Here is a 56,030-nt window from a genome sequence, read left to right as displayed (position 1 = left end):
GTTCAATTCGCGGATGGCATCGAAGATCTGCTTGACGATCAGCGGCGCGAGGCCCAGGGACGGCTCGTCGAGCAGAAGCAGCTTCGGCCGGGCCATCAGCGCACGGCCGATCGACAGCATCTGCTGCTCGCCGCCCGAGAGCGTGCCGCCGCGCTGGCCGATGCGCTCCTTCAGCCGCGGGAACAGCGCGAAAACCTTCTCGGCATCCTCGTCAAAATGTTTGAGGTTGTCGAGGCTGGCGCCCATCTGCAGGTTTTCCATCACCGTCATGCGCGGAAAGATGCGGCGTCCCTCCGGCGACTGGGCGATGCGCATCCGCGCGATCTCGTGCGTCGGCAACTGCGTGATGTCGTTGCCGGCAAAGGTGATGGAGCCGCTGCGCGCACGCGGCGCGCCGAAGATCGTCATCATCAACGTCGACTTGCCGGCGCCATTGGCCCCGATCAGCGCCACGATCTCACCTTGGTTGACGGTGACGTCGACACCGTTCAGCGCACGGATGTTGCCATAATAGGTCTGCACGCCCTTGATATCGAGCAGCGTTGTGCCGGCCATTACTTACGCCCTCCGCGCGGCTTGGCTGTCGAGGATTTCGCGGCTGGCTTGCCCGTGGCCCGCTCGGACGACTTTCTTGGCGTTTTGGCTTTGGCATCGACCTGAGCCGCTTTCGAGGCGCCTCTCGATACCATGACCCGTTCGCCCTCGTCCGCGTGTTCGACAGTGTCGGAAACCGGCCCCGCCATCATCGAGGCGGAACTGCCCGGCCCGTGCGCCGCATCAGGCCCGGTATCCAGCTGCTCGATGACATCCTCGTCGCCGACTTCGGTCAGCACCTCTTCCACTTCCTCGTCGTCGACGCCGAGATACGCGGCAATCACGCGCGGATCGGTCCGGACCGACTGCGGGCTGCCGTCGGAGATCTTGCGGCCGTACTCCAGCACCACGACGTGGTCGGAGATCTGCATGACCACCGACATGTCGTGCTCGATGAGCAGGATCGACGTGCCGGTGTTGTCCTTGATGTCCATCAACAGTTCATTGAGCGAGGCCGATTCCTTCGGATTGAGACCGGCGGCCGGCTCGTCGAGGCACAAAAGCTCAGGCCCGGTGCACATGGCGCGCGCGATCTCCAGCCGCCTTTGCGCGCCATAGGGCAGGTCGCCGGCCGGATCGTCGGCGCGGTCGACGAGATTGGCCTTTTCCAGCCAGTGCTTGGCGAGATCGATCGATTCAGCCGAGGCCTGCCGGTAGCTGGAGAAGCCGAACAGGCCGAGGAAGGTGTAGCCCGAGGCCTTCATCAGCTTGTTGTGCTGGGCGACCAGGAGGTTCTCCAGCAGCGTCATGCCCGAGAACAGGCGGATGTTCTGGAATGTGCGCGCCACCTTGGCGCGCGCGGGGATCTCGTGATTGGGCAGGCGCTCGAGCAGATAGTTCGAGCCGTCGCGCCGGCTGAGCGTGATCATGCCCTCCGACGGTTTGTAGAAGCCGGTGATGCAATTGAACACGGTCGTCTTGCCGGCACCGTTCGGCCCGATCAGTGCGGTGATCTCGCCGCGCTTGGCCTGGAACGACAGGTCGCCGATGGCGATCAGGCCGCCGAACTTCATCGACAGATGCTCGACCTGCAGGATGAAGTCGTTCATGGAAACTTGCGCGTTCATCAGCCGTGGCCCTCCTTGGTGAAGGAGCCTGAGACCGCTTTTCGCTCCTTGAGGAAGGCTGTTGGTTCTCGACTGCCGACGAAGCCGCGCGGCTTCCACAGCATGACGATCACCATCGCAACGCCGAACAATAGCATGCGGTAGAGCTCCGGCGTGAAGTCCGGACCGAACACCACCTTGAGGAAGCCCAGCTCGCGCAGGATCTCGGTGCCGCCGATCATCACCAGCGCCGCCACCGCGATACCGCCCAACGAGCCCATGCCGCCGAGCACTACGATGGCCAGGATGATCGCCGATTCAAGGAAGACGAAGGATTCCGGGCTGACGAAGCCCTGGCGCGCGGCGAAGAACGAGCCGGCGAAGCCGCCGAACATGGCGCCGGTGGCGAACGCCGTCAGCTTGGTGGTGGTGGTATTGATGCCGAGCGAGCGGCAGGCGATCTCGTCCTCGCGCAGCGCTTCCCAGGCGCGGCCCACCGGCAGGCGGCGCAGCCTGATGGTGACGAAGGCGGTGAGGAAGCAGAGCGCCAGGATGAGATAATAGAGGAAGATCTTGTAGTAGGCGCCCGACTGGGCGATGCCCAGCACCTTGGCGATGTAGTTCGGGTCCGAGACGTTGAACGACATCAGCCCGAAGAAGGAGACCTTCGGGATGCCGGAAATGCCGGCCGAGCCGTTGGTCACCTCACGCCAGTTGATCAGCACCAGACGGATGATCTCGCCGAAGGCGAGCGTGACGATCGCCAGATAGTCGCCGCGCAGCCGCAACACCGGGAAGCCGAGCATGACGCCCCAGAAGGCGGCCATGGCGCCGGCGGCAGGCAGCAGGATCCAGAACGACAGGCCAAAATGCGTGCCGAGCAGCGCATAGGCATAGGCGCCGACGGCGTAAAAGGCGACATAGCCGAGGTCGAGCAGGCCGGCTAGCCCGATGACGATGTTGAGGCCCCAGGCCAGCATCACATAAATCAGGATCTGGATGCCGAAATTGTCGACCCATTTCAGCGAGCCCTGGAAGCCGAACAGAAGCACCATCGCCACTGGATAGAGGATCAGCACCGTGGCGCCGATCTTGTTGAAGTTTCGCCGCACGAAGCCGGGCTCCACGGCGATCGCAGGCGCCTTGGCCCTTTCAGCCCTTGATCGTTCGAGCGCCGGAACCGCATAGGCAACATAGAGGAAGCGCCCGACGACAACGGCGAGGACCACCAGGGCGAGCAAGCCCCAACGCTGCACCAGGATCAGCTCGTTGTTGATGTTCTGATCGGTCCTGAGACCGATGAACAGCACGAACAGGCCGAGCGCGATGGCGCCGGCGTAGAGCGCTTCGCGGAACGCGCGCTGGATGGGAGTAGCGACGACGTCGCGCTCCGGAGAAACGGTAACGGCCATGAGGATCAGACCTTTTCGACTTCAGGCCGGCCCAGGATGCCGGAGGGCAGGAAGATGAGCACGATCGCCAGGATCGAGAAGGCCGCGACGTCCTTGTAGTCGATCGAGAAATAGGCCGACCACATGCTCTCGATGAAGCCGATCAAAAGCCCGCCGAGCACTGCGCCCGGCAGCGAGCCGATGCCGCCAAGCACCGCCGCCGTGAAGGCCTTCACGCCCGGCACGAAACCGTCTGAGAAGACCACCACGCCATAATACATCAAGAAAAGCGTCCCGGCGACCGCGGCAAGCGCTGCGCCCATGATGAAGGTGATGGAGATTGTGCGGTCGACGTCGACGCCAAGCAGCGCCGCCATCTTGCGGTCCTGCTCGCAGGCGCGCTGCGCCCGCCCCAATGCCGTCCTGTTGACGAGATACCAGAAGATCGCCAGCAGCACGGCAGTGACGAGCACGATGATGATCTGCTTCAGCGAGACGCTGATGCCGTCGATAGTATAGACCTGGCTGACCAGCGGCGGGATCGGCTTGTTGCGCGGCCCTTGCGTGACCTGCACGAAGTTGGACAGGGCGATCGACATGCCGATGGCGGTGATCAGCGGCGCGAGCCGGAACGATCCGCGCAGCGGCCTGTAGGCCACCTTCTCGATCGTCCAGTTGTAAAGACTGGTGAGCAGCATGCCCACGATCATCATGATCAGGAGCGCCACCACCACCGGCACCGAATAGAACATCGCGCCGAGGATCAGGAAGACGATGAGGGCCGTGAAGGCGCCCACCATGAAGATATCGCCATGGGCGAAATTGATCATGCCGATGATGCCGTAGACCATCGTGTAGCCGATCGCGATCAGCCCGTAGATAGATCCCAGCGTCAGCCCGTTGATAAGCTGCTGGACGAAATACTGCATATTCAAGCGGCTCCCCTGGAATGTCGCCTTCGAGGACGCATTCCTTTTCGTATTGCCCCTAGTCGTAAAGTTTCAAGCCCGGATTGCAACGTGATTTTTCAAGCGCCGAGCGTGGTTTGGAAGCACGCTGCCCGATTGCCCGCTTTTTCGCACCCGGCCCCTGGACTATCGCGGACCCTATCATTGGCACAACGCAATGTCTTTGACGATTCAGCCGTATCATGCGCGTCGTTTCGAAGAAATCGCCGTCAAAATAAATTGATGAGAAGATTCCTTGCGTCAACGGCAGCGCTCGATTTTGCCGTCCCGCGCACTCCGCCAAGTCAGGATTCTGCCCGGTGTGACGGTCATGTGACGGCGAGGCGAACGGCGGCCGAAATCACCTTTGCCGATTGGTTCGGTAGTCAGGTTTCGACGAACGACGAGGCGGCCTGACGCGCCGAACGGGAGCGATCAGGTGACGATGAACCCGTGCGCGAACGGATCGCGGTCGTCGATGAAGATGGTGTTCAGTCCGGTCATGCGCGCCCAGCCGCCGATCGAGGGGATGATGGCTGGTTTGCCGGCAACGCTGACCTCCTTTTCGACCCTGCCCTTGAACAGCGAGCCGATGATCGACTCATGGACAAAACTGTCGCCAACCTCGAGCCTGCCCTTGGCGTGGAGCTGCGCCATGCGCGCCGAGGTGCCGGTGCCGCAAGGCGAGCGGTCGATCGCCTTGTCGCCATAGAACACGGCATTGCGGGCATCGGCCTCGGCATCTCTCGGCTTGCCGGTCCACAGCATGTGCGACAGCCGGTTGATGCCCGGGTTCTCCGGATGCACGAACGAGTATTTCTCGTTCAGGCGCTGGCGCACCACCGGGCTCCAGGCGATGAGGTCGGCGGCCGAATGATCGGCCATGTCGCGGTAGTTCTCCTGCGGCTCGACGATGGCATAGAAATTGCCGCCATAAGCGACGTCGACGCTGATCTCGCCAAGCACCGGGCACTCCACCGACAGCCCTTCGGCGTAGAGGAAGGACGGCACGTTGGTGATCCGCACCTCCTCGACATATTCGCCGACCTGTTTGTATTCTGCGACGACCAGGCCGGCCGGCGTGTCGAGCCTGAGCACGCCCGGCGTCTTCGGCTTCACCAGCCCATGCTCGATCGCCATCGTCACGGTGCCGATGGTGCCGTGGCCGCACATCGGCAGACAGCCCGAGGTTTCGATGAAGAGGATCGCGATATCGCAGTCCTCGCGCGTCGGCGGATAGAGGATCGAGCCCGACATCACGTCATGACCGCGCGGCTCGAACATCAGCCCGGTCCGGATCCAGTCATATTCGGCGAGGAAATGCGCCCGCCGTTCCATCATCGTCGCGCCTTCCAGCAGCGGGCCGCCGCCGGCAACCAGCCTCACCGGATTGCCGCAGGTGTGGCCGTCGATGCAGAAGAAGGATATCTTGGCCATGATGGCTCCCTGAAATATCAGAATTCTGGCGAATTGTCAGAACCGGTTCGGGCGGAAAGGAGTGAGATCGAGCGGCGGCGCCTGCCCGAGAAGGAGATCTCGGATCAAGCGGCCGGTCGCTGCCGCCTGGGTCAGGCCGAGATGGCCGTGGCCGAAAGCGTAGACGATGTTCGGCGCCCGCGCCCGGCCGATGACCGGCAGCGAATCCGGCAGCGATGGCCGAAAGCCCATCCACTCGCGGCCGCCCGACGGATCGAGCCCGGGCAGGAAACGCTTGGCTTTTTCCAGCATCGCCTTCGAGCGCGCGAAATTAGGCGCTCGTTCGATGCCTCCGAGCTCGACGGCGCCGCCGACGCGCAAGCCGGTTTCCAGCGGCGTGATGACGAAGCCGTGCCCGGAAAAGATCAGCTGCCGCTTCACGTCGAAGGCCGACACCGGCAGCGTGGTGTTGTAGCCGCGCTCCGTCTCCAGCGGGATGCGGTCGCCGAGATCTTTGGCCAGCAGATGCGACCAGGCGCCGGCGGCGATCACGAGCTGCTTCGCCTTTCGGGCCGCGCCGTCCGCAAGCATAAGCGTGACGCCGTTTGTTCCGGTCCCGATACGCTCGACGCGCGCGTGCTCGAAGCGGGCGCCGAGCCGCTCCGCATGGGCCCAGATCGCCTTGCCGAGCAGTTTCGGATCGGCGACTGTCTTCCACCCGGGCACGAAGGTGCCCTTGACGAAGCGCGGCGAAAGACCCGGCTGCAGCGCCGCCATCCCCTCACCCTCGACATGGCGGAAGCCTATGCCGAAACGTTCGCGCGCCCTCCAGCCGGACAGCAAGGCGCGGAACTCGGCCTCGCTTTCGTAGAGTTCGAGCGAGCCGTCCTCATGCAGCATCGGCCGCGTGCCGGAGCGGTCGAGCAAACCCATCCATTCGGCTTCGGCGAGCTTCATCATGCCGGCCTGCGCCGCAAGGCTCGCCTCGAAGTGCCTGGCGGCGCCCGCGCGCCAGAAGCGGAACAGCCAGGGAAGAAGTTTAGGCAGATAGGCCGGCGGGATGGCAAGAGGCCCCAGCGGATCGGCAAGCCATTTCGGCAACTGCCTGATCATCCCCTTATGCGCCAGCGGCAGCACGTCGGAGAAGGCGAAGGCGGCAGCGTTGCCGGAGCTCGTCTCCTCGCAAATGCCCGTCCGATCGAAAATGGTGACGCTGCGTCCCGCCTCCGCGAGCAAGGTGGCGGCGCAAATGCCGATGATGCCGCCGCCGATGATGGCAATATCTTCCCCTTCTCCCCGGTCACGGGGAGAAGGCGCCCGACGGGCGGATGAAGGGCGGCGCCCCTCTTCGGTCGGCTTGGCATTTCCTTGCACGCTGGCGCTGTCCCTCGTCTGTCTGCCGCCATCTACTTCCCCGTGAACGGGAGCAGAAAGCTATCAGAACGCCGGCAGTTCCGGCCGCGCGGCCAGCGCATCCCTGACGATCTTTTCCACCGCCTTCCGGCGCTCGCCCGACAACGGCCGGCGCGGCATGCGGACGCGGTCATTGGTACCGATCGCCAGCACTTCGGCAAGCTTGATGTTTTGGACCAGGTAGGTCGAGACATCGAGGTCGAGCAGTGGCCTGAACCAGCGGTAAATCTTCAGCGCTTCCTCGCGGCGGCCTTTGCTCATCAACTGGTAGATGGCGACGGTCTCGCGCGGGAAGGCCGTGACAAGGCCCGCCACCCAGCCGATGGCGCCGACCGACAGCGCCTCGAAGGCGAGGTTGTCGACGCCGGTGAAGAGGTCGTAGCGGTCGCCGAGGCGATTGATGATCTCGGTCGAGCGGCGGATGTCGTCGGACGATTCCTTGATTGCGACGAAGCGCTTGTCGGACGCCAGCTCCTCCATCAGGTCGACAGTGACGTCGACGCGGTAGGCGAGCCGGTTGGAGTAGATCATGACAGGCAGGTCGGCGGCCTCCGCGACAGCGCGAAGTGCGGCGACCGTCTCTTCGGCATTGGTGTGGTAGATCGGGCTCGGCACCACCATCAGGCCGTTGGCGCCTTCCTTGGCTGCGCGGCGTGCGATGCTTGCCGCCTCGCGGGTGCCGGGTTCGTTGACGGTCAGAAGCACCGGCTTTGTCCCGGCGACCTTCTGCGCCGTCTTCAGCACTTCGATCTTCTCGTCATGCGACAGCATTGGCCCTTCGCCGAGCGAACCGCAGACGATGATGCCGTCGCAGCCGGCCTCCATCTGCAAGGAGAAACAACGCTCCATTTCGGCATGATCGAGGCGGTCGTCGGGGGTGAATTTGGTCGTGACTGCAGGGAAAACTCCGGCCCACATGGCTATCTCTCCGTCTGATATATCAGCGGTATATTTATTAAGACGCGGGCTGTCAATGCTGAATCCGCTATGATATATGAAAAATATATCAGGAGCTGCGCATTGATATCCGCATTGATATCCAACGACACGAGCGCGGCCTTCGAGCCGGTCGCGACCAGGGCCTATCGGGTGCTGGAGCACATGATCGTCACCCTCGACCTGGCGCCTTCAAGCTTCGTCACCGAAGGCGCGCTGATCGAGCGGCTCGGCTTCGGCCGTACTCCCGTGCGCGAGGCGATCCAGAGGCTGGCCTGGGAGGGCTTGCTCGACGTCAGACCACGCGCCGGCATCGCGGTGGCGCCGCTCCACCCCGGCGACTGGCTGCGCGTCATCGATGCCAGGCGCGGCATCGAGGTGGTGCTTGCCCGCTCGGCCGCCCGCTTCGTCACCCGCGAGGCGGCCGACCTGTTTCACGAGGCGGCGCTTGCCATGCAGAAGGCAGTGATCTCCGGCAACGTGCTTTCCTTCATTCAGGCCGACAAGCAACTGGACGAGGCGCTGGCGATCGCCGCCGACAATCCATTCGCGGCGCGCGTGGCGGCGCCCTTGCAGACCCACAGCCGGCGCTTCTGGTTCCGCTACAAGGCGGATACCGGGCTCGCCGAATCGGCCGAGCACCACGTCGCGCTGATCCGCTCGATCCTCGACGGCGACGAGGAAGCCGCCGCCAAGGACGCCAAGAAATTGATGGCGCTGCTGCGCCACCACGCCGAGGCGGCCGCGACGCGCTGACCAGAGCGGTTCCGGCTTAACTGAACTGTCCGGTTACGCAGTTCACCCGCCCGGGTGCCGGACCGCGGTGGCCAGCGTGTCCTCCCATCCCTCGCCCGCCGCCAGGATGCAACTCTGGCCCTTAACGTCGGTCATCAGGATGGTCCAGGTTCCGCTCGCCGACACAAACACCTCGAAGATGGCGACGTCTCCACCCACGCCGTAGCCCAGCCGCTTCTCTTCGAACGTCTCTGCCAGCCCCGCGACCAGATCGTCATGGCCCCCGCAGAGGACTTGCGCCTGCAGCGGGACTGCCGGCAAAGCCATGACGGCGCCGGCGACTGCCGCCTTCACCACTCGGAACGAAAATCTGCGTGCCATGGGCACCTCCTTCGCCGTGGCATTCCGGCAAAAGAGGCACATTCGGCCGCCTCAGTGTGCCGGAACGCTCCAGGCCGGACTCGACGTCGCCATCACGTCACTCCTTCTGGTTTCCGGTCTGTCGCAGGGAGATTTGTCACTCCCTGCACTCGATATGGTGAAGCTGCGCCCGGTAGACAAGCGGGCGTTGACGCAAGCGCCGGCGCGGCTTTCACTGAACGAGCCGTGGCGCCAGTGAGTGTTAGGCTCCTGGCAGGGCTGCCGTGATCGTCGGGCTGTCCCAGCCTTCGCCAACGGACAGGATGCAGCTCTGCCCCTTGGTGTCGGAGGCAAGAACGGTCCAACTGCCTTGGTCGGAGACAAAGATCTCGAGCACGACGTTCGGATTGATCAGCCCGCGCCCTGCCTCGCTTTCGTGGAACTTGTCGCCGAGCGCCTTGATGATGTCGGCGCGTGGTGCGCATTGTGCCGCCGCATTGGCCTGGCCGACCGACAGCGCTGCCGCCGCAAGGCACATCGTCGCCATAAGAAATCGTGTCATCCGACACCTCCTCGCGCCAGACGAGAACCCCGGCTGCCACCGGCGCTGTTTGATTGGCCTGCACGCATGGCAGGAATACAGCCTAAGGCGAATGGCGGCCTGTTGGTTCCATCACACGGCGATGGAATCATTAGGAGGTGCGGATGCAGCCTAGACGTGTCTCGTCGCAAATCATGCATCTGAAGTTGCAAGCGACGACCGGGCGAGACGACAAGCTACGCCAAATATCGATGAGGTGAAGGACAACCAGCCTCCTCTGCAAGGCCCCAAACAGAAAGCGCGGGTGCAAACCGCGCTTTCTCACGAGGCTCTCGAAAAACCGTCCGGTCAGTTCATCGTCGGGATGACGAACTCGGCGCCGTCCTTGATGCCGGACGGCCAGCGCGAGGTGACCGTCTTGGTCTTGGTGTAGAAGCGGAACGCGTCCGGGCCGTGCTGGTTGAGGTCGCCAAAGGACGACGCCTTCCAGCCGCCGAAGGTGTAGTAGGCGATCGGCACCGGGATCGGCACGTTGACGCCGACCATGCCGACCTGGACCCTGGAAGCAAAGTCACGCGCGGCGTCGCCGTCGCGGGTGAAGATGGCGACGCCGTTGCCCATCTCGTGGTCGTTGGCGAGATTGATGGCGTTCTCATAGGTCGGCGCGCGCACCACCGACAGCACCGGCCCGAAGATCTCTTCCTTGTAGATGCGCATCTCCGGCGTCACGTTGTCGAACAGGCAGCCGCCCATGTAGTAGCCGTTCTCGTAGCCCTGCATCTTGAAGCCGCGGCCATCGACGACCAGCTTGGCGCCTTCCTTGACGCCGATGTCGACATAGCCCTTGACGCGTTCCAGGGCTTGGCGTGTCACCAGCGGGCCGAAATCGGCCGAGGAGTCGGTCGACGGACCGACCTTCAGGCTTTCGACGCGCGGCACCAGCTTTTCCATCAGCCGGTTCGCGGTGTCGTTGCCGACCGGCACGGCCACCGAGATCGCCATGCAGCGCTCGCCGGCCGAGCCGTAGCCGGCACCGACCAGCGCGTCGACCGTCTGGTCCATGTCGGCGTCGGGCATGATGATCATGTGGTTCTTGGCGCCGCCGAAGCACTGCACGCGTTTTCCCGCCGCGCAGCCGCGCGCATAGATGTACTGCGCAATCGGCGTTGACCCGACGAAGCCGACGGCTTTGATGTCCGGATCGTCGAGGATGGCGTCGACCACTTCCTTGTCGCCGTTGACCACGTTCAGCACGCCTTCCGGCAGGCCGGCCTCGATGAACAGCTCGGCGATGCGGATCGGCACGCCCGGGTCGCGCTCCGAAGGCTTCAGGATGAAGGCGTTGCCGCAGGCGATCGCCGGCGCGATCTTCCACAGCGGGATCATCGCCGGGAAGTTGAACGGCGTGATGCCGGCGACGACGCCGAGCGGCTGGCGCATCGAATAGGTGTCGATGCCCGGACCGGCGCCGTCGGTGAACTCGCCCTTCATCATATGCGGCGCGCCGATGCAGACCTCGACCACTTCGAGGCCACGCTGGATGTCGCCGCGCGCGTCGGCAATGGTCTTGCCATGCTCGCGCGCCAGGATGTCGGCCAGCTCGTCATAGTCGCGCTGGACCAGTTCGAGAAACTTCATCAGCACGCGCACGCGGCGCTGCGGGTTGGTGGCGCCCCACTTGATCTGCGCGGCCTTGGCGTTCTCGACCGCGGCGCGCAGTTCCTGCGCCGAGGCCAGCGCCACCGTTGCGCGCACCGAGCCGTCCATCGGCTGCATGACGTCCTGCTTGCGGCCGCTGGTGCCGGCGACACGCTTGCCGCCAATGAAATGACCGTACTCGATCATGGGTTCTCTCCCTGTTTTGGTGATGAGGCATTGTCCGCCTTTGCGGCGGCAATGGCAACGCGAGCAAGAACGCAACCGTTGTGCACGAAATAGACAGCGGCAGCCGGACGTGCATTAATTGCCGCAAAAGGTGATGATGATCGGTCATTGAAAGGATCGAAGATTGAGTTCCTTCACACCCCCCTCTGTCCTGCCGGACATCTCCCCCGCATGGGGGGAGATCGGCAGTTTCATCGCCGGGGCTCTTCCTGCAACGTTGGCGATTGGCGAAAGCGAACGCGACATCCGATCTCCCCCCTTGCGGGGGAGATGTCCGGCAGGACAGAGGGAGGTGGGCGGGAACGCAGCGCTGGCGACTAACCTGGACCATCCCCATGAACTGGGATGATGTCCGCATCTTCCTCGCCGTGGCGCGCGCCGGCCAGATCCTCGGCGCGGCAAAACGTCTGGAGCTTAACCACGCCACCGTCTCGCGACGGCTCGCGGCGCTCGAGGAAGCGCTGCGGACGAAACTCTTCCGTCGCCTGACCACCGGCAGCGAGCTGACGCCGGCCGGCGAGCGCTTCCTCGACATCGCCGAGCGCATGGAGAGCGACATGATTGCCGCGCGGTCGACCATCGCCGGCGAGGGCGACGACGTCTCCGGCACGGTGCGCATCGGCGCTCCCGACGGTTTTGGTGTCGCCTTCCTCGCCAAGCGTTTGGGCGAGCTGACGGCGCTCCACCGCGAGCTCACCATCCAGCTGGTGCCGGTGCCGCGCTCATTCTCCCTGTCGCGGCGCGAGGCCGACATCGCGATTACCGTCGAGCGGCCGACCGAAGGGCGATTGGTGGCGGGAAAGCTGGTCGACTATACGCTCGGCCTGTTCGCCTCCCGCACCTATGCGGAAGCCAACGGCCTGCCGAAGACAGCAGCCGAGCTCGATCGGCACACGCTGATCGGCTATGTGCCCGACCTCATCGTCAGCCCTTCGCTCGACTATGCCGCGGAGTTCAGCCCGGACTGGCGCACCAGCTTCGCCATCTCGTCAGCACTTGGCCAGGCGGAGGCGGTGCGCTCGGGCGCCGGCATCGGCATCCTCCACACCTTCGTCGCCCGCTCGATGCCGGAACTGGTGCCGGTAGACATCGTCGCGCCCATCCGCCGCGCCTACTGGTTGGTCTATCACGAATCGGTGAGGCCGCTGCGCCGGGTCCAGCTCGTCGCCAATTTCATCACCAAGGCTGTGGAGCGGGAAAAAGGGTTGTTCGTCTGATGCCGTCCAAAAAGGCCGACCCGCTTTGGAACCGCCATTGAGGCGCATCGAGGACGAAAGAATTCACAACCTCGTCGGCCTCAGCCGCGAACGGCGCCCACATCCCGGCCGGCTTCCTCGGCGCTGTTGCCCATCAGCCCGCAGGTGACGAAACCATAGTGGCCCTCGCGTATCGAAATCGCGATCCTGGCGTGGCCGTAGAAGCCGACATCGCCGTCGCCCAGGTGGAAATCCATGTCAGCCATCCGCACGGGATAGCCGTCCGGGAATCGCGCCAGCCGGTCGTTGCTGGAACTGCCCGAAGCGAAGGCGGAGCCGACCCGCCTTGCGCTTGCCACAAAATCGGCCAGTGTGGCACCAGTGCTTCGCCATGCCATGGCAGGCGAGGGGAATCTTGGAAGCCGGCGCAGACATGCGAGCCATTCTTGCCATCCTGCCGCTGCTTTGCCTCTCCGGCTGCGCCAATCCGTGGGCCAGGGTTCCCGAAGCGGAGCTGCCGAAGTCGATCCGCTATGCGATGGCCCGCCCCTCGCCTTTCGTCTTCGGCAATTATTGCGGTCCCGGAACCCGTACCGGCGATCTCTCGGCCAACCCGGTCGACCGGCTCGATGCCGCCTGCCGGATCCACGATGCCTGCTATATCGCCCGCCACAATCATTGCGATTGCGACGGCGCGCTGATCGCTTCGGCAAGGACGATCCGCAACGACAAGACGGCGCCAAGGAAGATGCGCGGCCAGGCCGAGCTCTTGATAGCCACCTTCGCGCTTCCCGTCTGCAAGGTCTTTCCGCAGGGCTTCATGCCGCCGCGCGATCCCGCCCAGCTCAAGGTCATGAACGAGGCGACCGGGTGAGACCGGGAGCCGTCGTGACAAGGCTGCTGCTTGGCCTGGCGCTGACCGCGCTCGCCGGATGCGCCGGCATGCCGGGCCGTTCCGCCTGCGCCTTCTTTCCGGGAGACGAAGCCTGCGCGCGCCAGCCCATCTCGGCGGATCGAAGCGGCGCCGAGATCGCCAGCGCCGGTTACTTCGCGGACAATGGCAATGCCGCCTATGAAAAGCGATTCGAGGCGTTGCTGGCCCAAAGCCGAATCGATGCGCTCGACCGCACCAACGGCACCGGCCGCTTCGGCCGTGACTGGCGCGACGTCCACAATGATCGTTTCCAGGCAACTTATCCGGCGCTGCAACGGTTGGCGAAGCCGCTCGACGGCACTGAGCAGCCGCTCGCACCAGGCAAACCGGGCGAAGGCCATTTCACCGGTCGCTGGCGCATGTCGCGCCAGACGCTTTATCTCGACGCCGCCGCCAGGTCGTCCGCACCCAAGACCTTCAGCTTCTCCGGTCTGCAGGCGCGCTCGGTCGAGATCGTGCTCCGCCAGGCCGGCCGGCAGCCTGTCGTGATCGGCGGCAGCTGCGACGGACCGCTGGCGCTGCGCGTCTCGGGCCGGTCGCGCACAATTGCCAAAGGTGCCGCGTTCCATCTCAGCCTGCCGGCGGCCGAGACATCTGCCAGCCTGTTTCCGAGCGAAGCGCTCACCCGCTGCGACCTCACCGTCAGCTCCAGCCTCGCGCCGTCCGGCGCGAAGCTGACCATCCTGCGCGAGGAGGCCGCCGACCCATGGATCACGGCACTCGACAGCCGCTATGACCGTTGTCCGGTGCCAGATCCTGCCGGGCTCGAAGCGCTCGACCGCGCCTTTTATGTCGGTCGCTGGCTGTCGCAGACCTGCGCGCTGCCGCTCGGGTCGCCGACCCTGCTGCGCAAATCGCGCGACGGCTTCAACGCCAAGGTCGAGGCGCTGCTCGGCAAGAAACTGCCCGACAGCGCCTTCGACAAGGCCGATCCCGAACTGCCGCTCGATTTCTCCAACGCGCCGAGACTCAAGCTGATCTACCTGTCGTCGCTGGAGTTCAAGGCGGACTTCTCCGGCCGCATCATGGAGCGGCTGATCCGCCATCACGCGGCGCTCGGCACCAAGGTACGCATCCTGGTCACCGACGTGCTGGAGCGCGACAAGGACGACGCCCTGCTGCATCGGCTGGCGGCGGAGTTTCCCAATGTCCAATTGCAGGAATATCGCTGGCAGGCCGATCACGGCGCGCCGATCGACGAGCAGCTCTCACAGCTGCACAAGACCCATCACATCAAGATGCTGGCGACCCTGGCCGAGGAACCCGGCCGCTCGCGCGTCATCATCGGCGGCCGCAACATCCATGACGGGTTCCTGTTTCACAGGCCGATCGACCTGTCGCGCTACCCTCAGCTGCAGCAATACGGCAAGACCGACGGCTTCTCGCTCAACTACTATTCCAACTGGAGCGACTTCGACATCGAGATCGCCGACCCGGCGACGGTCGAAACGCTGGCCGCGCATTTCTCGACCGTCTGGCTGCGCGATGCCGACACCAACCTGTCACGGCCGTTTTCCATTCCGGTCCGTTCCGGTGGCCATCCGCAAGGCGTGGTGCGGCACTTCATTTCCGTGCCTTACGCGGACGGGCATGCACTGGAAAACTACTTCGTCGAACTGATCGACACCGCCGAGCACCGCATCGAGATCGTCAACCCTTATCTCAACCTGACGCCCAGTCTCGCGAGAGCGTTCGATCGGGCGCTGGCCCGCGGCGTCAAGATCGACGTCGTTGGGCGCATCGATCTCAAGGGCGACATAGGCGGCCGCTTCCTCACCGCGCTCAACAAGCTGTTCGTGGAGAAATATGGCGACCGCATCAGCATCCGCGAATTCAAGGCGCCCGACGTGGTGCTGCATTCCAAGATCATGATGATCGATCAGCGCCTGGTGACAATCTCCTCGGTCAACCTCAACAATCGCAGCTTCGTCCACGACTCGGAAAACGGCATGATGGTGCTCGATCCGGCCTTCTACCGCCGCATGAAGTCGGTCTATGACGACTATCTCGCCCATTCGCAGCCGGTCGCCACCAATGTCACGATCGGCTGGGCTTACCGGCTGCTGTTCAGCAATGGGTGGGTGAAACAGGCCTTTTAAATCAAGCCTTGATGTAGCGGTCCGGGCTGAGGTCGAGCGCGTTGATCTCCGGCACCCGGTTGGAAATGATATCGGCAAGCACTTTCGCCGAGCCGCAGGCCATGGTCCAGCCCAGCGTGCCGTGGCCGGTGTTGAGATAGAGGTTGGACAATTCGCTGCGCCCGACCAGCGGCGGCCCGTCCGGCGTCATCGGCCGCAAGCCGCACCAGAAACTCGCCGCCTTGAGATCGCCGCCGCCCGGAAACAGGTCGCCGACGGAGTGCTCGAGCGTGCGGCGGCGCGATTCATGCAGGCGAAGGTCGAAGCCCGAAATCTCCGCGGTGCCGCCGACGCGGATGCGGTCGCCGAGCCTGGTGATCGCCACCTTGTAAGTCTCGTCCATGATGGTCGATACCGGCGCCGCCGCCGCGTCCGTGATCGGCACCGTGATGGAATAGCCCTTGACCGGATAGACGGGGATCGGCCGTTTCATCTTGCGCATGAAGGGAGCCGAATAGCTGCCAAGCGCCATCACATAGGCGTCCGCCGTTCGCCAGCCCTTGTCGGTGCCGACCTGGACGACGCGGTTCCGGTTCCTGACGACGCGCCGGATGCTCGTGCCGTATTCGAAGGCGACGCCGCGCGCCACGCAAAGCTCGGCCAGCTTGTCGGTGAACATCTTGCAGTCGCCGGTCTCGTCGCCGGGCAGCCTCAGCCCGCCGACGAATTTTTCCCGTACACCGGCCAGCGCCGGCTCGGCCGCGATGCAGCCGTTCCGGTCGAGGAGCTCGTAGGGAACGCCGTATTTTTTCAGCACCTCGACATCGCCGCCGGTGCCGTCGAGCTGCTTCTGCCTGCGGAAGAGCTGCAGCGTGCCCTTGGCTCGCTCGTCATAGCTGATGCCGATCGTAGCGCGAAGCGCCTTCAGCGTGTCGCGGCTGTACTCGGCCAAGGGCACCATGCGCGACTTGTTCAGCGCATAGCGCTCGGCCGTGCAGTTGCGCAGCATCTTCAAGAGCCATGTCCACATATGCGGATCGAAGGCTGGCCGCACCACCAGCGGTCCGTATTTCATCAACAGCCATTTGACGGCTTTCACGGGGATGCCGGGCCCGGCCCATGGCGAGGCATAGCCCGGCGACACTTCGCCGGCATTGGCGAAGCTGGTCTCCAGCGCCGGTCCCTGCTGCCGGTCGATCACCGTAACTTCATGGCCGGCCTCGGCAAGGAAGTAGGCGGTGGTGATCCCGATCACGCCGCCGCCCAGCACCAGGACTTTCATTCTATGCTCCCTCAAACCGATCATGCCGCCGAAGGGCCGGGATCGTCGCCTTCTGTCTGCCGGATTTTGCCGCCCCCGCCAAGGGGCCAACGATCGCCTGCGGCGCTGTACACCAGCCTCGGGCCAAGGGGTCGCTGTGCGGCAGTCCGAGCCGCCCGATGCTCGGCCTCCGGCTGGTAGGCCACATCCTCGAGAAGGATGCGCTCGCGGCTGCCGTCGGGGCGCTCGGCCACTACCGACTGGCCCGCCTTCATGCCGAGCAGGAAGAGGCCGCGCCAGGTGCCGAGCGGCAGGCCGAATCCGACAGGAGCGAAGGCGTCGCCCAGCATCAACGTCCTCGTCTCCGGGGCTCCGTCGTTGATCCGGAAGACTACCCGGCTGTTCAGTGTGGCGATGTCGGGCTCGACCATGCCGACCGGGATGCTGTTGCTCTCGGCGAGCTTGCGTTCGAGCATCGGCACGATCGCGTCGGCAAAGGCGCGCCGGCGCATCAGCATCGCTTCGAGAACCGCGAGATCCTTCGGAGTGAGACGATAGATGGTCCTGGTCATGGCGCCCTCCGCGACGCGGATTGCTCGACCGCGTGGATGGTCGCCGAAAGCACCCGGCCGTCGCGGCTTCGCCAGGAGACTGTGCGGCCGGCACGCGCGCCGATCAGCGCAGTTCCGAGCGGCGTCAGCACCGAGATGCGTTTTTCGGCGATGTCGGCCTCGGCGGGATAGACTAGCGTGACGCGCTGAATGCTTCCTTCCCCGTCGTGAAGCGTCACCGTCGTGCCCATCCGCACGACATCGGCTGGCATCGCCGCTTCGGCGGCGATCCGCGCGCGGTCCATCTCGGCGAGCAGGTCCTCGGCCATCTCGGGCGTCCGCTCGAGAAAGGCTCTGGCAAGGCCGCTGAGCCGGTCGTGGTCCGCGTCGCTGACGACGATCGTGTTTCGTGAACGCGATTGGGTTGTGGCATTCATGGCAAACCTCCTGGATTTGCACGTCGACGAACCGACGCGCGCTGCAGCTCGCTCAAAGGCGGCGACGAAGAGCCGACAGCCGCGAAAGGCTGGCTGGCTCGATGACGATGTCAGGAATTCAAATGCCCCGGCTCGGCGGTCGCCAACACGACCGCGCCGGGGCTACGCTCCCGCGATGGGGCAAACCCTGAAAAAGGTTCTGCTATGGGCGAGGTTGCTCATGCCTCGACCCTTGCCGAGATACACCGGCTTGTCAAGCAAGCCGCCCCTTTCACCCGCCGATGTAGCGGCGGTGAAAGCGCGCACCCAGGCTGGCCAGCACCTCGTAGCCGATGGTTCCGGCATGCGCGGCCGCGTCGTCGAGGCTTTGCGACGGCCCGATGAGCTCGACGAGGTCGCCCTCGCCCAGTTGATCGACCGGAAGCGCTGAAATGTCGAGGACAATGGAATCCATCGATACCCGCCCGACGAAAGGCAGCCGCACGCCCTCGAGCCAGGCGGCCGAGGCGGCGCGCCGGTGCCAGCCATCAGCATAGCCGAGCGAGATTGTCGCCAGCCTGAGCGGTCCGCGCGCCTGATGGGTATGGCCGTAGCCGATGCCGGCGCCGTCATCGACGTTGCGCGTCTGAGCCACCTTCGCCTGCAGCCGCACCACCGGCAGCATCGGGTTCGCCTCGCCCGGCGTCGGATTGATGCCGTAGAGCGCCGCGCCCGGCCGCGCGAGGTCGTGGTGGTAGGCCGATCCGAGAAAGATGCCGGACGAATTGGCAAGCGAGGCCGGCGCCTTGGGCAGCATCCCGCGCAGCCGCTCAAACGCGAGCCGCTGCGCTTCGTTGGCAGGATTGCGCGGCTCGTCGGCGCAGGCGAGATGGCTCATCACCAGGCGGATGTCGATGCCGCCGAAAGCATCCGCCGCGAGCGCCTCGACGTCAGCCGGCGGCACGCCGAGCCGTGACATGCCGCTGTCGACCTGAACAGCGGCCGGCAGCTTTCGGCCGGCGGCAAGCGCCGCTTCACGCCACGCTCTCAACTGAGCGGTGCTGTTGATGACAGGATGAAGCCCAGTCGCGATCGCTTCCGCCTCGGAGCCCGGCGGCAGGCCGTTGAGCACAAAGATCTCATGTCCGGGTCCAAGCGCCTTGCGCAGCGCGATGCCCTCGCCGAGCAGCGCGACGAAGAAGATCTCGCAGCCTTCGTTCATCAGCGCCGATGCCACGCGCGCTGCGCCGAGGCCATAGCCGTCGGCCTTGAGCACGCCGGCGCAGCGCACGCCCGCCAGCCGCGCCTTCAGCCGCCGGTAGTTCTCGCGGATGGCGCCAAGATCGATGGTCAGGATCGCGCCGGCTGAAGTTTCGCCGGGCATAAAGCCGCTGGTGGCGGTCGTTTGTGGCAAAGACGTTTTGGTGCCGGTCATCGGGGCAATTGCGTCGGACAAAGTCGGGTCACACTTGTTGCGGAGCTGCGTGCTTCTCGACGCCGGCGAAGTGCGCTTGTCGCGCGTGGTTCATGTTTGCCTCTTTGCCTGCGGCGCATCTGCATCAACAAAGCATGATCTCGACTACGGTGCCAACCTCTTCGCTAACCGAACTTAGTTGGAAGCGCGCCTGCCAACGCCTAGCGAGCAAGATGCTGGAACGCGGCCACCACCTGCTCGTAGACCTTGCGCTTGAACGGCACGATCAGGTCGGGCAGCTCCCGCATCGGCCGCCATGCCCATTGGTCGAATTCGGCCTTGTGGCCGCCCGGCGGCGGATTGATCTCAATCTCGCTCTCGTCGCCCTCGAAGCGGTAGGCGAACCATTTCTGCGTTTGGCCGCGATAGCGGCCCTTGAAGGCGACGCCGACCAGATGCGGCGGCAGGTCGTAGTTGATCCAGTGCGGCGCTTCGGCAAGCAGCGACACGCTGCGCATACCGGTCTCCTCGTAAAGCTCCCGCTCCGCCGCCGGGAGCGGCTCCTCGCCCTCGTCGATGCCGCCCTGCGGCATCTGCCAGAGTTTCGTGGTGCCGGAGAATTCGCTGTCCGGCTCGGCGATGCGATGACCGACCCAGACCAGCCCGGCCGGGTTGAGGATCATCAGCCCGACGCAGGGGCGATAGGGGAGCGTTTCAGGATCGATCTTTTTGGCCATCGTTGAGATTTCCAGCCGTTTTGGAGATGCATTCAGGCGAAAGGGTCGGCGTCAGCCTTTTTGCGGATCGATCGCCACCGCCGAAATCGGCACGATCTCGATGCCGCGCTTCTTCGCCTCGGCGACCCAGGACGCCACCGTGTCCACGGTGATATCGAAGGCCGAGCCGATGCCGACGGCGCTGCCCTTGGCGCGTGCCGTCGCCTCGAGGCTGTCCAGCTTCTTGAGGATTTCGCCGCGGTCCTGCACAGCATCGATCGCCATGTCGCCGGCGACGAAAGGAACGCCATCCTTCAGCGCGAGGTCGGGCGCCAGGCTTCGCGCGGAGGAGCCGTCGTCGACATAGGCAAGGCCGCGCTTGCCGAGCTCGGCCATGAACGGTCCCATCGCGTTTGCATCAGCCGAGAAACGCGCGCCCATATAGTTCATGACGCCGGTATAGTTGGTCGTCCTCGACAGCGCCCAGTGCAGGCTCTTCAGGTTCTCGTCCGGACTCGCAGCGACCGTCAGCGTGTTGCGTCCCGGATTGATGCTGGGATAATCGAACGGCTCGAGCGGTATCTGCATGACGATCTCATGTCCGCTCTGGCGCGCCGCCTTCATCCAGCGGTCGATGCTGTTGCCCTGCGGCGCGAAAGCCAGCGTCACCTCGGCCGGCAATTTGGCGATCGCCGCCTGCGTGCCGGTCTGGGAGACGGCGAGCCCGCCGATGACGATCGCCACGCGCGCGCCGCGCGCGCCGGACCAGGGCCGCGCATAGACGTCGAACGGTCGCCGGCCATCGGCGGAGCGCACCGGCAGCGGGCCGCTGTCGCTCGCCTCGATCAGCGCCCTGTCGGGAATATGCGCGACCTTGAGATTCTGGCTGAGTGTGGAAGGATCGCGGATGACGATACCGGCCTTCGGCGGACCATCGCCCTCTTCAGACTCGACATGGATGATTTGCGGGCCATCGCTCTTCATCGGCGTGCTCGCATTGGGCTTCGCCGCCGCCACCTCGGCCGGTGCCGGCGTCGGCGCCGGTGCCGGCGCGGGAGCCGGCGCCACGATTACCTTCGGCGTCGAAACGGCCGTCTCTTGCGGTTTGCGGAAAGGTTTTTCACGCAACGCGATCGCACCGGAAATGCCCACTACAGTGAGGACGGCGACCGCCGCGCCAAGCGTGGCGGCACCGAAGGTGCGCGAGGCAGGGCGCTCTGGCCGGAGCGTCTGTCCGAGCGGGCGTTCGATGTCCTTGCCGATGTCAGCCAAGCCGCATCCCCAGGCCCGTGACGCGGCTGATCGGATCAGCGCAGCTGATCGAATCGTCAGCGCTCACGCGCAAATTCAAAACCTTAGGCGACGCAGCGCCCGTTGCCGAACCACCCTGTCCCCGAATCAAACTGCCGGAACCTCGCGGTCCCGGCAGCATTGCATCGCTTCGGTCGGCCGGCCAGAGTGATCTGCCCCGGCCCTCCCCGTCTTTACTGGTTCAGCACAGCCTTGTCCGGGTTCGGCGGGAAGGCCGGATCGGTCTTTTGGCCGCGCAGCAGCTGTTCGGCATAGATCAGCTGCAGGTCGTCCTTCGGCTCCGGCGGCACATAGGCGGCCGAGCCCGAGCCGGTCGAGCTCTCGTCGGCCCCCTTGATGTGGCCCTTGAGGTCCGATTCGCCGCGGGTCAGGTCCCTGCCCTGCAGGTCCGGCGGCAGCGGCTGCTCGACCTTGATGTCGGGCGTGATGCCCTTGCCCTGGATCGACTTGCCCGACGGCGTGTAATAGAGCGCGGTGGTGAGCCTGAGCGCGCCATTCTCGCCGAGCGGGATGATGGTCTGCACCGAACCCTTGCCGAACGACTGCGTGCCGACGACGGTGGCGCGGCGCAGATCCTGCAGCGCGCCGGCGACGATCTCGGACGCGCTTGCCGAGCCGCCATTGACCAGCACGATCAGCGGCTTGCCGCCGATGTCGTCGTTCTGCTTCGGCTTGGCGTCGAAGCGGGTAACGTCCTTCGGATCGCGGCCGCGGGTCGAGACGATCTCGCCGCGCTTCAGGAAGGCGTCCGACACGCTCACCGCCTGGTCGAGCAGCCCGCCCGGATTGAGGCGCAGGTCGAGTACATAGCCCTTCAGCTTGTCGTTGGGCACCTGCTTCTTGATGTTCTCGATAGCGTTCTCGAGATCGTCATAGGTCTTCTCGGTGAAGGAGGTGATCTTCATGTAGCCGATGTCGTTCTCAACCCGGTATTTCACCGCCTTGACCTTGATGATGTCGCGCACGACCGTCAACTCGATCGGCTTGTCGGCGCCCTGGCGCAGGATGGTGAGCTTGATCGGCGTGTTGACCGGGCCGCGCATCTTCTCGACCGCGTCATTGAGGGTGAGGCCGCGCACCTCCTCGCCGTCGATCTTGGCGATATAGTCGCCGGCAAGCACGCCCGCCTTTGCGGCCGGCGTGTCGTCGATCGGCGTGATCACCTTGACCAGGTCGTTCTCCATCGTGACCTCGATGCCGAGGCCGCCGAACTCGCCCTTGGTCTGCACACGCATATCCTGCGCCTGCTCGGCATTCATGTAGGACGAGTGCGGGTCGAGCGAAGCCAGCATGCCGTTGATGGCGTTCTCGACCAGCGACTTGTCGTCCGGGGGCGTCACATATTGCGCGCGCACGCGCTCGAAGATGTCGCCGAAGATCGCCAGCTGCTTGTAGGTCTCGGAACCCGCAGCATTCGCCGCCGAGCCAGGTGCGCCGTAGACCAGGCTCATTGCCGATGCGCCCATCAGCGCGCCGGCAAACAGAAGCGACAATTTCCGCATCATTTCACGTCCTTCCAGAAAATCGGTCCGCCCACCAGGGGTTCGGATCGACGGGTTTTCCATCCTTGCGGAACTCAACATAGAGTTCCGGCGTCGCATTTCCATTCTGCGAGGCCGAGGTGCTTGCCACCCGGGCCTCTCCCATCGCGCCGATCGGCTCTCCTGCGAGCACCGACTGTCCGGTCGCGACGCTGATTCTGCTCATCCCCGCCAGGACGACATGATACCCATCGCCCGCATTGAGGATCAAGAGTTGACCATAGGAGCGAAACGGCCCCGCATAAAGAACGTTTCCATCCGCCGGCGCGGTGACGATGGCCCCCGATTGTGTCGCAACCATGTCTCCCTGCATCATTGCGCCATTGCCGTCGTCGGTGCCGAAGCGCCGTTTGATCTTGCCGATGACCGGCAGCGCGATCTGGCCCTGGAGCGCCGCGAACGGGGCGGAAGCGGTTAAACGATTGCCCTCCGGCACCGGCGGCGCGGCGGGTTCCGCCGTCGATGCGGTCGTGTCGGCGTCCGCCGATTTCCGATCGGCCGCCTTGGCCTGGTCGGCCGCCTTGCGCGCCTTGTCGGCCTCGAGCGAGGCGATGAGGTCCTTGAGGCTGCTGGCCTTGTCCGCCAGCTGCTGCGAGCGCTGCCGCTCTGCTGCCAGGGCCGCTTCGGTATCGGCCTGCAGCTTCTGCTTGGCCTCGAGCAGCATGGTCAGTCGTTTCTTTTCCGCCGTCTGCTCGGTGACGGCAGCGGTAAGCCGCCCGCGTTCGGCCTCGATCGAGGCCGTCACCCGGGTCTGTTCCTTGAAATCGGCGAGCAGCCTGTCGGTCTGCTGGCGCAATTCCGGCACCACGGCGCCGAGCAGGATGGCACTGCGCACCGACGACAACGCGTCCTCCGGCTTGACCAGGATCGCCGGTGGCGGATTGAGCCCCATGCGCTGCAGCGCGCCGAGCACCTCGGCGAGCACGTCGCGCCGCGCCACCAGCGAAGCGTGCAGCTTCTCTTGCTCGGCCTTCAGTCCTTCCAGTTTGGCGCCGATGTCCTCGATGTCCTGGCCGAGCTTCTGCTCGGTCATCGCCGACTGGATCAGCGCCGCACTGATCGAGGCATGGTCCTTCTTCACCGTCGCGACGTCGGCGGCAAGCTTGGCCAGCCGCTCGGAGGACAACGAGATTTCCTTGGAGACCTGCTCGTATTCGACCCGGCTCTTGTCGGGGTCCGGCGGGACATCGAGCGAATTTTCCGCGGCCATAGCCGGCCCGAGCGCGATCAGCGCGGCGACAAGTGTCAAGCCGCAGCGGCTGCGCCAGGCGCGCGTTCTCGAATTCCAGCCTTCAGACATCAGGCCTCGACTCTATCCGCCGCTTCGTTAACGAACCATCAACCATGTTGGAGCACCCGCAACAACCGTGATGCCGGTTCATTGAGGCGGAAATCGGTGCAAGCGGACGTGATCCCCAGCTTTCGGGGTCACAGCGCGAACGATGACTCACGAGCGGTGATAGGGATGCCCAGCAAGGATGGTGGCGATGCGATAGAGCTGTTCGCCGAGCATGACGCGCACCAGCTGATGCGGCCAGGTCAGCGCTCCGAACGACAACACCAGATCGGCCTCTTCGCGCAAGGATTTGTGATGGCCGTCCGCGCCGCCGATCGCGATGACCAGCGCCTTGCGGCCGCTGTCGCGCAACTGGCCGATGCGGGCCGCCAGGTCCTCCGAGGACAGCGCCTTGCCGCGTTCGTCGAGCAGGAACAGCACGTTGCCTTGCTGCAGCTGACCCTGCAGCTTCTGGCCCTCCTCGCGGCGACGTTCGTCGGCGCTCTGGCCGCGGCTCTCGGATGTCTCGACAATGCCGGCAAATTCCAGCCCGACCGCGGGCCCGCTCTTGGCGAAGCGCTCGAAATAGCGGTCGGCGAGCTCTCTCTCGGGGCCGGTCTTCATCCGGCCCACGGCATGAACGGTGATCTTCATCCTCGCCTCGGCGAGCTCTCGATCGGCGCCGGACCGGAACGGTCACGGCCCGCGATACGGCTCAGTGCAAGGTCTCTTCCTCGAGATCCGGCGCCTGCCACATCTTTTCGAGATTGTAGAATTCGCGGACTTCGGGACGGAAGACATGGACGATGATGTCGCCGGAATCGATCAGGACCCAGTCGGCGCTGGCCAGCCCTTCGACGCGCGCCATGCCGAGACCGGCATCCTTGAGCGCCTTGAGGAGATGGTCTGCGACCGCCGAGACATGGCGGTGCGATCGGCCCGATGCGACGACCATATAGTCGCCGAGGCTCGATTTACCCTGGATGTCGATTGAGACGATGTTTTCGGCCTTGGAGTCTTCCAGACTGGCAAGGACTGTCTTGATGGCGAGGGAGGCAGCATCGCTTCCGCTGATCCCGGCCGGCGAAGGCACGATATCGGCCTTCTTCCGCAGTGCTGTTCTCAGTGTGTTTCCTTTCCCAATAAGAACAACCAAATCACCCGGCAAATCAGGTGACCCTGCTTAGATAGGCAGAGTTCCATTGCAGTTTCAAGACGGGCGCGCTCTCAGGACGGCCTCGGCAGGCCGGACAGGCCCTCGGAAGGCTGAAAAGAGCGGAACCCCTGCGCGCCGCATGGGTTATCGGCACACCGGACAAAGGGGATTCCCAACCATGCCAATCGACCCGCAGAGCGCCCTCATCACGATTCAAGCCGGGCTTGCGCAGCTCAGCTCGCTGATAGTCTCCTATTCCTTCTCGGCAATCGGTGCTGTGATCCTTCTGGTTGTCGGCTACCTCGTAGCCGGCCTTGCCGAGCGATCGATCTATGCCGGGCTCGGTCATATTCACGGCTTTGACGAGACGCTGCGCCACTTCTTCTCCCAGGTCGTCCGCTACGGCATCCTGATCCTGGTCGTTATCATGGTGCTCGGCCAGTTTGGCGTGCAGACGGCTTCGATCATCGCCGCGATCGGCGCTGCCGGTCTGGCGATCGGCCTTGCACTGCAAGGTACGCTGCAGAACATCGCCGCCGGCATCATGCTGCTTGCGCTGAGGCCCTTCCGCATCGGCGAATATGTGGAGGTCGGTGCGATCGCCGGCACAATCGAGGAGATCGGCCTGTTCGCGACCAAGCTGCGCACTGTCGAAGGCATCTACATCCTGGCGCCCAACCAAACGCTGTGGAACCAGCCGGTGCGGAATTTCACCCGCAACGGCGTCAGACGCACCGATATCAGCTTGAGCATCGGTTCATGGAACGACATCGACCGCGGGCAGAAGACGCTGCTTGCCATCGCCAATGCCGAGAAGCGCATCCGGCGCGAGCCGGCGCCGATCGCCTTCATCGCAGGGCTTGGCGAGAGCACGGTTTCACTGACCCTGCGCTACTGGACTTCAGCGGCCGACTATTTCGCCACCCAGATCGACTTGACCAAACGCGCCAAGCTGGCCTTCGACAACGAGGGCATTTCGATCCCCCTGCCGCCGCCCGAGATACCGTCCCAGGAAGTCCGCAAGCAATAATCTCGTCAGTCCTTGGCCGGCTTTGCCGGCTCCTCCGGCGCGAAGGCGAGCTCCACCGGCAGGGGCGTCTGCGCCGACATCGGCGCGAAGCTGCCGGTTGCGGCAGCAGGCATTGGTCGCGCCGCAAACACCCGCCACAGCACGAACAGGCAGAACGCGGAAGCGATGGCGATGCCGACATAGATGAAGGTCCCGGTGCCGAAGACGGCGGAAAGCGCCGTCACGATGCCGGGTACGATGAAGCCGGACAGCGACCAGGCAAAGAGCAGCGAACTCGACAGCGCCAGCAGCTCTTCCTTCCTGGCGCGATCGGCGGCGTGGGCGCTGGACAGCGAATAGATCGATTCCGATGCACCGTCCCAGATCAGGTAGATCGCCACCAGGGCCATCAGCGCGCCGCCGTCGAAGGCGATGGCGAGCAGGCTCGCCGCCACCGCCAGCGCCGCCGTGCCCGCCAGCACATAGCGGCGGTCGGTACGGTCCGAGAGCCAGCCGAGCGGTATCTGCAGGATCAGCGTGCCGACCGGCATCGCCGACAAGAGCAGCGCCACCTCTGCCTGGCTGTAACCCTTGGCGGTGGCGTGGATCGGCGCAAAACCGGAAATGATCATCGACAGGCCGCCCACCGCCAGCATGCCGACGACGCCGACTGGCGAGATCCTCCACGCTTGGCCGAGCGCCACCGAAGCGGCCTGCGGCGCGGGCGGCTGGGCAAGCCGCGTCATGCCCACCGGCAGGATGGACAGCGCGGTGAAGGCGATGCCGATCAGCGGCGCCGCCGCCGTCTGGATGTCGATCGCGGCGAGCGTCGCATAACCGACGCCCAATCCGGCGATATAGGCGACGTAGAACACCGCCATCACCCGGCCGCGTATGGCGTTCGGCAGGGCGTCGTTGAGCCAGCTCTGCGCGACGATGAAAAGGCCGCATATGGCGAAGCCGTAGAGCGCCCGCGCCGCGATCCACAGCAGCGGCATCGGTCCGGCGCCGATCGCCACGTTGGAGAGCGCGATGAGCGCCGAAAGCACCATGAACGCGCGTGCATGGCCGACCCGGCGCACCAAGGGTCCGGTCAGGATGCAGCCGGCGAGCCCGCCGGCCGAAAGGCCGGTGACGATCAGTCCGGCCCAGGTCGGATCGAAACCATCGGCGCCGAGCCGCACCGGAATGAAGGCGAACATCAGCCCGTTGCCGATCGCGATCAGCGCCATCGACACGATGACGCTGGCAATGGCAATCAGCGGCGCCGATTGTCCGGGATCGGTTTGGGTTTGCTTCAGCATGCCCTCGCAGCTTGGCTGATCGGAATGCGATAGGCCGCCGTAAAAGCGACATCGCTCGGCCCCTTGTGGAAGATGGGCGCCTCAGCCCTTCGCCGCCTTGCGGATTGCGGTGGAGGAAAGCGAAGAGCGCGGGCCGTGGATGAAGGTCCAGGCCGGCGCCCGCATGCGGGCAAGCAGCGGCGCGTCGCCTTCGTCGACGCGGGCATAGTCGAAGGTCTTGGCGACGACCGAGGACAGGAAGGAGAGCGTGGCGCCCGGTCGGTCGATGACGGCGATCGGGAAGGTCAGCACGATCTCGCGCCAGCGCTGCCAGCGATGGAAGTCGCGTAAGGAATCCGCGCCCATGATCCAGACGAAGTCGACACCTGGATTGCGCGCCTTGACCAGCGCCAGCGTGTCGGCGGTGTAGCGGACATGCTGCGCCGCCTCGAAGGCAGTGACCTTGATCTTCGGATTCCTGGCGATCCTTTCAGACAGCGCGACGCGCTCGGCGAGCGGCGCCAGCTCGCGCGCGCTTTTCAGCGGATTGCCGGGCGTCACGATCCACCAGAGCTGGTCGAGAGCCAGCCTTCTCAGCGCAATCTCGGCGACCAGCGCGTGGCCGGCATGCGGCGGGTTGAACGAGCCGCCGAAGAGGCCGACGGCCAGCCCTTTGCCGGCATGCGGCATGCGAAGGTAGGAGGCGGGGACGGGCTGCTCGGGCTGGGAAAGCATGACGCTAGGCACCCCCCTCTGCCCTGCCGGGCATCCCCCCCGCAACGGGGGAGATTGGCAGCTCCTTCGCAGTCGCAAATCTTGCAGTGTTGGCGACTGGCGAAACCGGGAAAATCAGCTGATCTCCCCCCTTGCGGGGGAGATGGCCGGCAGGCCGGAGGGAGGTGCCTAGGCGCAAGCTTCAGCCTCTTAGGGCAAGCGACATCAAGGCCTCACTTGCCCCGACCCGCGCACGCGGTACTTGAACGAGGTCAGCTGCTCGACGCCGACCGGTCCGCGCGCATGCATCTTGCCGGTGGCGATGCCGATCTCGGCGCCCATGCCGAACTCGCCGCCGTCGGCGAACTGTGTCGAGGCATTGTGCAACAAAATCGCCGAGTCGATCTCGCTGAAGAATGTTTCGACCGATTGCGCATCCTCGGCGACGATCGCCTCGGTGTGATGCGAGGAGAAGGTCTCGATATGCTCGATCGCGCCCGCCACGCCGTCGACCAGCTTCACCGCGATGATCGCGTCGAGATATTCCGTCACCCAGTCGGCGTCGGTCGCCGGGCTGGCATCGGCAAAGGCTTTCATCACCTCGACCTCTGCATGGATCTCACAGCCGGCGGCGCGCAGGGCCTCCAGGATCGGCACCAGATGGGTGGACGCGACCGCACGGTCGACGAGCAGCGTCTCGGCGGCGCCGCACACGCCGGTGCGCCGCATCTTGGCGTTGACGGCGATCTGGACCGCCATGTCGAGCTTCGCCGAGCGATCGACATAGAGATGGCAGATGCCTTCGAGATGGGCAAAGACCGGTACGCGCGCCTCGGTCTGCACGCGCCCGACCAGGCTCTTGCCGCCGCGCGGGATGATGACGTCGAGATTGCCGCCTAAGCCCTTGAGCATCTCGCCGACCGCGGCGCGGTCGGTGGTCGGCACCAATTGGATGGCGTCTTGCGGCAGGCCGGCTGCTTTCAGCCCCTCGACCATGCAGGCATGGATAGCCGACGACGAATTGATCGAATCCGAGCCGCCGCGCAGGATCACGGGATTGCCGGCTTTCAGGCAGAGTGCGCCGGCATCGGCCGTCACGTTCGGGCGGCTTTCATAGATGACGCCGATGACGCCGAGCGGCGTGCGCACGCGCTCGATATGGAGGCCGTTCGGCCGGTCCCATTCGGCAATCACCTCGCCGACCGGATCCTTGAGCGCCGCGATCTCGCGAATGCCGTCGGCCATCGCCTTGATACGTGAGGGGTTGAGTTTCAGCCGGTCCATGAAGGAACCGGACAGCCCGGCTTCGTCGCCGTTCGACATATCGATGGCGTTGGCCTCTAGGATCGCCTGCTCGTTGCGCAGGATGGCGTCGGCCATCGCGGCCAAGGCGTCGTTCTTGGCCTTGGTCGATGCGACGGCCAACGGTCGGGCAGCGGCGCGGGCGCGGAGGCCGATATCGGCCATCAGCGTCACCGTATCTTCCCCGGATTTGTCATGCAGCTTCAGCATGGTTCATCCTCCGCTGGGTCATTCGTCGGCCAAAACTTGGTCGTCGGCCAATACTTGATCACTGGATCGACTTACCACAAGGTCGTCGCGATGGATCATCGCCGAGCGGGCCTCGTAGCCGAGCACATTTTCGATCTCGGCCGTCTTCAAACCCGCGATCCTTACGGCATCGGCGGCATCATAGGCAACCAGCCCGCGCGCGATCTCGCGGCCCTCGGGCGACAGGATCGCCACCGTGTCGCCGCGCGAGAAATTGCCGCTGACGAGCTTGACGCCGGCCGGCAGCAGCGACTTGCCCGATTTCAGCGCGCCGACAGCGCCGGCATCGACGGTGAGCCGCCCGGCCGGCTCCAACTGTCCCGCGATCCAGGTCTTGTAGCCCTTCACCGGGTTGGCGCTGGGGTTGAAGAAGGTGGCGCGCTCGCCGCGCTCGATCGCCATCAGCGGCGACAGGCGCGTGCCGGCGGTGATGATCATCGCGGTGCCGGCGGCGTTGGCGATCTTGCCCGCGTCGAGCTTGGTCCGCATGCCGCCGCGCGAGAGTTCCGAAGCGGCGGCGCCCGCCATCGCCTCGATGTCCGGCGTGATGCGGTCGACCACCGGAATGAACTTGGCTCGCGGGTCCTTGGCCGGCGGCGCCGTATAGAGCCCGTCGATGTCGGAAAGCAGCACCAGAAGATCGGCGCCCATCATCGTCGCCACCCGCGCCGCCAGCCGGTCGTTGTCGCCATAACGGATTTCGGAGGTCGCGACCGTGTCGTTCTCGTTGATGACCGGCACCGCCTTCATCTTGAGCAAGGTCGAGATCGTTGCGCGGGCGTTAAGGTAGCGGCGGCGCTCCTCGGTATCGCCGAGGGTCAACAGAATCTGCCCGGATTTGAGCCCGTCCCTGCCCAGCGCATCCGACCAGGCGCCCGCAAGCGCGATCTGGCCGACGGCCGCCGCCGCCTGGCTTTCCTCAAGCTTCAGCGCACGTTTGCCGAGCCCGAGAATGGTGCGGCCGAGCGCGATGGCGCCCGAGGAGACGACGAGCACCTCCGCGCCGGCATTGGCGAGCACCGCGATGTCCTCGGCTAAAGAGGTCAGCCAATCGCGCTTCAGGCCGGTCGCGCGGTCGACGAGCAGCGCCGAGCCGATCTTCACGGTTATGCGCCGGTATGACTTCAGCGATTTCATGGGTTTTGCCGCCAGCGCGTATCGACTGGAGCGGGAACGGCGTCGCGCGCCTCGGCGACCACCGCCATCAGCGCGCGCTGCACAGCCTCGACGCCTTCGCCGGTGACGGCCGACAACAGCATCGGCGCGCGGCCGGCGGCGCGTTTCAGCGAGGCAGCCTTCTTCTTGCGCGCGTCCGCGTCGAGGATGTCGACCTGGCTGAGGGCGACGATCTCAGGTTTGTCGGCCAGCCCATGGCCATAGGCTGCGAGCTCGGCGCGCACGGTCTTGTAGGCCTTGCCGGGATTTTCCTCCTGCGCCGAGACGAGATGGAGCAGCACGCGCGTGCGCTCGACATGGCCGAGGAAGCGGTCGCCGATGCCGACGCCCTCATGCGCGCCCTCGATCAGGCCGGGGATGTCGGCCAGCACGAATTCGCGGCCGTCGATGCGGGCGACGCCGAGGCCGGGATAGAGCGTGGTGAAGGGATAGTCGGCGATCTTCGGCTTGGCGGCGGTGACAGCGGCAAGGAAGGTCGACTTGCCGGCGTTGGGCAGGCCGACAAGGCCGGCATCGGCGATCAGCTTGAGCCGCAGCCAGATGCTCAACTCCTCGCCCGGCTGGCCGGGATTGGCGCGGCGCGGCGCCTGGTTGGTCGAGGTCTTGAAATGCTGGTTGCCGAAGCCGCCATTGCCGCCCTTGGCGAGCAGAAAGCGTTGGCCGACCTCGATCAAATCGCAGATCAGCGTCTCATTGTCCTCGGCGAATACCTGGGTGCCGGCCGGCACTTTGAGCGTCGCGTCGGCGCCCTTGGCGCCCGTCATGTTGCGGCCCATGCCGTGCATGCCGGTCTTGGCCTTGAAATGCTGCTGGTAGCGGTAGTCGATCAGTGTGTTCAAGCCATCGACGGCTTCGACCCAGACATCGCCGCCGCGGCCACCGTCGCCGCCGTCCGGACCGCCGAACTCGATGAATTTCTCGCGGCGGAACGACATCGATCCGGCACCACCGTCGCCGGACCGGATGTAAACTCGGGCTTGGTCGAGGAATTTCATCGGATTTTCAGGTTTCTGCTATTGCGCTTGCGGGATTGCTCTAAACCAAGGTGGAGCCAAGGGCGAGGCCCGTTTGCAACTAAAGCGCCGGCTGCACTTTAGCCAGGGGCGCGGTAGCACTGTTCGCGGGCGAGACCGGGAGGCGGGAATGAAGCTTGTCACCTACAACATCCAGTATGGCATCGGCCTCGACGGCAAATACGATGTCGGCCGCATCGCCGACGCGGTGCGCGGCGCCGATGTCATCGCCCTGCAGGAAGTCACCCGCAACAACCCGCGCAACGGCGACCGCGACATGGTGGCCGAGATCGGCGAAGCGCTGCCGGACTATTTTGTCGCCTATGCCAGCAATTTCGAGGTCAATATCGGCTCGCGCCTGGATGCCGGCCGCGCCGTCACCCGCACCTTCCAGCTCGGCAATATGGTGCTGTCGAAGACGCCCATTCATCTGTCGCGTAATCTCCTTCTGCCGCGCAGCCGCAGCCTGGAGCGGATGAACTTCCAGCGCGGCGCGCTGGAGGCGCTAATCGAGACGCCGCTCGGCTTCATCCGCTTCTACTCCACCCATCTCGACCACCGCAGCCCCGTCGAGCGTCAGAGCCAAATCCGTTTCCTGCGCCAGCGCCTGCTCAACTACGCGCTGGAAGGCGGCGGCCTTTCCGGCATTCCCGAAATCGGCCTGCCGGACCTGCCCTATCCGGAAGCCTTCATCGTCATGGGCGACTTCAACATGCTGCCCGGATCGCCTGAATATGTCGAACTCGCCGGACGTCCGGACCATGAATTCGGCATGCCGCTCACCGCCGATCTCGCCGTCGATGTCGCCCAGCGCCTGGAGGTTTCCGGCCTCTTCACCTGGATCGACCCCAATCGACCCAACGATGCGGGCCGCCACAAATGCATCGACTACGTCTTCACCAGCGCTTCGCTCGCCGGCTCGCTGAAGCGCCTGTGGGCCGACCGGCAGGCGCGTGGATCGGACCACCTGCCGGTCTGGGTCGAATTGGGTTGAGTCGTCTTTGAGCGCCGACGCCTATGCGTGTTGCTATTCAGGTCAGGCTGAGCCGAAAATGACGGCTTCCGAGAACCGGAGCGGAGCGTACTGAAAGTACGCGAGCACCGGAAGCGCAGGAAACCGTCATTTGCGGGCCGGCCTCACCTGAATTTCAACATGCCTAGAAGTGCACCCAGTTGCGCAGGCTCGTCCAGGTCTTGCGGTCCAGCCGGTAGCGCTCGACCGGCACCTGGCCGGCGACGATCGAGTTCAGCATGCCCTGGCCGGCATACTGAAAGCCGCACTTGTGGATGACGCGGCGCGATGCCGGATTGATGACCCTGGTCGAGGCATGCAGCACCTGGATCGAGGTCTTCTGGAAGGCAAGGTCGACCAGCGCGTGCGCCGCCTCGGTCGCATAGCCGCGCTTCCAGTAAGGCTCGCCGATCCAGTAGCCCAGCTCCAGCCCGCGATCGGTGGTATTCAACCCCGCGCAGCCGACGAAAGTGCCGGTTCCGGCGAGCGTCAGCGCATAGGCGATGCCGGCGCGGCGCGACGAGGCCATGGCGAGGAAGGCGCGGGCCTCGGCTTCGCCGTAAGGATGCGGCATGCGGGCCAGCATTTCGGCGACGTGACGGTTGTCGGCCAGAGCGACGAGTTGCGCGAGATCGCTCTCGCGCGGAGCGCGCATGACCAGGCGCTCGGTGGCGAGCACCGGGCAATCGATCGCGTAACTTTCGTCTTCGGTGTCTTCCGCTTCGGCAACCATTTTAGTCCTCCAGGGCAAAGAAAAATGAAAAAGGAGAGATGGAAGCCCATCTCTCCTGATCCTTTTCCTGGCCTGGCCAGACACCGGTTCCCGAGATGGGCGCCGGTGTTATGGTGCGGAACCGGCTACTCCGCTGCTTTGGTGATCGGGTTTACCGAGACGTAGGTTCGGCCGTTGGCTTTTTTGTTGAAGGTGACTGCGCCGGCTTCGAGCGCAAAAAGGGTGTGGTCGGTGCCCATGCCAACGTTGGTGCCCGGATGCCATTGCGTGCCGCGCTGACGAATGATGATGTTGCCGGCGACGACGGCTTCGCCACCGAACTTCTTCACGCCGAGACGCTTGGAGTGCGAATCGCGACCGTTGCGCGACGAACCGCCAGCTTTCTTGTGTGCCATCTAACTAACTCCGATGCGCCCTGAGGCGCTTGAATGGTCTTATGAACGCGTTCGCGTTCCGTTTCAAGTCCGTACCGGCGACGATTGTCGCCGGCCGTCCTTACTTCTTTTTCGCCAGCTCCTTGGCCTGCTCGCGCCAGTCCTTGATCTGGTCGGCGCTGAACGGCATGTGCTCGTCGATCTTGGCGACATCCTTCTCGGTCAGCTTGGCCAGCTGTGCGAAGGTGACGATGCCCTGCTCGGCGAGGTCCTTCGCCGCGACGGGACCGATGCCCTTGATCACGGTCAAATCGTCCGGCTCGCCCTTCGGTGCCTTGAACAGTGGCGCGGCCTTGGCCTCTTCGCTGGCGGGAGCTTCCTTGGGGGCGGCCTCTGCCTTGGCTTCCTTCTTGGCCTTGGCCTCCTTCGGAGCGGCTTCGGCCTTCGCCTCGGCGGCGACGTCTGCCTTGGCTTCGGGCGCCTTGGCCTCAGCCTTGGCGGTGGCCTTCTTCGACGGCTTGGCGCCGCCCAGCAGGATCTCGGAGATCCGGACGGTGGTCAGAAGCTGGCGGTGGCCGATCTTGCGGCGCGAATTCTGGCGGCGGCGCTTCTTGAAAGCGATGACGGTGCGGTTCTTGCCCTGCTCGACGACTTCCGCCGTGACCAGAGCGCCATCGACGAACGGCGCGCCGAAGGTGACATTCTCACCCTCGCCATGCGCGAGAACAGTGCCGATCTCGACGATCTCGCCGACCTTGGCTTCGACTTTCTCGATCTTGAGCAGATCGTTGGCGGCGACGCGATACTGCTTGCCGCCCGTTTTGATGACTGCGAACATTTTTTGCCTTTCGCTGTTCGGTCGGCCTCGATGAACCGCTTCAGGCGGTTCGGCCGTCTTTTTGTCAGTCTGCGGGTTCAAAAAACAAGCGGCGCGGAGAAGCCCCACGCCGAATGCGGGCTGTCCCTAGCCGAAGGTCGCAAGGAAGTCAAGGCAAGCGGCCCCTGCTCCTGGAGCATGCCGCGGGGCGCGCGCCGGTCCGTCGCCTCGCCGACGCTTTTTTCAACAAGCGGGAAATCGGTCGACCAGGGCCTTGTAACTGCGGCGGTCAGCCGTTATCTAGTGCGCCGCGCCGGCAAACGGCCGACCATGACCTCGCGGAGAGGTGGCAGAGTGGTCGAATGCACCGCACTCGAAATGCGGCATACTCGCAAGGGTATCGGGGGTTCGAATCCCTCCCTCTCCGCCACGACCTCCAACAACTATCTGAAACTCAGAACGGCGGCATTGCGGCCCTTAGCGACTTCTGCCCCGGTTAAACTGAACACGATGCGGAAGGGCACTAAGGCCGCGCGGGCTCTCCCGATGCAGCCTGGACGCGTAGACCGACCCCTCCCCCGGGCCTGCCCCGCCGGGCAGCTCGGGAGGCTTTCCGGGTCGGCTACAAAAGGCGTCGTTTTTCGAATCTTTGACGAAATGGACAAACGGATTCGGTTGACCGTTTTTCAGGGCCGATGGGCGACAAGCACTCAACTTGCAACGGCCGAAACCCCTTTAGGCTGCTCCGTAGCTTTGCGCCCCTGGGGCCGATCCCAAGTCCTGAGCCGCGAAATCTTGTAGACTGCGGCTGGCGGCACGTTCTGCAATGTCCGGCCTATGCGCGTGGCACGCAATTCCAATCCCTCCAGAATGGGACGCGGCACGGGACAGCGTGGACCATAGGTAAACTGATAGAAAGCGCTTCCGGGCCGCAGCAGTGAAAAGGCGCCACCCAGGATCGCGATGACCTTGTGGTCAGGCATGCTCAGAAGCGGTAGGCCGCTGATGACGGCTCCGGCTGCCCCTCTTTGAAGCGAGATGTCTCCGATGGCAGCCGCGTCCATCTGCAATACCCGCACCCGAGGAAAACGGGACTGGAGATGCTGTGCGAACTCCGCCCCGTACTCAACCAAGGTCAAGTCTTCTGGCCGCACGCCGCGCTCCAGCAGCCGCGAGGTGAAAACACCGGTGCCGGGTCCAAGTTCGACTACCAGCCCGGTCTCCGCGGTTATATCCTGCGTCATGATCCTCGCAAGCGCCTTGCCAGAAGGCGCGACTGCTGCCACGCGGAGCGGAGCGCTCAGCCAGGTTCTGAAGAACATCCAAAAATCGTGGCGCATCTTGCACACCTTTGGAAGCCGGAGCTTCGCTCACGTCGATGAATCCCTAGGCGGGTGTTAGCACTGGCGAAAAGGATGCTGATTAGCGCCAGGCGCCATTCGACTCGTGACTCGCGCCAATCCAAGCAAGTCGACAGATCACAGATGGGACAAATGCCTCCGGCCGTAGACCGCCAATCATCTCAGGCTAGTGCAAGCTGGTGCCACCAGGTCCCGACGCTCGACCCATATTCAGTTCGCGCCACCTATTGGGGGTAGTGCCTTCCCAGTCGCGGAAGGCACGATAGAATGAACTCGTGTCCTGGTAGCCGAGCAGGCAAGCGACCTCGTTGATGTCGGCAGAGGCATCGGCCAGAAGCTGGCGGCCCAGCTCGTGTCTTGCTTCCACCAGGAGTTCACGAAAGGTGGTGCCTTCCTCGGTGATACGGCGTTGCAGCGTTCGTTCGCTGAGGCCGAGATCGGTTGCAATGCCGGACAGTTCCGGCCGGCCGCTGGCCAGGCTCCTTTTCAGGACCATCTTCACCTGCTCGCGGATCGAACTGAGCGCCTGGAGTTCACCCAGGGCGGATGCAAGCGCCGGCGTGAGAATTTCCAAAAGCTCTGGATTGTGTCCCGGAAACGGACGGTTCAGATCGCTGCTTTTCAAGATCAGCACGTCACGCGGCGCGCCGTAGCGGATGGGACAGGAAAAGTAAGAGCTGAGAACGTCGCTGTTGGGATCGGCACGGGTGAGTTCGACCAGGACAGGCGCCAGGTTCTGCCCGGTTCCGCGCCGGCCCAGTTCGAGCAGAAACGCGAACGTAATGTCGACGGCAATGGCCGGCTCCGGCTCCGTCGCATAGAACCACTCGCTCGTGATCGCCACCTCGCCCCTTGTTTCGGAGATATGCAGCTGTTCGGGCGTGCAGAGTCTCTTGAACCTGGCGATCCTCGACAATCCGTCGCGGTAATCCCGCGCGTGGAATGCGGCCAAAGTAGACGGCGGATGGACGGCGGTATCGGCACTCTTGACCAACCTGATGCCGACCCCGGGGTCGGAGGTGAGTTCTTCCAGGGCCTTGAAAATCGCGAAGTACTGGTGCGTCGTCACCAGACTTTGTGGGTTCAAGTGCAGCGTCGCCGGCAGCCGCGCCTGCCTCAGCACGGCAGCGGCCGGAAGCCCGAGGCCTTCGATCGCCCGCCAGAACGCCTGCGGGACCTTGCATTTGTCAGCAGGAGCTGCGCCCATGACCTGTTCTCCTGTACTCCACATCGTCGACGGGCCGCCGCCAAGCGGCCCATCCCGGTCTTGTTTATCGCATTTGGCTCATGATGATCCGGTCGAACATGCGGTCGCCGAACCATTTGCGGATAGCGATCATAGGCTTGGCGTATTTGCCGGCAGCGTAACGGGTCTTAGGCTTGCGCGCCCGGACGGCCTCCGAAACCACATCGGCAATAATGCCCGGGTTGGTGCCGCGGCCGTGGCCATAGGTGTCCCGCGTTGTCTTGGCGACCGCTTGGGAAACCTTGGCATAGGCGCTGCTTGCCGACCGCTTGACCAGGCCATCGGCGACGACATCGCCAAAGCCCGTCTCGATCAGGCCCGGCTCGACGACGACGACCTTGATGCCGAAGGGGGCTAGCTCGAGCCTCAGGCTGTCCGACCAGCCCTCAAGCGCATGTTTGGTGGCATGGTACCACGCGCCGAGAAGCGTATAGATCTTGCCGCCCATCGAGGTGATGTTGACGATGGTTCCAGCGCCCTTCTTGCGCATGGCCGGCAGCAGGAGCTGGGTCAGCCGGGCGGGACCGAAAACATTGACCTCGAACTGGTAGCGAGCCTCATCGATCGTCACGTCTTCCACCGGCCCGTAAAGACCAAAACCGGCGTTGTTGACGAGAACGTCGACACCGCCGGACTGGGCGAGTATCGTTTCCACGGCGGCCTCGATGTCGGCATTCACTGAAATGTCCATGCGCACCGGAATGGCGCCAAGCTTGGCAAGATCGGCCATTTTGTCGACGGTGCGGGCGGCGACATAGACCTTGAAGCCGTCCTTGATCAGACGCCGGGCGATTTCCTTGCCCATGCCAGAGGATGCGCCAGTGACGAGCGCGGTTCTGTTTGCTTTCTTAGCCATTTGATTTGTGCCTTTCCTATTTGATGTTGAATTCTGGGGCAAAAGGGGTCGGCACGCATTGGCGATCGCTGCCACGGTACTTGCAATTTCCGCCAACCTCTGGGCGGCAGCCGCCGTGGCTCACGAGGGTGCGGCGACGGGCAGCGACAACCCAAGCTCCGACAAGTGCGGGAGTTGGGCGGCCCGGCATTTTGCGGGGCCAGCCAACTCCCATCCACTGCCGTCAGACGCGATGGAAGGTGCGCGTCTGGCCGAGGGCCGGAAGGCCGATGTAGCCCCTGAGGTTCATCTTGCCATTCTTGATGCGCACCTCGCAGTTGTAGGTGCGTCCCGAGGAGCCGTCATAGAGGGAGCCGCCCGTCCATGCGCCGTCATCCCAATGGAGGCCGGTGATGAAGATGGCATTCTTCATCGACCGCGAGCGCAGCGCCGGATTGGGGTTCTTGGTGTCCTTCTTGAACGTCACGCCGTCGGGCTCGACCAGTTGGTTGCCATAGAGGAGACGGGCTTGGAATTCGGAGCCGGTCTTGAACGTCTCGAGCTTCACGCTGCCGTCGTCCGCCTGCCAGGTGCCAATGATTGCATCAGACGACGCCTGCTGGGCGTGAGCCGCAGGCGCGGCGGACAGAAGTGTGGCGCCTACAAAAATGGCCAAGGCGCCGCGGCGGGAGAAATTGTTCAGATCCATCTATTTTTCCTTTGTGTGGGATTGGCGGTGCCGGCAGCCGGCACGGATCGGACGACCCGTTTGTCGACCGTTCGCGAGATCCAGTTTTCTCATCTTTGCGAGACTGGATGAGAGTAAGCTAAACCGGCGTTGCGCCTCAATCAGTCGCGGGCGGCGCCATTTTACTGACGCCTGGCGCCATGTTCGGTGGAAGAACGCTTGCCGCTACCGTTCGCAGAGCCGGCGATCGCTCGTCGGCGCTGCGCGCTTGGCGAAGGAGCGCGACAGTCGCCCTCAGCAATATCCGAAATAGGCCATCAGCTCCTGGGCCTCACCTGCCTCGAAACGCGAGGCGAATTCCGCAGGCAGCTTCGATCGCCAGCCGCCCCTGTAGTCGGTGATCGGTTGGTTGACCTGCGCCGAACGGCGAGCCGAATGCGCCGTGCGAACTCTTCTTGCCCTTCCCCAGACGACCGGATGCCGGTGATAGTCCAGGATGGCAGTATCGAAGGCCACACCCATGAAGCGGCATAGCCGTTCGATGGAGAGCGCAGGCGACTCGACAAAGTCCTCGTAGCGCCACAACATGGCCCCGCCCCTCTCGATGCAGAGCATCGAGGCCCTGCTGTCGGCGACCCACCTTTGGAAAGCTCTGTCGAAATCGCCCTCGTAGCGCTGCCCGAGCGATGCCACGACATCACGGCCATCGCGCGTCACCACGATGAAACGGGCATCCGGGATCGTCTCGCGTATCTGACGGGTGTAATGAATATGCCCGGGGGTTTTTTCGACCCAGACGCTCCGGCGCGAAATGGCCGCCTCAAGCAAAAGCAAGCTTAGCTTGGTCCATCTGGCGCCTTTGTCCGAGACAAAAGCGCTTGTCTCCCGCGGGACACTGAAGACATCCGGATGCGCAGCCAATATCCGGGCGAGCAAGGTCGACCCGGTATGACCGCAACCACAGATGAATATTGAGGCCCTCGGCTTTGGAATAAGCCGTACCACACCCTTGTTCACAATTCTTGTTCCGCCGGAAAGACTTTATTCGAACTGTTTGCCTCGAAGATTGCAACAGGAATGTTTCCACAGGAACGGCGTGGAACCACGCTCGGCGCCGTTCACATTTCAGCGTGCGGCGTATCGGGTGTATCGATGAAGCGCACGCGCTTGCCGCCGCGGCCTGCCGGGACGTGCTCGGCCAAGGCCTCGACGGCAGGCAGCGCGCGATGCTTCAGCTGGCGCTGAGCTTCTTCAGCTGGCGCACGCTGGTGCGCGAGGCCGGCTTGCAGCCCTTGGACGCTGTGAGAACCATGATCGGGGCCATCCAGGGCGCAACTTGAGAGCGGGCGTTGCGCGTCGGCTGCGGGCAATCATCGTTTGAATGCGTGATCCGGTTTGTAGGTTGGGCCGGACGAGCGTGATGCGCCGGCCGATTTTGCCTCAACCTGATCCGCCGGATTGATGCTCCGCAATCGCGCTCAAGAAGACCTCGCCGAATTCCTTGAGCTTGGCTTCGCCGACGCCGTTCACCGCGGCGAAGGCAGCGAGGTCGCGCGGGCAGCGCTCGGCCATGTCGATCAGCGTGCGGTCGGAGAAAACGACATAGGCCGGGAACTGGCGTTCCTTCGCCAGGCGCAGCCGCAGCGCCTTGAGCGTGGCGAGCAGCGCGGCGTCCAGGTCTTCGGCGTCCGCCGCGGCCTGGGCCGAACGCGCCTTGTCGCGTAGGGAACGGTGCCGCGTCTCGACGCGATACTCGAAGGCGATCTCGCCGCGGCCGAGCGCGCGGCCGCGCTCGGAAATGGCAAGGCCGCCATAGCCGTCCGGGTCCGGCACCAGGTACCCGCCCGCCACAAGCTGGCGGATCAGCGACAGCCACGCGGGTCGCTTGTGCGCCGCGCCGGTGCCGAAGCTGGCAAGCCTTTGCTGACCTCGGGCCAGCACTTTCTCGGTCTCGTGGCCGAGCAGGATGTCGACGATATGGGAGGCCCCGAACCGCTCGCCGGTTTGCGCGACGGCCGAAAGAATGATGCGCGCCTCGGTGCCGCCGTCCGCGCGCGGCGCCTGGTTGAGGCAGTTGTCGCAATTGCCGCAAGGCGAGGCGCCTTCGCCGAAATAGCCAAGCAGGACCTGGCGCCGGCATTTCGCCGTCTCGCAATAGCCGATCAGCGTGTCCAGCCGGCCATGCGAGCGCCGCTTATGCTCCGGCGAGGCATCTTCGTCGTCGATGAACAAGCGGCGCGTGCGGATGTCGCCGAGGCCGTAGAGCATATGTGCCTCGGCTGGTCGTCCGTCGCGCCCGGCACGGCCGATCTCCTGGTAATAGGCCTCGAGGCTCGCCGGCAGGTCGGTGTGGAAGACATAGGCAACGTCCGGCTTGTCGATGCCCATGCCGAAGGCGATGGTCGCCACCATGACCACGCCGGACAGCGTCATGAAAGCGTTTTGGTTCGCGTCCCGCGCCTCCTTGCTCATGCCGGCATGGTAAGTGAGCGCGGTGACGCCGTTCTTTTCGAGGAAGGCCGCCATCTCCTCTGTCTTCCTGCGCGACAGGCAATAGACGATGCCGCTCTGCCCCGCATGGCGTTCGACGAAACGCAACAGCTGGCGTTTGCTGTCCTGCTTCGGCTCGATGGCAAGCTTGATGTTCGGCCGGTCGAAGCCCAGCACCAGCGTGTCGACACTGTCGGCAAACAGCCGCGCCGAAATGTCGGTGCGCGTCGTTTCGTCCGCGGTCGCGGTCAGCGCGATGATCGGCACTTTCGGAAAGAGGTCGCGCAGCCGCGCAAGGTCCTCATATTCGCGCCGAAAGGCTGGCCCCCATTGCGAGATGCAATGCGCCTCGTCGACGGCGATCAGCCGGATGTCGAGCCTGGCCAGCGCGTCGAGCATCCGCTCGGTCATCAGCCGCTCCGGCGCCAGATAGAGCAGACGCGTCTGGCCCGAGGCGACGCGGCGCCACGCCGCGACATTGGCATCGCGATCCAGCGAGGAGTTGATCGTATCGGCGGCGACGCCGGCGAGCCGCAGCGCTGCGACCTGGTCCTGCATCAGCGCCACCAGCGGCGAGACGACGATGGTGAGCCCGCCAAGGACCAGCGCCGGAACCTGGTAACAGAGCGACTTGCCGGCGCCGGTCGGCATGACCGCCAGCACGTGGCGGCCGCACAGCAGCGCCTCTATCACGTCGGCCTGACCGGGCCGAAAATCGTCGAAGCCGAACACGTCCTTCAGCACGCGCCGCTTCGGATCGCGTCCCTCCGCCGCAATGCCCGCCACCGATGCCCGCCCCGCCATCGCGTTTTGCATTTGAGAGTGATTCCCGGTTTCGGCTGAGGTCACGTTCTTAAGGCGCGGATCGCCCGAAGGCCATCGCAACCCGTGCTGTCCGCCGTTTTTGCCTGGCGGCGCCGCCGTCTCTGCCGGAGGTGTCGGCTCCTCCCTGCGATACCGAGATGGCAGGGCAAGGCGGTCGGCAGTGTCCACTGAGCCGAGGGTTAGCAAAGGCAGGGCGCGTCAGACTCCAAGCCGGCTCCATAGATCCGCAATCGATTTTCGCAGCCCGACAGCCCGGAGTTCTCCCGGTCGGATTTCGGCCAGCGCGATGCCGCTCTCGCCCGCAATGGCATAGAGCAGCCAGGTCCGGCCATCCTCCTCGAAAATGGCCGGATCGCGCAGCCCATTCTCCTTGCTTCTTGCCACGCCCGCCTTGCTGCGGCGAACCGGCAGGCCGGCGCCCTCGTAGTCGGTGCCGGGTCTCAGCAATTCGGTCCTGCCGCGCACGACCCAGCGCCGCCAGTCCTTGGAAAGGTCGATGCTGCCGTAAATCACGCGCTCCGGCGCGTCGCCCTTGCGCGTATAATAGACAATCAGCGAATCCCCGCTCTTCTGCACCGCCACATGCCGCGGCCGAACCCGGCTCGAGCCCGGCAGCACGACCGGCCCTTCCTCGAAGCCAGAAAGACCATCGATCGAACGGCGAAGCCTGATGCTGCCGGTGCCGAAAAGCCCATACCACCAGCCGTCGTGCCGAAATATCCGCGCATAGAACGGCCCTAGCGCCTGGGGACTGGGGTTGAAGCAAAGGCCGTCGACCGATGTCGCCGCAAAGGTCGTCTGCTCGCGGCCATGTCGCTCAGGGCCGTGAAAATACATGACGATGCGTCGGGTCTGCTCGTCGACATGCACGTCGGGAGAGGCGATGTGATCCCTCAGAAAAGGACACTCGCCAAGCGAAAGCACGCCGCCCGGGTGAACCCGCCAAGGGCCTTGCAGCGTATCTGAATAGGCTAGACGGATGTAGGTGCCGTTGTGATGCGCGAAATAGAGGTGATACGTTCCGAGCCGGCCGGTCGCCCAGGCCGGCATCCTCACCAGCGATGGGCCGTTTATGCTGGCTCCCTCATCGCCCGACAGCATATCGGGCGTAATCAAAGGTCCGCGCCGTTCGGCTGAAAGACCGAGCATCGACGTCATGCGTTTGCCCACTCCGGCATGTCATAGCCGAACTCGTCACAGAACCCTCTCAGCCGGGCGAGGAAGGCGGGGGGCAGGGCTTTGAGATAGGCAAGGTATTCCTCGTTCCGTTCCCACTTCTTGAGCGATGTTGCCCGTATCGGGTTACCGGCATCCTCGCTGAAGCGGATATGCGGCCTGAGGTCGAATGCTCGCGCGATCCTCTCCTGGACCTCGTCCGGCCGAGCGATCATGTCCTCGTAACGGACATAGACAATCGCGCGCTCCGGCTGCGCCTTTCTCAGCCGCAGCAAGGCCTCGTACTCGGCCAGCCAGCGTTCGGAGGTGACATGGAATCGGCGCTCCGCCCTGCTTTCCGGATGCGAGCTGGTGAGCACGTCGAAAGGATGGCGAACGCAGTAGATCAGGCCAATGGCGGCGGGCAATTTCGCCAGATGCATATGACCCCGATCCGTGCGCTTGACGACAAGGTTGGTTTCGGAGCGGTCCAACATATCCAGCTGGGTGTATTTCGCTTCGGCTCGATGGACGAAGGTGTCCTCGAAACACCCCATCAGGCGCTGGGTCAGCGTCGTTCCGCTGCGCGCGCAGCCGGCAATGAATATCTTCTTGTAAGGCGCCGAGCGTCCAGCAAACCAAAGCCGCCACAGCCGCTTCACATCCAGCGCCAAGCGCCGAACCTCTCTGATCGGCCGCCTGATGGCCTTGCGCAAAAAGGCTTCTGATTTTCGTGCGACGTCCATTTCCGACTTCCGCTCCCGCCGGCTTAGTTCATCCGTTGCCAAAGCTGCGGCGCGCCGTCTCTTTGGCCGATATGCCGGCAGAGTGCCAGTCCTCTTCGTTAAACCTATCTTCACCATGTTGCGGCACCGTTGTCGTCCTGCGGCAATGTTTGAGTACCGCGGCGGCGCCACCTGCGCCCAGGCAACAAACCCGCGCCTCACGGCGCGGGTTTTTCTTTGGCAACAGGAATATCGCTATAGGAAGTCGGCCCGATAAGGCGCAAAACTGTCGACCAGCCGCCCCGCTTCCAGCGCCCTGACGCCGTGCACCAGGTTGGACGGCACGATGAAGCTGCTTCCCGCTGCCAGGATCTCTGACTTGCCGTCGATGGTGACTTCGAAGCGGCCTTCGGCGACATAGCTTGCCTGGACGTGGGGATGCGAATGCAGCGCGCCGAGGCCGCCCTTGTCGAAGGCGAATTCGACCATCATCAGTTCGGCCGTGTGCACCAGCACGCGCCGTCTGTTGCCGTCGGGCGTCGGCTCCCAGGCTTTTTCGCCGGCATGTGAAAAGAGAGGCGTCATCGCTTAGCTTCCGTTCGAAATTGGCAGAATGGTCACCGCGCCAGCCAGCCGCCGTCCACCGGCATCACCGCGCCATGCATGTAGTCCGACGCGGGCGCGAGCAGGAAAACGGCCGCGTCGCCGATGTCGCCCGGCCGGCCCCAGCGCCCCGCGGGAATGCGTCCGAGGATGGCGGCGCTGCGGTCGGGGTCGGCGCGCAAGGGTTCGGTGTTGTTGGTTTCGATATAGCCCGGCGCGATGCCGTTGACGTTTATGCCTTTCGCCGCCCATTCGCAGGCGAGCAGCCTCGTGAGGCCAAGCACACCATGTTTCGAAGCGGTGTAGGAGGCGACGCGGATGCCGCCCTGGAAGCTCAGCACCGAGCCTATGTTGACGATCTTGCCGCGCCGCCCGGGCTCGGCCAGCACGCGTCTGGCAAAACTCTGGCAAAGCCGGAAGACCGTCTTCAAATTGATGTCCATCACCTCGTCCCAGTCGGCTTCGGTCAGATCGACCGCGTCGGCGCGTCGTATGATGCCGGCATTGTTGACCAAGCCGTCGAGCGGTCCCTTCTCGTCCCATATCCGGTCGAGCATGACGGCAGCCGCGGCAGGATCGCCGAGATCGGCGGCCACGGTTTCGAACTGGCCACCAATGGCCGCGATCTTCTCCGCGGTTTCATCCATCGCCGAGCGCCCGACGCCGATGACGGCGCCGCCGGCGCGCGCGACCGACACTGCAATGCCTTGGCCGATGCCGGTGTTGGCGCCTGTGACGAGGATGCGTTTTCCCGCAAGGCTGAAGGCGAAAAGATCGCTCACTTGAGCTGGTCCATCGCCACCTGGTCGACGTCGATATAGTCGACATTGTCGCCAGCCATGGCCCAGATGAAAGCGCCGGTGTGTGTCTGGTCCATCTCTACCTTGCTCGAATGATTATCCGGTCGACGCAGCCGCCACGGACTTTGCGTAATAGGCCTGCCGCGCCTGTAGGCGCTCGCGGTAGCGCTGCTGGCTCGAGGTGAGATGTGCCCGCATCGCCTCGCGCGCGGCTTCGGGGTCGCCCGCCGAAATCGCGTTGAGGATCACCAGATGCTCCCGTTGCAGGCCACGCTGGTACTCGTCGGACTGGACGAGCTCGGCCGACCAGGGCGAGGTGACGTCGCAGGGGATGGCGCGGCGGCCGAGCACGTCGAGCATCTCGACATAGAACGGGTTATTGGTGGCGCTGGCGATCGCCCTATGGAAGGCGAGATCCGCCGGACCGGTCGGCTGGCTGGCGAGCAGAAGCCGCTCGAACTCGAAGAAAGCCTCTTGGATCGCCGCCTCTTGCGCCGCGTTGCGTCGGTTGGCGGCAAGGCCGGCCGATTCGATCTCGATCGCCAGCCGCACCTCGAGCACGTTGAGCGCGATCGAATCCTTGGCGCCCATGTCGGCGGCTAAAACGCCGAGCGTGGTGGAGATGTGTTCGGTTACGAAGACGCCGGCGCCCTGCCGCGCCTCGACGAGACCGTCGGCGGCAAGCTTTGCCAGCGCCTCGCGAATGACGGTGCGGCTGACGCCGAAGGTTTCCGTGAGTTGCCCTTCGGTCGGCAGCTTGTGCCCGGGCGGGATCTCGCCCGCCAACAGCTGCTTGCGGATCGCCGCGACCACCGTTTCCGACAGCTTCGGCTTCCGTTCGATCCTGAGATCCGTCGTGGGCCCGGCCACGTCGCACTCCCCTATCTGAACGCCCTATTTGAGGACGCCTACTTGAAGACACTTGGCAACCACAGCGAGATCGCGGGAATATACGTCACCAGCGCCGGAACCACGATACCCGCGCTGTAGAACGGCCAGTTCGAGCGTATCGCTTCCCAGACCGTGATCTTGCCGAACTTCATGCCCTTCAAATCCTGGCGCCCGGCTCAGAGCCGGTACGCCTTCTTGGCAAGCGTGTAGGCAAGTTCGCGCGCCAGCTCATGCGCTTCCTCCTCGCGCAGCCGATGTTCGGCGACGAGCCGCGCCAGGAAGGCACAGTCGACACGCCGCGCGACGTCGTGGCGCGCCGGGATCGATGGAAAGGCGCGCGTGTCGTCGTTGAAGCCGACCGTATTGTAGAAGCCCGCCGTCTCGGTGGTCATCTCGCGGAAGCGGCGCATGCCTTCCGGGCTGTCGTGGAACCACCAGGCCGGCCCAAGCCTCAGCGCCGGATAGACGCCGGCGAGCGGCGCCAGCTCGCGCGCATAGCTCGTCTCGTCGAGCGTGAACAGGATGATCGTCAGGTCTCGCTCCAGCCCGACGCAGTCGAGCAGCGGCTTCAGCGCCGTCACATAGTCGGTCCGGGTCGGGATATCGAAGCCCTTGTCGCGGCCGAATTTCTGGAAAACAGCCGGCGAATGATTGCGCCACGACCCGGGATGGATCTGCATTACCAGCCCATCGTCGCGACTCATCTTGGCCATCTCGGTCAGCATCTGGGCGCGGAACAGTTTTCGCTCGCGCTCGTCCTCCGACCCGCGGCGGATGCTGTCGAACAGCTCCTGCGCCGCCGTGTCGGAAAGATTGGCGGTGTCGGCGGTCGGATGGCCGTGATCGGACGAGGTGGCGCCGAATTCCTTGAAATAGGCGCGGCGTTTTCGGTGCGCCTCGAGGTAGCCGGCCCATGTGCCGGTGTCGCATCCGGTGATTTCGCCCAGGCGATCGAGATTGGCCAGGAAACCTTCGAAGTCGGGATCGACCACGGCGTCCGGCCGGTAGGCGGTAACGACGCGGCCCTGCCAACCGCTGTCACGGATCATCCGATGCCATTTGAGATCGTCGAGCGCCCCTTCGGTGGTGGCGATCACCTCGATGTTGAAGCGCTCGAACAGCGCCCGCGGCCGATAGTCGGCGCGCTGAAGAAGCGCGGCGATCGTGTCGTAGCACCGATCAGCGGTGCTGGCGTTGAGCGGTTCGTCGATGCCGAACAGGTGCTCGAACACATGGTCGAGCCAGAGCCGGGTCGGCGTGCCGCGGAAGAGATAGTAATGCTCGGCAAAGCGCCGCCAGATCGTTCGGCCGTCGGTCTCGACCGGCGCTCCGTCGAGCGTCGGCACGCCGAGCTCTTCCAACCGAACGCCCTGGCTGAACAGCATGCGGAAGATGTAGTGGTCCGGGACGATCAGGAGCTGCGCCGGGTCGGGAAAGGGTTCGTTGAGCGCATACCAGCGCGGGTCCGTGTGGCCATGCGGACTGACGATCAGCAGGTCCTTGACCCCTGCATGAAGGGCGCGAGCCAGCGTTCGCGTTTCCGGCGCGAACAGCAGGTCCGGATCAGTCAATGCAGCCACTTCGCTCCTCCCAGGCTAACCCATTGGTAGATTGGCAAAGAGTAATGTCAACATACAAAAACCAGCTAGTTGTATGATGACTTTTGCGTAAAGCCCGGCATTGTACGGGGCAGCGACGGGTGCTACGCCGCTGCCGCCATTCCTGCCAGGCTCGACGCGCCGATCGGAGACTTCAAACGAATGAACAGCCGTCTGTCGAACGCCACGATCGCGCAGCTGCCGGTCGCAATCGCCATACCCCGCTACGATCGCGGCGCCGTGACGCCCGGCATCGTCCATCTCGGCGTCGGCGCCTTCCATCGCGCTCATCAGGCGGCCTATGTCGACGCCTCCCTGGCTGATGGCGATACAGGTTGGGGCATCATTGGCGTCTCGCTGCGCAGTCCCGACACACGCGATGCGCTGTCGCCGCAGGACGGGCTCTACACGCTGGCGATCCGGGACAGCGCCGGCGAGCAGTTGCAGATCATCGGCTCGATCGTGTCGTTGCTGGTGGCGCCCGAAGATCCGGACGCCGTGCTTACCGCGCTCACCGATCCGCGCACCCGCATCGTCACGCTGACCATCACCGAAAAGGCCTATCTGAGGGCCGCCGACGGCAGCCTCGACGAAACTCATCCCGATATCGTCCACGATCTGGCAAACCCTGGATCGCCCAGGACGGCGCATGGTTTCCTGGCCGAGGCGCTTGCGCGCCGCCGCGCCGCCGGCACGCCGCCCTTCACGGTGCTGTGCTGCGACAACCTTCCGGCCAACGGCGCCACGCTGCACAAGCTGTTGCTCGAGTTTGCCAAGCTGCGCGACTTACGACTCGCTCGACAGGGCGATGCCGGGCTCGCTCGACAGGACGATACCGAACTCGCCCGCCATGTCGCCAACGAAGTGGCCTTCCCGTCTTCCATGGTCGACCGCATCGTGCCGGCGACCACCGACGCCGACCGCGCCCGCATCGCCGGCGAGCTTGGTCTCGAGGATACCTGGCCGGTGATGACCGAGCCGTTCCGGCAATGGGTGATTGAGGATCGTTTCCCCACCGAGCGGCCGGCCTGGGAGAAATTCGGCGTCACCATGGTCGAGGATGTCGGTCCCTTCGAGGACATGAAGCTGAGGCTGCTCAACGGCGCGCATTCCGGCATCGCCTATCTTGGCCTGCTCAGCGGCCACGCCACCGTCGACCGCGCCTTCGCCGACCCGTCGGTCCGACGGTTTGTCGACGCATTGTGGGCCGAAGCCGTGCCGACGCTGCCTGAGGATGCAGGTCTCGATACGGCCGCCTACACGGCCGAGCTCGCCCAGCGATTCTCCAACACCGCGCTTGCCCATCGCACGGCGCAGATCGCCAATGACGGCAGCCAGAAACTGCCGCAGCGCATCGTCGCTTCCGCGCTTGCCCGGCTGGAGGCGGGCCTGCTGCCGGAACATCTGTCGCTGGTTGTCGCCGCCTGGATCGCCGCATGCTCCGCGCGCGGTGGCAGCTTGCCCGAGGGTCATTTCACCGACCCGCTCGACGACGCCCTCAGCAACCTGTTCGGCCGCAATCTGCCGACGGCAACAATGGCCGAGGCCGTGTTCGACCTCGCCGGCTTTGCCAAAGATCATCCGGAGCGACAGAAATTGATCGAGTTTGTCGCCACGCATCTCGTCCATTTCAAGCAGGGCGGTCCGAAGCTGGCTCTCGCGGCGCTCGGCATCGGCAAGGAACCGCGCCGGCTGGCCGAGTAGCGCGTCTCTGCACCGAGACTACTCGCCCGACTCGTTCACGACCTGCCGTGCGGCAGAGTAGCCCCCGTCCAGAACAGGCGCACTGCCTTGCCAACGAGATTGCCGTACGGCACCGTGCCCGGTGAAGCGGCTGTCGGCCAAATTGTCGCGGTTGTCGCCGAGCATGAAATATTCATCAGGCGGCACGACGATTTCCGGCGTGTCGTCGCCTGCCGAACTCGTGTCGGGGTCGATCACCCAAACAAGAAGATGGAGCGGCTCGCCGTTTGCATGAAACGGCACGACACCCTGACAAGCAGGGCGGACCGTCTCCCAAACGAGAAAACGAGAAAACGGGGCAAACAAAAAAGCGGGGCAAGCCCCGGGGCAAGCCCGCTCTCTTTCAGTCCATCGTAAGAGGCCGCCGTCAGGCCGGCAGCAGCGCGCCTTCCAACGTGGTGAGCTGGCTGAGAAACTGCTCGGCCTTGCTGCGGGCCTCGTCGTCCTTGGCGTCGGCGGCGTCTTCCCTGGCTTCCTGGATGCGGCGTGCGAGATCAGCGCGGTCGATGTCGCCGACGGCGACCGCCGATTCGGCCAGCAGCGTGCAGCCGGAAGGCAGGATGTCGGCGAAGCCGCCGAACACGACGTAGCGCTCTTCCTTGCCTGCCGCGGCTTTCACCGTGACGACGCCGGGCTTGATCGTGGTCATGACCGGAGCGTGCTGCGCCATCACGGTCATCTCGCCTTCGGCGCCCGGGATGACGACGGACTCGACCTGCTCGGAAACGAGCAGCCGCTCCGGCGAGACCAGTTCGAACTTGAAAGCTTCAGCCATGCCAATCTAGCGAGTAGGAAATAGCGAGTAGCGAGTAGTGAAAAACTCGGCCGGCCCACTGATCCCTATTCGCTACTCCCTATTCGCTATTCGCTTCTTTACGCCGCTTCAGCCGCCAGGCGCTGCGCCTTCTCGACCGCTTCCTCGATGCCGCCGACCATGTAGAAGGCGGCTTCGGGCAGATGGTCGTAATCGCCGGCGCAGAGGCCCTTGAAGCCCTTGATGGTGTCGGCGAGGTCGACCAGCTTGCCGGGCGAGCCCGTGAACACTTCGGCGACGAAGAACGGCTGCGACAGGAAGCGCTCGATCTTGCGGGCGCGGGCAACGGTCTGCTTGTCCTCTTCCGACAGCTCGTCCATGCCAAGGATGGCGATGATGTCCTGCAGCGACTTGTAGCGCTGCAGGATCGACTGCACCTGGCGGGCGACCTGGTAGTGCTCCTCGCCGACAACCATCGGGTCGAGCATACGCGAGGTCGAATCGAGCGGATCAACGGCCGGGTAGATGCCCTTTTCCGAGATCGCGCGGTTGAGCACGGTCGTGGCGTCGAGGTGGGCGAAGGACGTGGCCGGCGCCGGGTCGGTCAAGTCGTCGGCCGGAACGTAGATGGCCTGCACCGAGGTGATCGAACCCTTGGTCGTGGTCGTGATGCGCTCCTGCAGCGCGCCCATGTCGGTGGCGAGCGTCGGCTGATAGCCCACGGCCGAGGGGATGCGGCCGAGCAGCGCCGACACTTCCGATCCCGCCTGAGTGAAGCGGAAGATGTTGTCGACGAAGAACAGCACGTCCTGGCCCTGGTCGCGGAAATACTCGGCGACGGTGAGGCCGGTCAGGCCGACGCGGGCGCGCGCGCCCGGCGGCTCGTTCATCTGGCCGTACACCAGCGCGGCCTTCGAGCCCTGGCCGCCGCCCTTCTTGTTGACGCCCGATTCGATAAACTCGTGATAGAGGTCGTTGCCTTCGCGGGTGCGCTCGCCGACGCCGGCGAACACCGAGAAGCCGCCGTGGGCCTTGGCGACGTTGTTGATCAGCTCCTGGATCAGCACGGTCTTGCCGACGCCGGCGCCGCCGAACAGCCCGATCTTGCCGCCGCGGGCATAAGGCGCCAGCAGGTCGAGAACCTTGATGCCGGTGACCAGGATCTGCGCTTCTGTCGACTGGTCGACATAGGCCGGAGCCGGCTGGTGGATGGCGCGCATTTCGACGGCGTCGACGGGGCCGGCCTCGTCGACCGGCTCGCCGATGACGTTGATGATGCGGCCGAGCATGCCCGGGCCGACCGGCACCGAAATCGGTCCGCCGGTGTCATAGACATCCTGGCCGCGCACGAGACCTTCGGTCGAGTCCATGGCGATGCAGCGCACGGTGTTCTCGCCGAGATGCTGGGCGACTTCGAGGACCAGGCGGTTGCCGACATTGTCGGTTTCCAGCGCATTCAGAATGGCCGGCAAATGATCTTCGAACTGGACGTCGACGACGGCGCCGATGACCTGGCGCACCTTGCCGGCGGCGCCGACCCGCTTCGCCGCAACGCTGGCCGCCTTCGCCGGAGCCGCTGCCTTGGCCGGAGCGGCCGCCTTCTTGGCCAGAGCGGCATTCGCGGCTGCTGCCGGAGCCTTTGCCGCCTTGGGGGCCGGTGCCGCCTTGGCGGCGGTCTTCGGGGTAGCTGCTTTCGCCATCGTCTTTGCCCTTTTCGTCTGTCTGTTGCTCACGCCTTCTGCCGCGAGGTCCATGGCCTCGGCGGCGGGGCGCGCCTAGAGCGCCTCGGCGCCCGAAATGATTTCGATGAGTTCCTTGGTGATCTGCGCCTGCCGCTGGCGATTGTAGGTGATCGACAGCCTGTTGATCATGTCGCCGGCGTTGCGCGTCGCATTGTCCATCGCGCTCATCTTAGCGCCCATCTCGCCGGCCGCGTTTTCCAGCAGCGCGCGGAAGATCTGCACCGCGATGTTGCGCGGGATGAGGTCGGAGAGGATCTCGCCCGGCTCCGGCTCGTATTCGTAGACGGCCGTGGCGCCGTTGCTCGTCTCGGCAGCGGCGGAAGCCGGGGCCGCCGGGATGATCTGCTGCGCCGTCGGAATCTGGCTGATCACCGACTTGAACTGCGAATAGAACAGCGTGCAGACGTCGAAGCCGCCCTGGTTGAACAGGTTGATCACCTTGCGCGCGATCGCATCGGCATTGACGAAGCCGAGCGTCTTGACCTCGCGTAGGTCGACGCGCTCGAGGATCAGCGAGCCGTACTCGCGGCGCAGGATGTCAAAACCCTTCTTGCCGACGCAGATGATCTTGACCTGCTTGCCGTCGGCGAGAAGCTTACGAATATGCTCGCGGGCCAGGCGCGCGATCTGGGAATTGAAGCCGCCGCAGAGGCCGCGCTCGGCGGTGCAGACGATGAGCAGATGCACGTCGTCCCTGCCGGTGCCGGTCATCAGCGCCGGGGCATCGCCGCCGCCGCCGATCGCCTGGGTGATGTTGGCCAGCACCGCCCCCATCCGCTCGGAATAGGGACGCGCCGCTTCCGCCGCTTCCTGCGCGCGACGCAGCTTCGCCGCGGCGACCATCTGCATCGCCTTGGTGATCTTCTGCGTCGCCTTGACCGAGGCGATACGGTTACGAAGGTCTTTTAATGAAGGCATGCTTCAAACCTGATCCCGTGCGTCCGGCTGCTCGTTAAGCGAAGGTCTTGGCGAAGGCGTCGATCTCGGCCTTGAGCTTGCCGCGCAGGTCGTCCGACAGCGCCTTCTCCTTGCGGATGCCGTCGAGCACGTCCTTGCCGGCCGAGCGCATGTGGCTGAGCAGGCCATGCTCGAACTTGCCGACCTGGTTCAGCGCCAGCTTGTCGAGATAGCCATTGACGCCGGCGAAGATCACCGCGACCTGCTCTTCGGTCTTGAGCGGCGAGAACTGCGGCTGCTTCAGGAGCTCCGTCAGGCGCGAACCGCGATTGAGCAGACGCTGGGTGGCGGCGTCGAGGTCGGAGCCGAACTGCGCGAAGGCCGCCATTTCGCGGTACTGCGCGAGCTCGCCCTTGATCGAGCCGGCGACCTGCTTCATCGCCTTGACCTGCGCCGAGGAGCCGACGCGCGACACCGACAGACCGACGTTCACCGCCGGGCGGATGCCCTGGAAGAAGAGGTTGGTCTCGAGGAAGATCTGGCCGTCGGTGATCGAGATCACGTTGGTCGGGATGTAGGCCGACACGTCGTTGGCCTGCGTCTCGATGATCGGCAGCGCGGTCAGCGAGCCGTTGCCATTATCGTCATTGAGCTTCGCGGCGCGCTCCAGCAGGCGCGAATGCAGATAGAACACGTCGCCCGGATAGGCTTCGCGACCCGGCGGGCGGCGCAGCAGCAGCGACATCTGGCGGTAGGCGACGGCCTGCTTCGACAGGTCGTCATAGCTGATGAGGGCATGCATGCCGTTGTCGCGGAAATATTCGCCCATGGTGCAGCCGGCGAACGGCGCCAGGAACTGCATCGGCGCCGGATCCGACGCGGTGGCGGCGATGATGATGGAGTAGTCGAGCGCGCCGCGCTCCTCGAGCACCTTGACGAACTGCGCGACGGTCGAGCGCTTCTGGCCGACGGCGACGTAGACGCAGTAGAGCTTCTCCTTCTCCGGGCCGTTGTCGTGCACCGACTTCTGGTTCAGCATCGTGTCGAGGATGATGGCGGTCTTACCGGTCTGACGGTCGCCGATGACCAGCTCGCGCTGACCGCGGCCGACCGGGATCAGCGCGTCGATGGCCTTGAGGCCGGTCGACATCGGCTCATGCACCGACTTGCGCGGAATGATGCCGGGCGCCTTGACGTCGACGCGGCGGCGTTCGGTCGCCTGGATCGGGCCCTTGCCGTCGATCGGATTGCCGAGCGCGTCGACCACGCGGCCGAGCAGGCCGGGACCGACCGGAACATCGACGATGGCGCCGGTGCGCTTGACGGTGTCGCCTTCCTTGATGTCACGGTCGTTGCCGAAGATGACGACGCCGACATTGTCGGCTTCGAGGTTCAGCGCCATGCCGCGGATGCCGCCCGGGAATTCGACCATCTCGCCGGCCTGGACGTTGTCGAGCCCGTAGACGCGGGCAATGCCGTCACCGACGGACAGAACCTGACCGACTTCGGAGACCTCGGCCTCCTTGCCGAAATTCTTGATCTGGTCTTTCAGAATTGCGGAAATTTCCGCGGCGCGGATGTCCATCAGCCGACCTCTTTCAGTGCAAGCTTGAGCGAATTGAGTTTGGTTTTGAGCGACGTATCGATCTGGCGCGAGCCCATCTTGACGATCAAGCCGCCGAGCAGCGACGGGTCGACGGTCATGGCGATGGCCACGTCCTTGCCGGCGATGCCGGTCAGCGTCGCCTTGAGTTCGGCCTGCTGCGCATCCGTCAGCGCATGCGCGGAGGTGACTTCGGCGGACGCCTCGCCGCGGTGGTCGGCGGCAATCTGGCGGAACGCCTTGATCATGCCGGGCACGGCGAACAGGCGGCGGTTGCGGGCGACGACGCGCAGGAAATTGCCGACGAGGCCGGTGATGTTGGCTCTAGAGACGATCGCGCCGATCGCCTTGGCCTGATCGTCGCTGGAGAACACCGGACTGTTGATGAGCCGGGCAAGGTCGGCGCTGCCGTTGAGCATCGCCTCGAAATCGTTGAGGTCGGCCTCGACCTGGGCGACCGAATTTTCCTGCAGCGCGAGCTCGAACAGCGAGCTTGCATAGCGCTCTGCGACAGCTGAGATTGGCGATGACGATTGGGCCACGGACCGTCTTTTCTCTTGTCTGACAGGCCGCAGATTGTTGGCGCGAGCGAAAACTCTGGCTAAATCTTTGACCTTACTGCGATTTTTCCAAGCACGGAGGGATGGCTTCCGCTATCCCCGGCCGAAAGTCGATTGCCGTCTAGCACAGGCCTTTTGAGACCGCAATGCATCGTCCGGCATGGTTTTCAGGCACTTTTGTCGCATCAGGCGGCGAAGGCCGAGCCTGAGCGGCGGATTAGTCACGAATTCACGGCACGAAGCCGAAGGCGAAGGCAAGCGGCAGCGCCGCCAGGGCCAATTCAACCACGATGGAAGCCCAGTTGAAAGGTGTGTTGGCGCCGTCCGACATCATCGACAAAAGCCGGCCGAAAGCGGTGAACAGCCATGAGAAGCCGAGCGCCATATAGAGCAGCGGCTGCGCGAGCAGGATGCAGCACAGGCTGACGCCGAGGTAGAAGCCCGACATGCGGCCGCGCCCTTCGGCGATCGCCGCCGCTTTCTCCGGCTTCGCTTGCAGGCGCAGGATGCGGAAGGCGAGGTTCGGCGCCAGGAATAGGACGAGGCCGATGAGCAGCGTCACGACGGCGCTCGACCATGCCAGCCACTCGCCCTGGCTCGCCGGCGACGGAAACGCGAACTCCATCTGATCCCCCTCGGAAAGTCTTGTTCTGAAATTGCCGGCATTCTAGCCGAGGAAAATCCGCGCGCCAGATGGCGGCCGGCACATTTGAAAAGAC

At 64.5% G+C, this 56,030-nt stretch carries 56 protein-coding genes, 1 tRNA gene and 1 pseudogene (1 of these 58 only partly in view); 8 read left to right on the top strand and 50 right to left on the bottom strand.

Annotation, left to right across the window (positions count from 1 at the left end):
* The 7 genes and pseudogenes from CK215_RS11110 to CK215_RS11080 form a co-directional block, all read right to left on the bottom strand.
* Positions 1–555 carry the 5' portion of an ABC transporter ATP-binding protein gene (locus CK215_RS11110; protein ID WP_067001678.1) on the bottom strand. The gene continues 174 nt to the left of window position 1, outside the view, so the window shows 555 of its 729 coding nt (coding positions 1–555); its start codon is at positions 553–555; its stop codon lies beyond the left edge, outside the window.
* Positions 556–587: 32 nt separating this feature from the next.
* Positions 588–1,661 (bottom strand): annotated as a pseudogene (locus CK215_RS11105) (ABC transporter ATP-binding protein); the annotation flags it as partial.
* Positions 1,661–3,052: a high-affinity branched-chain amino acid ABC transporter permease LivM gene (livM, locus tag CK215_RS11100; protein WP_067001672.1), complete on the bottom strand. Its 1,392-nt coding sequence runs from the start codon at positions 3,050–3,052 to the stop codon at positions 1,661–1,663. The pseudogene CK215_RS11105 and the gene livM, both read right to left, overlap by 1 nt.
* Before the next feature lie 5 nt (positions 3,053–3,057).
* Positions 3,058–3,960 carry a branched-chain amino acid ABC transporter permease LivH gene (locus tag CK215_RS11095; protein WP_067001669.1) on the bottom strand — a complete coding sequence of 301 codons (903 nt, stop codon included), beginning with the start codon at positions 3,958–3,960 and terminating at the stop codon, positions 3,058–3,060.
* Between the two features lie 453 nt (positions 3,961–4,413).
* Positions 4,414–5,415 (bottom strand): 4-hydroxyproline epimerase, encoded by a 1,002-nt coding sequence (locus CK215_RS11090; RefSeq protein ID WP_095830963.1) that lies wholly within the window; start codon positions 5,413–5,415, stop codon positions 4,414–4,416.
* A gap of 36 nt (positions 5,416–5,451) precedes the next feature.
* Positions 5,452–6,768 carry an FAD-dependent oxidoreductase gene (locus tag CK215_RS11085; RefSeq protein WP_095830962.1) on the bottom strand — a complete coding sequence of 439 codons (1,317 nt, stop codon included), beginning with the start codon at positions 6,766–6,768 and terminating at the stop codon, positions 5,452–5,454.
* A gap of 63 nt (positions 6,769–6,831) precedes the next feature.
* Complete coding sequence (locus tag CK215_RS11080) at positions 6,832–7,725, bottom strand: dihydrodipicolinate synthase family protein (protein WP_095830961.1); 894 nt, start codon at positions 7,723–7,725, stop codon at positions 6,832–6,834.
* A 114-nt stretch (positions 7,726–7,839) separates the two neighbouring features.
* Here CK215_RS11080 and CK215_RS11075 point away from each other — a divergent pair, with 114 nt between their 5' ends.
* Complete coding sequence (locus CK215_RS11075) at positions 7,840–8,499, top strand: GntR family transcriptional regulator (RefSeq protein ID WP_095831118.1); 660 nt, start codon at positions 7,840–7,842, stop codon at positions 8,497–8,499.
* A 42-nt stretch (positions 8,500–8,541) separates the two neighbouring features.
* Here CK215_RS11075 and CK215_RS11070 read toward each other — a convergent pair whose 3' ends face one another.
* From CK215_RS11070 to CK215_RS11055, 3 genes are all read right to left on the bottom strand, one after another.
* Positions 8,542–8,859 carry a hypothetical protein gene (locus tag CK215_RS11070; protein ID WP_095830960.1) on the bottom strand — a complete coding sequence of 106 codons (318 nt, stop codon included), beginning with the start codon at positions 8,857–8,859 and terminating at the stop codon, positions 8,542–8,544.
* A gap of 241 nt (positions 8,860–9,100) precedes the next feature.
* Positions 9,101–9,400: a hypothetical protein gene (locus CK215_RS11060; protein ID WP_095830959.1), complete on the bottom strand. Its 300-nt coding sequence runs from the start codon at positions 9,398–9,400 to the stop codon at positions 9,101–9,103.
* A gap of 327 nt (positions 9,401–9,727) precedes the next feature.
* Positions 9,728–11,224 (bottom strand): CoA-acylating methylmalonate-semialdehyde dehydrogenase, encoded by a 1,497-nt coding sequence (locus CK215_RS11055; RefSeq protein ID WP_067319526.1) that lies wholly within the window; start codon positions 11,222–11,224, stop codon positions 9,728–9,730.
* A 374-nt stretch (positions 11,225–11,598) separates the two neighbouring features.
* Here CK215_RS11055 and CK215_RS11045 point away from each other — a divergent pair, with 374 nt between their 5' ends.
* On the top strand, positions 11,599–12,480 hold the full coding sequence (locus CK215_RS11045) for a LysR family transcriptional regulator (protein WP_095827518.1): 882 nt from the start codon (positions 11,599–11,601) through the stop codon (positions 12,478–12,480).
* An 80-nt stretch (positions 12,481–12,560) separates the two neighbouring features.
* On the opposite strand, the gene CK215_RS11040 is transcribed toward CK215_RS11045, so the two are convergent.
* Positions 12,561–12,818 (bottom strand): hypothetical protein, encoded by a 258-nt coding sequence (locus CK215_RS11040; RefSeq protein WP_141245469.1) that lies wholly within the window; start codon positions 12,816–12,818, stop codon positions 12,561–12,563.
* A 74-nt stretch (positions 12,819–12,892) separates the two neighbouring features.
* Here CK215_RS11040 and CK215_RS11035 point away from each other — a divergent pair, with 74 nt between their 5' ends.
* Both CK215_RS11035 and CK215_RS11030 read left to right on the top strand, forming a co-directional pair.
* Positions 12,893–13,333 carry a hypothetical protein gene (locus CK215_RS11035; RefSeq protein ID WP_095831117.1) on the top strand — a complete coding sequence of 147 codons (441 nt, stop codon included), beginning with the start codon at positions 12,893–12,895 and terminating at the stop codon, positions 13,331–13,333.
* 68 nt (positions 13,334–13,401) lie between these two features.
* A complete protein-coding gene (locus CK215_RS11030) occupies positions 13,402–15,492 on the top strand; it encodes a phosphatidylserine/phosphatidylglycerophosphate/cardiolipin synthase family protein (RefSeq protein WP_095831116.1) in 2,091 nt (696 codons plus the stop codon).
* 1 nt (position 15,493) lies between these two features.
* Here the strand turns inward: CK215_RS11030 and CK215_RS11025 are convergent, their stop codons facing one another.
* The 10 genes from CK215_RS11025 to rsfS all read right to left on the bottom strand — a co-directional run bounded on the left by CK215_RS11025 (position 15,494) and on the right by rsfS (position 25,050).
* Complete coding sequence (locus tag CK215_RS11025) at positions 15,494–16,753, bottom strand: D-amino acid dehydrogenase (RefSeq protein ID WP_095830957.1); 1,260 nt, start codon at positions 16,751–16,753, stop codon at positions 15,494–15,496.
* Positions 16,754–16,773: 20 nt separating this feature from the next.
* On the bottom strand, positions 16,774–17,304 hold the full coding sequence (locus tag CK215_RS11020; RefSeq protein WP_095830956.1) for a nucleoside-diphosphate kinase: 531 nt from the start codon (positions 17,302–17,304) through the stop codon (positions 16,774–16,776).
* On the bottom strand, positions 17,301–17,720 hold the full coding sequence (gene rnk / locus CK215_RS11015) for a nucleoside diphosphate kinase regulator (RefSeq protein WP_095830955.1): 420 nt from the start codon (positions 17,718–17,720) through the stop codon (positions 17,301–17,303). The genes CK215_RS11020 and rnk overlap by 4 nt, the downstream gene beginning before the upstream one ends.
* A 271-nt stretch (positions 17,721–17,991) precedes the next feature.
* Positions 17,992–19,083, bottom strand: coding sequence for an alanine racemase (alr, locus tag CK215_RS11010; protein WP_095831115.1), 1,092 nt, complete (start codon positions 19,081–19,083; stop codon positions 17,992–17,994).
* 251 nt (positions 19,084–19,334) lie between these two features.
* Entirely contained in the window at positions 19,335–19,850 is a 516-nt protein-coding gene (locus CK215_RS11005) for an RNA pyrophosphohydrolase (protein ID WP_067319545.1), read from the bottom strand.
* A gap of 51 nt (positions 19,851–19,901) precedes the next feature.
* On the bottom strand, positions 19,902–21,101 hold the full coding sequence (locus CK215_RS11000; protein ID WP_095830954.1) for a divergent polysaccharide deacetylase family protein: 1,200 nt from the start codon (positions 21,099–21,101) through the stop codon (positions 19,902–19,904).
* 212 nt (positions 21,102–21,313) lie between these two features.
* Positions 21,314–22,645 carry a S41 family peptidase gene (locus tag CK215_RS10995; protein ID WP_067001610.1) on the bottom strand — a complete coding sequence of 444 codons (1,332 nt, stop codon included), beginning with the start codon at positions 22,643–22,645 and terminating at the stop codon, positions 21,314–21,316.
* Position 22,646: 1 nt separating this feature from the next.
* Positions 22,647–23,981: a murein hydrolase activator EnvC gene (locus CK215_RS10990; protein WP_095830953.1), complete on the bottom strand. Its 1,335-nt coding sequence runs from the start codon at positions 23,979–23,981 to the stop codon at positions 22,647–22,649.
* Positions 23,982–24,128: 147 nt separating this feature from the next.
* Complete coding sequence (gene rlmH / locus CK215_RS10985; protein ID WP_067001603.1) at positions 24,129–24,611, bottom strand: 23S rRNA (pseudouridine(1915)-N(3))-methyltransferase RlmH; 483 nt, start codon at positions 24,609–24,611, stop codon at positions 24,129–24,131.
* A 61-nt stretch (positions 24,612–24,672) separates the two neighbouring features.
* Positions 24,673–25,050, bottom strand: coding sequence for a ribosome silencing factor (gene rsfS, locus CK215_RS10980; protein WP_059189846.1), 378 nt, complete (start codon positions 25,048–25,050; stop codon positions 24,673–24,675).
* Positions 25,051–25,291: 241 nt separating this feature from the next.
* On the opposite strand from rsfS, the gene CK215_RS10975 reads away from it, so the two are divergent.
* Positions 25,292–26,143, top strand: a complete 852-nt coding sequence (locus CK215_RS10975; protein ID WP_067001600.1) for a mechanosensitive ion channel domain-containing protein — start codon at positions 25,292–25,294, stop codon at positions 26,141–26,143.
* A 5-nt stretch (positions 26,144–26,148) separates the two neighbouring features.
* On the opposite strand, the gene CK215_RS10970 is transcribed toward CK215_RS10975, so the two are convergent.
* The 5 genes from CK215_RS10970 to obgE all read right to left on the bottom strand — a co-directional run bounded on the left by CK215_RS10970 (position 26,149) and on the right by obgE (position 31,841).
* Positions 26,149–27,426 (bottom strand): MFS transporter, encoded by a 1,278-nt coding sequence (locus CK215_RS10970; protein ID WP_067001597.1) that lies wholly within the window; start codon positions 27,424–27,426, stop codon positions 26,149–26,151.
* A gap of 81 nt (positions 27,427–27,507) precedes the next feature.
* Positions 27,508–28,095, bottom strand: coding sequence for a nicotinate-nucleotide adenylyltransferase (locus CK215_RS10965; protein ID WP_067319708.1), 588 nt, complete (start codon positions 28,093–28,095; stop codon positions 27,508–27,510).
* A 249-nt stretch (positions 28,096–28,344) separates the two neighbouring features.
* On the bottom strand, positions 28,345–29,631 hold the full coding sequence (locus CK215_RS10955) for a glutamate-5-semialdehyde dehydrogenase (RefSeq protein WP_095830951.1): 1,287 nt from the start codon (positions 29,629–29,631) through the stop codon (positions 28,345–28,347).
* Positions 29,632–29,649: 18 nt separating this feature from the next.
* Positions 29,650–30,807: a glutamate 5-kinase gene (gene proB / locus CK215_RS10950; protein WP_095830950.1), complete on the bottom strand. Its 1,158-nt coding sequence runs from the start codon at positions 30,805–30,807 to the stop codon at positions 29,650–29,652.
* The gene (gene obgE / locus CK215_RS10945; protein ID WP_095830949.1) at positions 30,804–31,841 is read right to left on the bottom strand and encodes a GTPase ObgE; all 1,038 of its coding nucleotides are present in this window, start codon (positions 31,839–31,841) and stop codon (positions 30,804–30,806) included. The genes proB and obgE overlap by 4 nt, the downstream gene beginning before the upstream one ends.
* Positions 31,842–31,989: 148 nt before the next feature.
* On the opposite strand from obgE, the gene CK215_RS10940 reads away from it, so the two are divergent.
* Positions 31,990–32,853, top strand: coding sequence for an endonuclease/exonuclease/phosphatase family protein (locus CK215_RS10940; protein ID WP_095824117.1), 864 nt, complete (start codon positions 31,990–31,992; stop codon positions 32,851–32,853).
* Positions 32,854–33,016: 163 nt separating this feature from the next.
* Here the strand turns inward: CK215_RS10940 and CK215_RS10935 are convergent, their stop codons facing one another.
* From CK215_RS10935 to rplU, 3 genes are all read right to left on the bottom strand, one after another.
* Positions 33,017–33,604 carry a GNAT family protein gene (locus CK215_RS10935; protein ID WP_067001577.1) on the bottom strand — a complete coding sequence of 196 codons (588 nt, stop codon included), beginning with the start codon at positions 33,602–33,604 and terminating at the stop codon, positions 33,017–33,019.
* 125 nt (positions 33,605–33,729) lie between these two features.
* On the bottom strand, positions 33,730–33,999 hold the full coding sequence (rpmA, locus tag CK215_RS10930; RefSeq protein WP_040991608.1) for a 50S ribosomal protein L27: 270 nt from the start codon (positions 33,997–33,999) through the stop codon (positions 33,730–33,732).
* A gap of 100 nt (positions 34,000–34,099) precedes the next feature.
* Positions 34,100–34,816 carry a 50S ribosomal protein L21 gene (gene rplU, locus CK215_RS10925; RefSeq protein ID WP_067001574.1) on the bottom strand — a complete coding sequence of 239 codons (717 nt, stop codon included), beginning with the start codon at positions 34,814–34,816 and terminating at the stop codon, positions 34,100–34,102.
* A gap of 319 nt (positions 34,817–35,135) precedes the next feature.
* On the opposite strand from rplU, the gene CK215_RS10920 reads away from it, so the two are divergent.
* Positions 35,136–35,225, top strand: a tRNA-Ser gene (locus CK215_RS10920).
* Positions 35,226–35,505: 280 nt separating this feature from the next.
* Here the strand turns inward: CK215_RS10920 and CK215_RS10915 are convergent.
* The 14 genes from CK215_RS10915 to uxaC form a co-directional block, all read right to left on the bottom strand.
* On the bottom strand, positions 35,506–36,135 hold the full coding sequence (locus CK215_RS10915) for a methyltransferase domain-containing protein (RefSeq protein ID WP_067001571.1): 630 nt from the start codon (positions 36,133–36,135) through the stop codon (positions 35,506–35,508).
* 187 nt (positions 36,136–36,322) lie between these two features.
* Positions 36,323–37,363, bottom strand: a complete 1,041-nt coding sequence (locus CK215_RS10910) for an AraC family transcriptional regulator (RefSeq protein ID WP_095830948.1) — start codon at positions 37,361–37,363, stop codon at positions 36,323–36,325.
* Positions 37,364–37,427: 64 nt separating this feature from the next.
* Complete coding sequence (locus CK215_RS10905; RefSeq protein WP_095830947.1) at positions 37,428–38,258, bottom strand: oxidoreductase; 831 nt, start codon at positions 38,256–38,258, stop codon at positions 37,428–37,430.
* Between the two features lie 223 nt (positions 38,259–38,481).
* Entirely contained in the window at positions 38,482–38,946 is a 465-nt protein-coding gene (locus CK215_RS10900) for a DUF2147 domain-containing protein (protein ID WP_095782620.1), read from the bottom strand.
* 273 nt (positions 38,947–39,219) lie between these two features.
* The gene (locus CK215_RS10895; RefSeq protein WP_348628592.1) at positions 39,220–39,759 is read right to left on the bottom strand and encodes a sulfotransferase; all 540 of its coding nucleotides are present in this window, start codon (positions 39,757–39,759) and stop codon (positions 39,220–39,222) included.
* 284 nt (positions 39,760–40,043) lie between these two features.
* Positions 40,044–40,295, bottom strand: a complete 252-nt coding sequence (locus tag CK215_RS30705; RefSeq protein ID WP_141245468.1) for a hypothetical protein — start codon at positions 40,293–40,295, stop codon at positions 40,044–40,046.
* Positions 40,296–40,365: 70 nt separating this feature from the next.
* Entirely contained in the window at positions 40,366–42,231 is a 1,866-nt protein-coding gene (gene recQ / locus CK215_RS10885) for a DNA helicase RecQ (protein WP_245418662.1), read from the bottom strand.
* 207 nt (positions 42,232–42,438) lie between these two features.
* Positions 42,439–43,398, bottom strand: a complete 960-nt coding sequence (locus CK215_RS10880; RefSeq protein WP_095830944.1) for a hypothetical protein — start codon at positions 43,396–43,398, stop codon at positions 42,439–42,441.
* Positions 43,395–44,342 carry a sulfotransferase gene (locus CK215_RS10875; RefSeq protein WP_245418661.1) on the bottom strand — a complete coding sequence of 316 codons (948 nt, stop codon included), beginning with the start codon at positions 44,340–44,342 and terminating at the stop codon, positions 43,395–43,397. The genes CK215_RS10880 and CK215_RS10875 overlap by 4 nt, the downstream gene beginning before the upstream one ends.
* Before the next feature lie 33 nt (positions 44,343–44,375).
* Entirely contained in the window at positions 44,376–44,705 is a 330-nt protein-coding gene (locus CK215_RS10870) for a cupin domain-containing protein (protein WP_095782624.1), read from the bottom strand.
* A 32-nt stretch (positions 44,706–44,737) separates the two neighbouring features.
* Positions 44,738–45,505 (bottom strand): 2-dehydro-3-deoxy-D-gluconate 5-dehydrogenase KduD, encoded by a 768-nt coding sequence (gene kduD, locus CK215_RS10865; protein WP_095830943.1) that lies wholly within the window; start codon positions 45,503–45,505, stop codon positions 44,738–44,740.
* 114 nt (positions 45,506–45,619) lie between these two features.
* Positions 45,620–46,393 carry a FadR/GntR family transcriptional regulator gene (locus CK215_RS10860; RefSeq protein ID WP_095830942.1) on the bottom strand — a complete coding sequence of 258 codons (774 nt, stop codon included), beginning with the start codon at positions 46,391–46,393 and terminating at the stop codon, positions 45,620–45,622.
* 38 nt (positions 46,394–46,431) lie between these two features.
* The gene (locus CK215_RS32260) at positions 46,432–46,566 is read right to left on the bottom strand and encodes a hypothetical protein (protein WP_280953076.1); all 135 of its coding nucleotides are present in this window, start codon (positions 46,564–46,566) and stop codon (positions 46,432–46,434) included.
* 24 nt (positions 46,567–46,590) lie between these two features.
* Positions 46,591–47,994, bottom strand: a complete 1,404-nt coding sequence (gene uxaC, locus CK215_RS10855; RefSeq protein ID WP_095830941.1) for a glucuronate isomerase — start codon at positions 47,992–47,994, stop codon at positions 46,591–46,593.
* A gap of 180 nt (positions 47,995–48,174) precedes the next feature.
* On the opposite strand from uxaC, the gene CK215_RS10850 reads away from it, so the two are divergent.
* Positions 48,175–49,716, top strand: a complete 1,542-nt coding sequence (locus CK215_RS10850) for a mannitol dehydrogenase family protein (protein ID WP_095830940.1) — start codon at positions 48,175–48,177, stop codon at positions 49,714–49,716.
* 18 nt (positions 49,717–49,734) lie between these two features.
* Here the strand turns inward: CK215_RS10850 and CK215_RS31605 are convergent, their stop codons facing one another.
* The 7 genes from CK215_RS31605 to CK215_RS10815 form a co-directional block, all read right to left on the bottom strand.
* Positions 49,735–49,998: a S26 family signal peptidase gene (locus CK215_RS31605; RefSeq protein ID WP_095830939.1), complete on the bottom strand. Its 264-nt coding sequence runs from the start codon at positions 49,996–49,998 to the stop codon at positions 49,735–49,737.
* A 124-nt stretch (positions 49,999–50,122) separates the two neighbouring features.
* The gene (locus CK215_RS10840; RefSeq protein ID WP_095830938.1) at positions 50,123–50,530 is read right to left on the bottom strand and encodes a F0F1 ATP synthase subunit epsilon; all 408 of its coding nucleotides are present in this window, start codon (positions 50,528–50,530) and stop codon (positions 50,123–50,125) included.
* Positions 50,531–50,628: 98 nt separating this feature from the next.
* On the bottom strand, positions 50,629–52,209 hold the full coding sequence (gene atpD / locus CK215_RS10835) for a F0F1 ATP synthase subunit beta (protein ID WP_170950274.1): 1,581 nt from the start codon (positions 52,207–52,209) through the stop codon (positions 50,629–50,631).
* A 75-nt stretch (positions 52,210–52,284) separates the two neighbouring features.
* A complete protein-coding gene (locus CK215_RS10830; protein WP_067001531.1) occupies positions 52,285–53,169 on the bottom strand; it encodes a F0F1 ATP synthase subunit gamma in 885 nt (294 codons plus the stop codon).
* 34 nt (positions 53,170–53,203) lie between these two features.
* Positions 53,204–54,733, bottom strand: coding sequence for a F0F1 ATP synthase subunit alpha (gene atpA, locus CK215_RS10825; protein WP_067001528.1), 1,530 nt, complete (start codon positions 54,731–54,733; stop codon positions 53,204–53,206).
* A complete protein-coding gene (locus tag CK215_RS10820; protein ID WP_095830937.1) occupies positions 54,733–55,293 on the bottom strand; it encodes a F0F1 ATP synthase subunit delta in 561 nt (186 codons plus the stop codon). The genes atpA and CK215_RS10820 overlap by 1 nt, the downstream gene beginning before the upstream one ends.
* 247 nt (positions 55,294–55,540) lie before the next feature.
* Positions 55,541–55,936, bottom strand: coding sequence for a DUF4345 family protein (locus tag CK215_RS10815; protein WP_095830936.1), 396 nt, complete (start codon positions 55,934–55,936; stop codon positions 55,541–55,543).
* Positions 55,937–56,030 lie beyond the last annotated feature (94 nt).

Source organism: Mesorhizobium sp. WSM3864 (genome assembly GCF_002294955.1).
GTDB lineage: Bacteria > Pseudomonadota > Alphaproteobacteria > Rhizobiales > Rhizobiaceae > Mesorhizobium.
Note: the sequence above shows the minus strand (reverse complement) of the source record. Positions and strands in the feature narration are given on the sequence as shown.

Excerpts from the sequence above, each read along its gene's own strand:
- livM (WP_067001672.1), bottom strand. The coding sequence starts at position 3,052 with ATGGCCGTTACCGTTTCTCCGGAGCGCGACGTCGTCGCTACTCCCATC.
- CK215_RS11095 (WP_067001669.1), bottom strand. The coding sequence starts at position 3,960 with ATGCAGTATTTCGTCCAGCAGCTTATCAACGGGCTGACGCTGGGATCT.
- CK215_RS11090 (WP_095830963.1), bottom strand. The coding sequence starts at position 5,415 with ATGGCCAAGATATCCTTCTTCTGCATCGACGGCCACACCTGCGGCAAT.
- CK215_RS11080 (WP_095830961.1), bottom strand. The coding sequence starts at position 7,725 with ATGTGGGCCGGAGTTTTCCCTGCAGTCACGACCAAATTCACCCCCGAC.
- CK215_RS11070 (WP_095830960.1), bottom strand. The coding sequence starts at position 8,859 with ATGGCACGCAGATTTTCGTTCCGAGTGGTGAAGGCGGCAGTCGCCGGC.
- CK215_RS11060 (WP_095830959.1), bottom strand. The coding sequence starts at position 9,400 with ATGACACGATTTCTTATGGCGACGATGTGCCTTGCGGCGGCAGCGCTG.
- CK215_RS11055 (WP_067319526.1), bottom strand. The coding sequence starts at position 11,224 with ATGATCGAGTACGGTCATTTCATTGGCGGCAAGCGTGTCGCCGGCACC.
- CK215_RS11045 (WP_095827518.1), top strand. The coding sequence starts at position 11,599 with ATGAACTGGGATGATGTCCGCATCTTCCTCGCCGTGGCGCGCGCCGGC.
- CK215_RS11035 (WP_095831117.1), top strand. The coding sequence starts at position 12,893 with ATGCGAGCCATTCTTGCCATCCTGCCGCTGCTTTGCCTCTCCGGCTGC.
- CK215_RS11030 (WP_095831116.1), top strand. The coding sequence starts at position 13,402 with ATGCCGGGCCGTTCCGCCTGCGCCTTCTTTCCGGGAGACGAAGCCTGC.
- CK215_RS11025 (WP_095830957.1), bottom strand. The coding sequence starts at position 16,753 with ATGAAAGTCCTGGTGCTGGGCGGCGGCGTGATCGGGATCACCACCGCC.
- CK215_RS11020 (WP_095830956.1), bottom strand. The coding sequence starts at position 17,304 with ATGACCAGGACCATCTATCGTCTCACTCCGAAGGATCTCGCGGTTCTC.
- rnk (WP_095830955.1), bottom strand. The coding sequence starts at position 17,720 with ATGAATGCCACAACCCAATCGCGTTCACGAAACACGATCGTCGTCAGC.
- alr (WP_095831115.1), bottom strand. The coding sequence starts at position 19,083 with ATGCCCGGCGAAACTTCAGCCGGCGCGATCCTGACCATCGATCTTGGC.
- CK215_RS11005 (WP_067319545.1), bottom strand. The coding sequence starts at position 19,850 with ATGGCCAAAAAGATCGATCCTGAAACGCTCCCCTATCGCCCCTGCGTC.
- CK215_RS10995 (WP_067001610.1), bottom strand. The coding sequence starts at position 22,645 with ATGATGCGGAAATTGTCGCTTCTGTTTGCCGGCGCGCTGATGGGCGCA.
- CK215_RS10990 (WP_095830953.1), bottom strand. The coding sequence starts at position 23,981 with ATGTCTGAAGGCTGGAATTCGAGAACGCGCGCCTGGCGCAGCCGCTGC.
- rlmH (WP_067001603.1), bottom strand. The coding sequence starts at position 24,611 with ATGAAGATCACCGTTCATGCCGTGGGCCGGATGAAGACCGGCCCCGAG.
- CK215_RS10975 (WP_067001600.1), top strand. The coding sequence starts at position 25,292 with ATGCCAATCGACCCGCAGAGCGCCCTCATCACGATTCAAGCCGGGCTT.
- CK215_RS10970 (WP_067001597.1), bottom strand. The coding sequence starts at position 27,426 with ATGCTGAAGCAAACCCAAACCGATCCCGGACAATCGGCGCCGCTGATT.
- CK215_RS10965 (WP_067319708.1), bottom strand. The coding sequence starts at position 28,095 with ATGCCGCATGCCGGCAAAGGGCTGGCCGTCGGCCTCTTCGGCGGCTCG.
- CK215_RS10955 (WP_095830951.1), bottom strand. The coding sequence starts at position 29,631 with ATGCTGAAGCTGCATGACAAATCCGGGGAAGATACGGTGACGCTGATG.
- proB (WP_095830950.1), bottom strand. The coding sequence starts at position 30,807 with ATGAAATCGCTGAAGTCATACCGGCGCATAACCGTGAAGATCGGCTCG.
- obgE (WP_095830949.1), bottom strand. The coding sequence starts at position 31,841 with ATGAAATTCCTCGACCAAGCCCGAGTTTACATCCGGTCCGGCGACGGT.
- CK215_RS10940 (WP_095824117.1), top strand. The coding sequence starts at position 31,990 with ATGAAGCTTGTCACCTACAACATCCAGTATGGCATCGGCCTCGACGGC.
- CK215_RS10935 (WP_067001577.1), bottom strand. The coding sequence starts at position 33,604 with ATGGTTGCCGAAGCGGAAGACACCGAAGACGAAAGTTACGCGATCGAT.
- rpmA (WP_040991608.1), bottom strand. The coding sequence starts at position 33,999 with ATGGCACACAAGAAAGCTGGCGGTTCGTCGCGCAACGGTCGCGATTCG.
- rplU (WP_067001574.1), bottom strand. The coding sequence starts at position 34,816 with ATGTTCGCAGTCATCAAAACGGGCGGCAAGCAGTATCGCGTCGCCGCC.
- CK215_RS10915 (WP_067001571.1), bottom strand. The coding sequence starts at position 36,135 with ATGCGCCACGATTTTTGGATGTTCTTCAGAACCTGGCTGAGCGCTCCG.
- CK215_RS10910 (WP_095830948.1), bottom strand. The coding sequence starts at position 37,363 with ATGGGCGCAGCTCCTGCTGACAAATGCAAGGTCCCGCAGGCGTTCTGG.
- CK215_RS10905 (WP_095830947.1), bottom strand. The coding sequence starts at position 38,258 with ATGGCTAAGAAAGCAAACAGAACCGCGCTCGTCACTGGCGCATCCTCT.
- CK215_RS10900 (WP_095782620.1), bottom strand. The coding sequence starts at position 38,946 with ATGGATCTGAACAATTTCTCCCGCCGCGGCGCCTTGGCCATTTTTGTA.
- recQ (WP_245418662.1), bottom strand. The coding sequence starts at position 42,231 with ATGCAAAACGCGATGGCGGGGCGGGCATCGGTGGCGGGCATTGCGGCG.
- CK215_RS10880 (WP_095830944.1), bottom strand. The coding sequence starts at position 43,398 with ATGACGTCGATGCTCGGTCTTTCAGCCGAACGGCGCGGACCTTTGATT.
- CK215_RS10870 (WP_095782624.1), bottom strand. The coding sequence starts at position 44,705 with ATGACGCCTCTCTTTTCACATGCCGGCGAAAAAGCCTGGGAGCCGACG.
- CK215_RS32260 (WP_280953076.1), bottom strand. The coding sequence starts at position 46,566 with ATGAAGTTCGGCAAGATCACGGTCTGGGAAGCGATACGCTCGAACTGG.
- CK215_RS10850 (WP_095830940.1), top strand. The coding sequence starts at position 48,175 with ATGAACAGCCGTCTGTCGAACGCCACGATCGCGCAGCTGCCGGTCGCA.
- CK215_RS10840 (WP_095830938.1), bottom strand. The coding sequence starts at position 50,530 with ATGGCTGAAGCTTTCAAGTTCGAACTGGTCTCGCCGGAGCGGCTGCTC.
- atpD (WP_170950274.1), bottom strand. The coding sequence starts at position 52,209 with ATGGCGAAAGCAGCTACCCCGAAGACCGCCGCCAAGGCGGCACCGGCC.
- CK215_RS10830 (WP_067001531.1), bottom strand. The coding sequence starts at position 53,169 with ATGCCTTCATTAAAAGACCTTCGTAACCGTATCGCCTCGGTCAAGGCG.
- atpA (WP_067001528.1), bottom strand. The coding sequence starts at position 54,733 with ATGGACATCCGCGCCGCGGAAATTTCCGCAATTCTGAAAGACCAGATC.
- CK215_RS10815 (WP_095830936.1), bottom strand. The coding sequence starts at position 55,936 with ATGGAGTTCGCGTTTCCGTCGCCGGCGAGCCAGGGCGAGTGGCTGGCA.